At 61.2% G+C, this 56,669-nt stretch carries 52 protein-coding genes and 1 tRNA gene (2 of these 53 running past the window's edge); 23 read left to right on the top strand and 30 right to left on the bottom strand.

Features of this window, described 5'->3' with window-relative positions; translation table 11 throughout:
* Positions 1-307, top strand: partial view of a type II toxin-antitoxin system HicB family antitoxin gene (locus tag EXN22_RS25260; protein ID WP_130266579.1) — the 3' portion only. 98 nt of this gene lie to the left of the window's left edge; 307 of the gene's 405 nt are visible here — the last part of the coding sequence; its start codon lies beyond the left edge, outside the window; its stop codon occupies positions 305-307.
* Between the two features lie 138 nt (positions 308-445).
* On the opposite strand, the gene EXN22_RS25255 is transcribed toward EXN22_RS25260, so the two are convergent.
* From EXN22_RS25255 to rpsU, 5 genes are all read right to left on the bottom strand, one after another.
* Positions 446-522, bottom strand: a tRNA-Ile gene (locus EXN22_RS25255).
* Between the two features lie 13 nt (positions 523-535).
* On the bottom strand, positions 536-4,279 hold the full coding sequence (locus tag EXN22_RS25250; RefSeq protein WP_130266578.1) for an EAL domain-containing protein: 3,744 nt from the start codon (positions 4,277-4,279) through the stop codon (positions 536-538).
* Positions 4,280-4,406: 127 nt separating this feature from the next.
* Positions 4,407-6,254, bottom strand: a complete 1,848-nt coding sequence (gene rpoD / locus EXN22_RS25245; protein ID WP_130266577.1) for an RNA polymerase sigma factor RpoD — start codon at positions 6,252-6,254, stop codon at positions 4,407-4,409.
* Positions 6,255-6,321: 67 nt separating this feature from the next.
* Positions 6,322-8,292: a DNA primase gene (dnaG, locus tag EXN22_RS25240; protein ID WP_130266576.1), complete on the bottom strand. Its 1,971-nt coding sequence runs from the start codon at positions 8,290-8,292 to the stop codon at positions 6,322-6,324.
* A gap of 304 nt (positions 8,293-8,596) precedes the next feature.
* Positions 8,597-8,812 (bottom strand): 30S ribosomal protein S21, encoded by a 216-nt coding sequence (gene rpsU / locus EXN22_RS25235; RefSeq protein ID WP_002551877.1) that lies wholly within the window; start codon positions 8,810-8,812, stop codon positions 8,597-8,599.
* A gap of 201 nt (positions 8,813-9,013) precedes the next feature.
* Here rpsU and tsaD point away from each other — a divergent pair, with 201 nt between their 5' ends.
* Positions 9,014-10,039, top strand: coding sequence for a tRNA (adenosine(37)-N6)-threonylcarbamoyltransferase complex transferase subunit TsaD (gene tsaD, locus EXN22_RS25230; protein WP_130266575.1), 1,026 nt, complete (start codon positions 9,014-9,016; stop codon positions 10,037-10,039).
* A 26-nt stretch (positions 10,040-10,065) separates the two neighbouring features.
* Here the strand turns inward: tsaD and plsY are convergent, their stop codons facing one another.
* A complete protein-coding gene (gene plsY, locus EXN22_RS25225) occupies positions 10,066-10,635 on the bottom strand; it encodes a glycerol-3-phosphate 1-O-acyltransferase PlsY (protein WP_130266574.1) in 570 nt (189 codons plus the stop codon).
* Between the two features lie 74 nt (positions 10,636-10,709).
* On the opposite strand from plsY, the gene folB reads away from it, so the two are divergent.
* A complete protein-coding gene (folB, locus tag EXN22_RS25220; RefSeq protein ID WP_130266573.1) occupies positions 10,710-11,063 on the top strand; it encodes a dihydroneopterin aldolase in 354 nt (117 codons plus the stop codon).
* Complete coding sequence (gene folK, locus EXN22_RS25215; RefSeq protein ID WP_130266572.1) at positions 11,054-11,563, top strand: 2-amino-4-hydroxy-6-hydroxymethyldihydropteridine diphosphokinase; 510 nt, start codon at positions 11,054-11,056, stop codon at positions 11,561-11,563. The genes folB and folK overlap by 10 nt, the downstream gene beginning before the upstream one ends.
* Positions 11,564-11,611: 48 nt before the next feature.
* Here the strand turns inward: folK and EXN22_RS25210 are convergent, their stop codons facing one another.
* The 11 genes from EXN22_RS25210 to EXN22_RS25160 form a co-directional block, all read right to left on the bottom strand.
* Positions 11,612-12,841 (bottom strand): multifunctional CCA addition/repair protein, encoded by a 1,230-nt coding sequence (locus EXN22_RS25210; protein WP_130266571.1) that lies wholly within the window; start codon positions 12,839-12,841, stop codon positions 11,612-11,614.
* Positions 12,842-12,896: 55 nt separating this feature from the next.
* Positions 12,897-14,459, bottom strand: coding sequence for a SpoVR family protein (locus tag EXN22_RS25205; RefSeq protein ID WP_130266570.1), 1,563 nt, complete (start codon positions 14,457-14,459; stop codon positions 12,897-12,899).
* Positions 14,456-15,727 (bottom strand): YeaH/YhbH family protein, encoded by a 1,272-nt coding sequence (locus EXN22_RS25200; RefSeq protein ID WP_130266569.1) that lies wholly within the window; start codon positions 15,725-15,727, stop codon positions 14,456-14,458. Before EXN22_RS25200 ends, EXN22_RS25205 begins: the two co-directional genes overlap by 4 nt.
* Positions 15,728-15,861: 134 nt before the next feature.
* On the bottom strand, positions 15,862-17,784 hold the full coding sequence (locus EXN22_RS25195) for a PrkA family serine protein kinase (protein WP_130266568.1): 1,923 nt from the start codon (positions 17,782-17,784) through the stop codon (positions 15,862-15,864).
* Positions 17,785-18,065: 281 nt separating this feature from the next.
* Positions 18,066-18,395, bottom strand: a complete 330-nt coding sequence (gene glpE, locus EXN22_RS25190; protein WP_130266567.1) for a thiosulfate sulfurtransferase GlpE — start codon at positions 18,393-18,395, stop codon at positions 18,066-18,068.
* Positions 18,396-18,409: 14 nt separating this feature from the next.
* Positions 18,410-19,285, bottom strand: coding sequence for a symmetrical bis(5'-nucleosyl)-tetraphosphatase (locus EXN22_RS25185; RefSeq protein WP_130266566.1), 876 nt, complete (start codon positions 19,283-19,285; stop codon positions 18,410-18,412).
* Complete coding sequence (apaG, locus tag EXN22_RS25180; protein ID WP_130266565.1) at positions 19,285-19,665, bottom strand: Co2+/Mg2+ efflux protein ApaG; 381 nt, start codon at positions 19,663-19,665, stop codon at positions 19,285-19,287. Before apaG ends, EXN22_RS25185 begins: the two co-directional genes overlap by 1 nt.
* Positions 19,666-19,768: 103 nt before the next feature.
* Positions 19,769-20,575 carry a 16S rRNA (adenine(1518)-N(6)/adenine(1519)-N(6))-dimethyltransferase RsmA gene (gene rsmA, locus EXN22_RS25175; RefSeq protein WP_130266564.1) on the bottom strand — a complete coding sequence of 269 codons (807 nt, stop codon included), beginning with the start codon at positions 20,573-20,575 and terminating at the stop codon, positions 19,769-19,771.
* Positions 20,572-21,561 (bottom strand): 4-hydroxythreonine-4-phosphate dehydrogenase PdxA, encoded by a 990-nt coding sequence (pdxA, locus tag EXN22_RS25170; RefSeq protein ID WP_130266563.1) that lies wholly within the window; start codon positions 21,559-21,561, stop codon positions 20,572-20,574. The genes rsmA and pdxA overlap by 4 nt, the downstream gene beginning before the upstream one ends.
* Positions 21,558-22,877, bottom strand: a complete 1,320-nt coding sequence (locus EXN22_RS25165) for a peptidylprolyl isomerase (protein ID WP_130266562.1) — start codon at positions 22,875-22,877, stop codon at positions 21,558-21,560. The genes pdxA and EXN22_RS25165 overlap by 4 nt, the downstream gene beginning before the upstream one ends.
* On the bottom strand, positions 22,858-25,707 hold the full coding sequence (locus tag EXN22_RS25160; RefSeq protein ID WP_130266561.1) for an LPS-assembly protein LptD: 2,850 nt from the start codon (positions 25,705-25,707) through the stop codon (positions 22,858-22,860). The genes EXN22_RS25165 and EXN22_RS25160 overlap by 20 nt, the downstream gene beginning before the upstream one ends.
* Before the next feature lie 130 nt (positions 25,708-25,837).
* On the opposite strand from EXN22_RS25160, the gene EXN22_RS25155 reads away from it, so the two are divergent.
* From EXN22_RS25155 to EXN22_RS25145, 3 genes are read left to right on the top strand one after another with little or no spacing between them, the layout of a single operon-like run.
* Positions 25,838-26,863 (top strand): aminoglycoside phosphotransferase family protein, encoded by a 1,026-nt coding sequence (locus tag EXN22_RS25155; protein ID WP_130266560.1) that lies wholly within the window; start codon positions 25,838-25,840, stop codon positions 26,861-26,863.
* Complete coding sequence (gene murU / locus EXN22_RS25150; RefSeq protein ID WP_130266559.1) at positions 26,860-27,525, top strand: N-acetylmuramate alpha-1-phosphate uridylyltransferase MurU; 666 nt, start codon at positions 26,860-26,862, stop codon at positions 27,523-27,525. Before EXN22_RS25155 ends, murU begins: the two co-directional genes overlap by 4 nt.
* Before the next feature lies 1 nt (position 27,526).
* Positions 27,527-28,291, top strand: a complete 765-nt coding sequence (locus tag EXN22_RS25145) for a TerB family tellurite resistance protein (RefSeq protein ID WP_130266558.1) — start codon at positions 27,527-27,529, stop codon at positions 28,289-28,291.
* Here EXN22_RS25145 and EXN22_RS25140 read toward each other — a convergent pair.
* Complete coding sequence (locus EXN22_RS25140; protein WP_130266557.1) at positions 28,288-29,298, bottom strand: alpha/beta hydrolase family protein; 1,011 nt, start codon at positions 29,296-29,298, stop codon at positions 28,288-28,290. The genes EXN22_RS25145 and EXN22_RS25140 overlap by 4 nt on opposite strands.
* Before the next feature lie 94 nt (positions 29,299-29,392).
* Between EXN22_RS25140 and EXN22_RS25135 the strand changes: the two genes are divergently transcribed.
* The 9 genes from EXN22_RS25135 (at position 29,393) to trpE (ending at position 40,225) form a co-directional block, all read left to right on the top strand.
* The gene (locus EXN22_RS25135) at positions 29,393-31,783 is read left to right on the top strand and encodes a PAS domain-containing sensor histidine kinase (protein ID WP_130266556.1); all 2,391 of its coding nucleotides are present in this window, start codon (positions 29,393-29,395) and stop codon (positions 31,781-31,783) included.
* A gap of 9 nt (positions 31,784-31,792) precedes the next feature.
* Positions 31,793-32,422, top strand: a complete 630-nt coding sequence (locus EXN22_RS25130; protein ID WP_130266555.1) for a response regulator — start codon at positions 31,793-31,795, stop codon at positions 32,420-32,422.
* Positions 32,423-32,680: 258 nt separating this feature from the next.
* Positions 32,681-33,805 carry an ABC transporter ATP-binding protein gene (locus EXN22_RS25125; protein ID WP_130266554.1) on the top strand — a complete coding sequence of 375 codons (1,125 nt, stop codon included), beginning with the start codon at positions 32,681-32,683 and terminating at the stop codon, positions 33,803-33,805.
* Between the two features lie 40 nt (positions 33,806-33,845).
* Positions 33,846-34,880: an ABC transporter substrate-binding protein gene (locus tag EXN22_RS25120; protein ID WP_130266553.1), complete on the top strand. Its 1,035-nt coding sequence runs from the start codon at positions 33,846-33,848 to the stop codon at positions 34,878-34,880.
* Between the two features lie 64 nt (positions 34,881-34,944).
* The gene (locus EXN22_RS25115; RefSeq protein ID WP_130266552.1) at positions 34,945-36,192 is read left to right on the top strand and encodes an ABC transporter permease; all 1,248 of its coding nucleotides are present in this window, start codon (positions 34,945-34,947) and stop codon (positions 36,190-36,192) included.
* Positions 36,193-36,203: 11 nt separating this feature from the next.
* Positions 36,204-37,031 carry an ABC transporter permease gene (locus EXN22_RS25110; protein ID WP_130266551.1) on the top strand — a complete coding sequence of 276 codons (828 nt, stop codon included), beginning with the start codon at positions 36,204-36,206 and terminating at the stop codon, positions 37,029-37,031.
* Between the two features lie 153 nt (positions 37,032-37,184).
* Positions 37,185-37,859 carry a ribulose-phosphate 3-epimerase gene (gene rpe, locus EXN22_RS25105; protein WP_130266550.1) on the top strand — a complete coding sequence of 225 codons (675 nt, stop codon included), beginning with the start codon at positions 37,185-37,187 and terminating at the stop codon, positions 37,857-37,859.
* A complete protein-coding gene (locus EXN22_RS25100) occupies positions 37,856-38,674 on the top strand; it encodes a phosphoglycolate phosphatase (protein WP_130266549.1) in 819 nt (272 codons plus the stop codon). The genes rpe and EXN22_RS25100 overlap by 4 nt, the downstream gene beginning before the upstream one ends.
* 69 nt (positions 38,675-38,743) lie before the next feature.
* Positions 38,744-40,225, top strand: coding sequence for an anthranilate synthase component I (gene trpE, locus EXN22_RS25095; RefSeq protein ID WP_130266548.1), 1,482 nt, complete (start codon positions 38,744-38,746; stop codon positions 40,223-40,225).
* 44 nt (positions 40,226-40,269) lie between these two features.
* Here trpE and estP read toward each other — a convergent pair whose 3' ends face one another.
* Entirely contained in the window at positions 40,270-42,192 is a 1,923-nt protein-coding gene (gene estP, locus EXN22_RS25090; protein ID WP_130266547.1) for an esterase EstP, read from the bottom strand.
* A gap of 404 nt (positions 42,193-42,596) precedes the next feature.
* On the opposite strand from estP, the gene EXN22_RS25085 reads away from it, so the two are divergent.
* The 4 genes from EXN22_RS25085 to EXN22_RS25070 are packed head-to-tail and all read left to right on the top strand — an operon-like array spanning position 42,597 to position 45,840.
* The gene (locus tag EXN22_RS25085) at positions 42,597-43,190 is read left to right on the top strand and encodes an aminodeoxychorismate/anthranilate synthase component II (RefSeq protein ID WP_130266546.1); all 594 of its coding nucleotides are present in this window, start codon (positions 42,597-42,599) and stop codon (positions 43,188-43,190) included.
* Between the two features lie 9 nt (positions 43,191-43,199).
* Positions 43,200-44,249: an anthranilate phosphoribosyltransferase gene (gene trpD / locus EXN22_RS25080; RefSeq protein ID WP_130266545.1), complete on the top strand. Its 1,050-nt coding sequence runs from the start codon at positions 43,200-43,202 to the stop codon at positions 44,247-44,249.
* A complete protein-coding gene (trpC, locus tag EXN22_RS25075) occupies positions 44,246-45,082 on the top strand; it encodes an indole-3-glycerol phosphate synthase TrpC (RefSeq protein WP_130266544.1) in 837 nt (278 codons plus the stop codon). Before trpD ends, trpC begins: the two co-directional genes overlap by 4 nt.
* A 53-nt stretch (positions 45,083-45,135) precedes the next feature.
* On the top strand, positions 45,136-45,840 hold the full coding sequence (locus tag EXN22_RS25070) for a lipoate--protein ligase family protein (protein ID WP_130266543.1): 705 nt from the start codon (positions 45,136-45,138) through the stop codon (positions 45,838-45,840).
* Here EXN22_RS25070 and crp read toward each other — a convergent pair.
* The gene (gene crp, locus EXN22_RS25065) at positions 45,837-46,481 is read right to left on the bottom strand and encodes a cAMP-activated global transcriptional regulator CRP (protein ID WP_130266542.1); all 645 of its coding nucleotides are present in this window, start codon (positions 46,479-46,481) and stop codon (positions 45,837-45,839) included. The genes EXN22_RS25070 and crp overlap by 4 nt on opposite strands.
* Before the next feature lie 192 nt (positions 46,482-46,673).
* Here crp and EXN22_RS25060 point away from each other — a divergent pair, with 192 nt between their 5' ends.
* Positions 46,674-47,096: an OsmC family protein gene (locus EXN22_RS25060; RefSeq protein ID WP_130266541.1), complete on the top strand. Its 423-nt coding sequence runs from the start codon at positions 46,674-46,676 to the stop codon at positions 47,094-47,096.
* Positions 47,097-47,158: 62 nt separating this feature from the next.
* On the opposite strand, the gene EXN22_RS25055 is transcribed toward EXN22_RS25060, so the two are convergent.
* The 8 genes from EXN22_RS25055 to hemJ all read right to left on the bottom strand — a co-directional run bounded on the left by EXN22_RS25055 (position 47,159) and on the right by hemJ (position 52,479).
* Positions 47,159-47,545 carry a hypothetical protein gene (locus EXN22_RS25055; RefSeq protein WP_233281669.1) on the bottom strand — a complete coding sequence of 129 codons (387 nt, stop codon included), beginning with the start codon at positions 47,543-47,545 and terminating at the stop codon, positions 47,159-47,161.
* Between the two features lie 50 nt (positions 47,546-47,595).
* The gene (locus EXN22_RS25050) at positions 47,596-48,636 is read right to left on the bottom strand and encodes a DUF2157 domain-containing protein (RefSeq protein WP_130266539.1); all 1,041 of its coding nucleotides are present in this window, start codon (positions 48,634-48,636) and stop codon (positions 47,596-47,598) included.
* Positions 48,637-48,644: 8 nt separating this feature from the next.
* Positions 48,645-49,292, bottom strand: coding sequence for a 2-polyprenyl-3-methyl-6-methoxy-1,4-benzoquinone monooxygenase (gene coq7 / locus EXN22_RS25045; RefSeq protein ID WP_130266538.1), 648 nt, complete (start codon positions 49,290-49,292; stop codon positions 48,645-48,647).
* Between the two features lie 65 nt (positions 49,293-49,357).
* Complete coding sequence (locus tag EXN22_RS25040) at positions 49,358-49,696, bottom strand: histidine triad nucleotide-binding protein (RefSeq protein ID WP_045199336.1); 339 nt, start codon at positions 49,694-49,696, stop codon at positions 49,358-49,360.
* Positions 49,697-49,767: 71 nt separating this feature from the next.
* Positions 49,768-50,541 (bottom strand): SDR family NAD(P)-dependent oxidoreductase, encoded by a 774-nt coding sequence (locus EXN22_RS25035; RefSeq protein ID WP_130266537.1) that lies wholly within the window; start codon positions 50,539-50,541, stop codon positions 49,768-49,770.
* Positions 50,542-50,588: 47 nt separating this feature from the next.
* Positions 50,589-51,035 carry a DUF805 domain-containing protein gene (locus tag EXN22_RS25030; protein ID WP_130266536.1) on the bottom strand — a complete coding sequence of 149 codons (447 nt, stop codon included), beginning with the start codon at positions 51,033-51,035 and terminating at the stop codon, positions 50,589-50,591.
* Positions 51,036-51,066: 31 nt separating this feature from the next.
* Positions 51,067-52,020 (bottom strand): NAD(P)H-dependent flavin oxidoreductase, encoded by a 954-nt coding sequence (locus EXN22_RS25025; protein ID WP_130266535.1) that lies wholly within the window; start codon positions 52,018-52,020, stop codon positions 51,067-51,069.
* A gap of 33 nt (positions 52,021-52,053) precedes the next feature.
* Complete coding sequence (gene hemJ, locus EXN22_RS25020) at positions 52,054-52,479, bottom strand: protoporphyrinogen oxidase HemJ (RefSeq protein ID WP_130266534.1); 426 nt, start codon at positions 52,477-52,479, stop codon at positions 52,054-52,056.
* Positions 52,480-52,621: 142 nt separating this feature from the next.
* On the opposite strand from hemJ, the gene argC reads away from it, so the two are divergent.
* Positions 52,622-53,656 carry an N-acetyl-gamma-glutamyl-phosphate reductase gene (argC, locus tag EXN22_RS25015; protein WP_130266533.1) on the top strand — a complete coding sequence of 345 codons (1,035 nt, stop codon included), beginning with the start codon at positions 52,622-52,624 and terminating at the stop codon, positions 53,654-53,656.
* A 158-nt stretch (positions 53,657-53,814) separates the two neighbouring features.
* Positions 53,815-54,165 (top strand): iron-sulfur cluster insertion protein ErpA, encoded by a 351-nt coding sequence (gene erpA / locus EXN22_RS25010; protein ID WP_130266532.1) that lies wholly within the window; start codon positions 53,815-53,817, stop codon positions 54,163-54,165.
* A gap of 56 nt (positions 54,166-54,221) precedes the next feature.
* Here erpA and EXN22_RS25005 read toward each other — a convergent pair whose 3' ends face one another.
* Complete coding sequence (locus EXN22_RS25005) at positions 54,222-55,313, bottom strand: anhydro-N-acetylmuramic acid kinase (protein ID WP_130266531.1); 1,092 nt, start codon at positions 55,311-55,313, stop codon at positions 54,222-54,224.
* 3 nt (positions 55,314-55,316) lie between these two features.
* Positions 55,317-56,669 carry the 3' portion of a peptidoglycan DD-metalloendopeptidase family protein gene (locus tag EXN22_RS25000; protein WP_130266530.1) on the bottom strand. 60 nt of this gene lie beyond the right edge of the window, so only the last 1,353 of its 1,413 coding nucleotides appear in the window; the start codon falls outside the window, past its right edge; the stop codon is at positions 55,317-55,319.

The following is a 56,669-nucleotide window of genomic DNA, read 5'->3' as shown; positions in this document are numbered from 1 at the left end:
AGAAGCGCTGGACAATGTCCAGGAGGCTTTGGCCCTGCACTTCGAGTCACTGGTCGCCGACGAGGAGCCACTGCCTCAGGGCCAGGCTATTGATGTCCATATCGATAATCCCGACTATGCGGGCGGTGTGTGGGCAGTCGTTGATTTTGATGTGACGCCGTACTTGGGCAAGTCAGTGCGGTTCAATGCGTCTCTGCCGGAGTTCCTGCTGCAGCGCATCGATAGCTATGTAAAGAATCATCCCGAACAGAAAAGCCGATCGGGTTTTCTGGCATCAGCTGCGCTTCGAGTCTTACAGGAGGCGTGAGGAGGATGTGACGGAAAAAGCAGGGGCCTCTGAATCGCTGAGCGCCTGTGTGGACGCTTTGTGGACACTGGAGCGAAATGGTCAGCCTTTCAGCTTTCCCAAAAACGACAAAAGCCGCGCAGTGCGCGGCTTTGAAGGTGGTGGGCCCAGCAGGACTCGAACCTGCGACCAAGGGATTATGAGTCCCCTGCTCTAACCAACTGAGCTATAGGCCCCAGTGGACGCGGATTATAACGAGGGTTTCCAGGCTGTGCTATCCGAAAGATCTGAAAGTGCTATGCGAAGGAACGTCTCGGCAAATTCGCTGGCCGGCAGCGGCAGGCTGACGATGTAGCCCTGGATCTGCTCGCAGCCCTCCGCCGCGAGAAATCTCTGCTGGGCCTGGCTTTCGACGCCTTCGGCAATGATGGTCAGCTGCATGCTGCGCCCCAGGGCGATGATGGCGCGGGCGATGGCAGCGTCGTGAGGGTCATCGGGCAGGCCGCGGATGAACGACTGGTCGATCTTGAGGATGTCCAGCGGCAGGCGCTTGAGGTAGCTCAGTGAGGAATAGCCAGTGCCAAAGTCGTCGATCGCCAGTTGCACCCCCAGGTGCTTGAGTTGATGGAGGATGGCCAGGGCTTCTTCGGCCTGGCTCATGATGAAGTTCTCGGTGATCTCCAGTTGTAGGTCGCCAGCCTTGAGCTGGTGGGTTCTGAGCAGCTGTTCGATGCGTTTGACCAGGCTTGGCTGGCGCAGCTGGGCGCCGGCCAGGTTGACCGATAACGGGCCGAACGCCATGTAGTTGTGTTTCCAGTCCTGCATTTGCCGGCAGGCTTGTTCGAGCACCCAGTCGCCCAGTTGCAGGATCATGCCGTTCTCTTCGGCCAGCGGGATGAAGTGCTCCGGTGGCACGTCGCCAAAAGTCGGGTGGCTCCAGCGGATCAGCGCTTCGGCGCCTACCAGGCTCTGGGTCTTGAGGCTGAACTTGGGTTGGTAGCACAGGCTCAGCTCATTGCGCTCGATGGCCCGGCGCAGTTCGTGCTCCAGGGCGATGCGCTCGCTGGCCTGGGCGGTAAGGTCACGGGTGTAGGACTCGACCCGGTTACGCCCCTTGGCTTTGGAGCGGTACATGGCTGCATCGGCGTTGCGGATCAGTGAGGCGACGTCGGTGCCGTCCTGTGGGTAGAGGCTGGTGCCGATGCTGGCGCTGGTGAAGAACTCGTGCTCACCAGCCTGGAACGGTGCACCGAAGCAGGCCAGCAGCTTGTGCGCGATATGCTCGGCATCGCTGGGCTGGTGCAGGCCGGGCAGCAGGATGATGAACTCGTCGCCACCCAGGCGCGCCACGGTGTCGATGTCGCGCACCTGTTCCTTGAGGCGCTGGGCGATGCCCTTGAGCAGCAGGTCGCCGACCGGATGGCCGAGGCTGTCGTTGATGTGCTTGAAGCGATCAAGGTCGAGAAACAGCACCGCACCCTGGCGCTGTGACGCCTGGGCGCAATTGAGCGCAGCCTGCAGGCGACTTTCGAACAGCGTACGGTTGGGCAGGCCGGTGAGCGGGTCATGATGGGCCTGGTAGTCGAGCTTGGCCTGGGCATGCTTGAGGCTGGAAATGTCGGCGAACACCGCGACAAAGTGGGTAATGACCCGCTCTGTGTTGCGTACCGCGCTGATGGTGAGCCAGCAGGGGTAGATCTCGCCGTTCTTGCGGCGGTTGTGGATCTCGCCTTGCCAATGACCTTCAGCGGTCAGTTGGTGCCACATGGCCACGTAAAAGGCGCTGTCATGCTGACCAGACGCCAGCAGGCGCGGGGTCTGGCCCAGGGTTTCGAACTCGCTGTAGCCAGTGATTTCACTAAAGGCACGGTTGACCGCACTGATGCGTTGGTCGGTGTCGGTGATCAGCACGCCCTCGGCGGTGTTCTCGAACACTGTGGCAGCCAGTTGCAGCTTTTCTTGCATCAGATGGCGTTCGGTAATATCCCTGGCAATGGTCAGCATGCAGTCGACGCCAGCGATCGGCAGCGGCCTGGCAGACAGTTCGCACAAGCGGATCTGACCGTCACTGCGGCGGATATGGCAGCTGAAGTCACGTACGAAACCATCGCGCTGGAGCATCTCCAGCAGTCGGCGACGTTCGTTGAGGTCGACCCAGATACCCAGGTCCAGCGCGGTGTGGTCCAGTGACATGTGGGTGTCGAAACCGGTCAGGCGGCAGAAACCCTCGTTCACTTCGATCAGTAGCCCGTCACTCTGGCGCGACAGCAGCAGGCCATCGGGGGAGGCGTGGAAGGCTTTGGCAAACTTCTCTTCGGAGGTTTGCAACTGCTCCTGGGTCTCTTTGAGCTGGCTGATATCGCGTACTGCAACGACCAGTGCGGGGGTGCTGTCGAGCTGGAAGGTCTCGGCAGAGGTCAGGCCGGTGAACACCTGGCCATTGCTGCGCCGGAAGAGCATTTCCAGGTTGCGGATGCTGCCTGCCTGCAAACGCTTGAGCAGGTCGGGGCCTACGCCGTCGATCCCCCAGATATTAAGCTCGGTCGCGGTGCGGCCCAGCACTTGCGCCGGGCTCAGGCCGATCTGCTCTTCGAAGGCCTCGTTGACCTCCAGTAAGCAACCGTCGCTGAGGCGGGCAATGACCAGGATGTCCGGGCATTGCTGGAAAACCGAGGCGAACTTCTGTTCTGACAGACGCAGGGCTTCCTCGGCATTCTTGGTTTCGCTGATATCGATCATCAGCCCGCGCATCACCGGTTTGTGCCCGTGCTCGATCAGGCTGACGATGTCGCGTACCCAAAGGCTGCGACCATCGGCGCGAATCACCCGGTAGTCCAGGCTGTGGTCGCGCCCGGCGGCAGTCTCGCTATCGCAATAGGCCTGGGCCCAGAGTGCGTCGTCCGGGTGAATGATGCTGCGCCAGAAGCCTGGGCGCAGCCATTGGTTCAAGGGATACCCCAACAGGTCTTCGGCATGGGGCGAGACGTAGCTGTAGGTAAAATCGTTGGCGTCGGCTTCCCAGGCAATGGCTGAAAGGCTTTCGATCAGCCCACGGTAGTGATACTCGCTGCTGCGCAGTTCCTGTTCCAGGGCGATGCGCCGGGAAATTTCCGAACTCAGACGGCGATTGACACGGATCACTGCGGCCAGGATCGCCACCATCAACAGCAGGGCAGGCAGGCCGTAGATCAACAGGTCGTACCAGAGCGTGCGGTGATCGAGCACCTTGCCGACCCAGCGCTCCTGAATATTGCTGATTTCTTCTGGGGTCATGTCGGCCATGACCTTGTCGAGGATGCCAACCAGGATTTTCTGCGGGCGTGGCACAGCCATTGCCAGTTGATAGCGGTAGGGCGTTTCACCACTGACATACAGACCATCGAGCTTGAGCTGGCGCAGGCTCCAGATGCTCGAGGCCAGGTCGCCCACCACAGCGTCCACTTCATCGGTCGCCAGTGCCTGCAATGCCGAACTGACGTTGGGCAAGGCCACCAGGTTGAGGTCCGGGTGATGGGTGCGCAGCAGTTCATGGGGCGCGTAGTTTTCCACCACGGCGATTTTCAAACCGTACAGGTCCTTGATCGTGCGCGGTTGCGGGCCACCTTCATGGGCCAGGATAACGATCGGGAAATCCAGGTAGGGGCGGGTAAAGGCCAGGAAGCTCTGGCGCTCGGGGGTCGACATGATGCCGGGCAACAGGTCGAGCTTGTTCTGGTGTGCCTGTTCAAGGACGGCGGTCCAGCTGATCGGTTCGATCGGCTTGAACTGCACACCCAGGCGTTCCTGGATAAGGGCTATGTAGTCGGCGGCCAATCCCTGGTAGCGACCGTCCTGGTCCCGGTATTCAAATGGTGGCCAGGATGCATCGATGCCTAGACGCAACTGCGGATGCGCGCTGAGCCAGGCTTGTTCTTCGTCAGTCAGGGTCAGGGCGCCGGCCGTTGCACTCCAGACGAGCAGGAGAGCCAACAGAAGGGCCGGCATTCGGGGCATAACGGCCTCGTCACACAGGTGGAATGATTCGAGTGTAGACGGGCATTCAAGCGTCGGGGTAGTGGGCAAAGGCTTAAAAGCGCCGTTCGCCGGAAAGAAAAACCCCGGCCTGGGCCGGGGTTTGTCGTCACTCGTCGAGGAAGGAGCGCAGATGCTCGCTTCGCGTCGGATGGCGCAGCTTGCGCAGCGCCTTGGCTTCAATCTGACGGATCCGCTCACGGGTCACGTCGAACTGTTTGCCGACCTCTTCGAGGGTGTGATCGGTGTTCATATCGATACCGAAACGCATGCGCAGCACTTTGGCTTCGCGTGCGGTCAGACCGGAGAGCACGTCACGGGTCGCTTCCTTGAGGCTTTCGACCGTGGCCACATCGATTGGCGACTGCATGGTCGAGTCTTCGATGAAATCGCCCAGGTGCGAGTCTTCGTCGTCACCGATCGGGGTTTCCATGGAGATCGGCTCTTTGGCGATCTTCAATACCTTGCGGATCTTGTCCTCAGGCATTTCCATGCGCTCACCCAGCTCTTCCGGGGTCGGTTCGCGACCCATTTCCTGCAGCATCTGCCGGGAAATACGGTTGAGCTTGTTGATCGTCTCGATCATGTGCACCGGAATACGGATGGTGCGGGCCTGGTCGGCGATCGAACGGGTGATCGCCTGGCGAATCCACCAGGTGGCATAGGTCGAGAACTTGTAACCACGACGGTACTCGAACTTGTCCACCGCCTTCATCAAGCCGATGTTGCCTTCCTGGATCAGGTCGAGGAACTGCAGGCCGCGGTTGGTGTATTTCTTGGCGATCGAGATAACCAGACGCAGGTTGGCCTCGACCATTTCTTTCTTGGCACGACGAGCCTTGGCTTCACCGATCGACATGCGACGGTTGATGTCCTTGATCTCGGCGATGGTCAGGCCGGTTTCGCTTTCGAGGTCGATCAGCTTCTGCTGGCATGCCACGATAGCGTCGCTTTTCTCACCCAGGGCGGCAGCCCATTTGGTGCTGCGCTTGGCCAGGTCGCTGGCCCAGGTCTGGTCGATTTCGTTGCTCGGGAACAGGCGCAGGAAGTCGGCGCGCGGCATGCGGGCGTCACGGACGCACAGTTGCATGATGGCGCGTTCTTGCTGACGCAGGCGATCCAGGGCGCCACGAACGCGCTCAACCAGCGCTTCGAACTGCTTGGGTACCAGCTTGATCGGCATGAACAGCTCAGCCAGATCGAGCATCGCCTTGAGGCTGTCCTTGTGGCTGCGGCCGTTCTTTTTCAGAACCTTGAGGGTCGCGTTCAGTTGATCCTGAACGGCGCCGAAACGCTGACGAGCGACTTCAGGATCGGGACCGCTTTCGGTCTCTTCCTCTTCGTCGTCGCCTTCCTTCTCTTCCTCGTCGTCGTCAGCCTCAGCCTTGGCCGGTGCTTTCGGGTCGACGGGCGGCGGCACTTCGGCAGGCGGCGCAATGCCGTCGTCCGGGTCGATATAACCGCTGAGGACGTCGGACAGGCGGCCACCTTCGCTGGTGACGCGGTCGTATTCGGAGAGGATGTGCTCGACAGTACCCGGGAAGTGGGCGATAGCACCCATGACTTCACGAATACCTTCTTCGATCCGCTTGGCGATTTCGATCTCGCCTTCGCGGGTCAGAAGCTCGACGGTACCCATTTCACGCATGTACATGCGTACCGGGTCAGTCGTGCGACCAATATCGGTTTCCACAGCCGCCAACGCCGCGGCAGCTTCTTCAGCTGCGGCTTCGTCGGTGTCGGCTTCGGCCAACAAAAGGGCATCCGCATCCGGAGCACTCTCGAATACGTTGATCCCCATGTCGTTGATCATGCGGATGATGTCTTCCACCTGCTCCGGATCTGAAATATCCTCTGGCAGGTGGTCGTTGACCTCCGCGTAAGTCAGGTAGCCCTGCTCACGACCGCGGGTGATCAACTCTTTGATGCGAGACTGCTGTTGCGCTTTTCCGGACATAACACCCTATCCACTGAAGGTCTTGGCGGGCAAAAAACAAGCCGAGGATTATACCCGAGCTAGGACCTCACGCGCCAGTTGAGGTCGGGGTTTGTGCGGGAACATTACGGCTTAACAGGTCACGCAGCTGATTTTTTTCCTCTGCGCTCAAGTCACTTTGACGTGCTTTCCTGAGCAAATGTTCCAGGCTGCGCTCGCGTTGGCGAGCGGACAAGCTAGTTATGGTGTCGAAAAACTGCTGTTCAAGGTTATCGGCATCGATCAGCCATTCCTTTTCTGCCAATGCCCTGAGCAGGCGGCCCTGTTCGGTGCCATGCCAGCGGGCGATCAGCTGTAATGAGCGTAGCTCAGGATTTTTCTGCAACGCCTCGAGCAGGGCCACCAGCAGTTGCGCATAGACGTGTTCTTCGGCGGCCAGGTGGCTGGCGTCCTCGACCTTTTTCGCCAGTTGCGGGTGATGCAGCAGGGTGCGCAGGGCGCTCAAGGTCGGTGGCTCTACCGAAGCCGGCACCCGTGGCGGCGCATCCTGACGCTGGCCATTGCGCTCCCAGGGTTTACCCTTCTTGTCCCAGGGCTTGCCGTCCCATTTTTTCTTGCCGCCCTTGTTCGGTGCCCATTGTTGCTGCGGTGGTGTGTACTCGGGCTGGTGAAAATCGCCGTAATCCGGCGTGTAGTCGGGGATGGCGTCGTAATCGATACCAGGGTCGTAGCTGGGTGGCGCTTGGGTCGGCGCGCTGTGCGCGAGTTGTTCGACCTGCTGGTTGTCCAGCCCGGTGATTTCCTTGAGGCGATTGCGCATCAGTGCGCGCAGGTTGGCTCCGGGCACTTTTTCGATCAGCGGTGCGGCAAGGGTGGCCATATGCGCCTTGCCCTCAAGCGAGCGCGGGTCGGCTTCCTCGGTCAGTTGCTGGAAGAAGTAGTCGGCCAGCGGCTGCGCGTGCTGGTTGATGCGGGCGCGGAATGCGTCGGTGCCCTCGGCGCGTACCAGGGTGTCCGGGTCTTCGCCTTCGGGCAAAAACAGAAAGCGTGCCTTGCGCCCATCCTGCAGGCTTGAAAGCGTTGCCTCCAGGGCGCGCCAGGCAGCGTTGCGGCCGGCCTGGTCGCCGTCGAAGCAGAACAGCACGCTGGGCACAACGCGAAACAGGCGCTTGAGGTGTTCTTCGCTGGTCGCTGTGCCCAGGGTTGCCACCGCGTTGCGCAGGCCTTGCTGCGCGAGGGCGATGACGTCCATGTAGCCTTCGACCACGATGATTTCGTCGAGGTTGCGGTTGAACTTGCGCGCTTCGTACAGCCCGTACAGCTCCTGGCCCTTGTGGAACACCGGGGTTTCCGGGGAGTTCAGGTACTTGGGCTTGTCATCGCCCAGGACCCGGCCACCGAAGGCGATGACCCGGCCGCGACTGTCGCGGATCGGAAACATCACCCGGTCGCGGAAGCGATCGTAGCGCTTGCCGGACTCGGCGTTCTCGATCAGCAGTCCGGCGTCGATCATGGCCTTTTGCTGCAGGGTGTCGCTGCTCAGGTGCTTGAACAGGTTGTCCCAGCCAGGCGGGGCGAAACCCAGGCCGAAATCACGGGCAATCTCACCGGACAGGCCGCGGCCCTTGAGGTAGTCGACGGCCGATTTGCGTGTCGGGTGGCTGCGCAATGCCTGGCGATAGAACTCGGCGGCCGCTTCAAGCAGCGGGTACAGCGGCGAGTCGACGGGTTGTCGGGGTTTGTGGGCGCGGCCGCTTTCTTCGCGGGGCACCTCCATGCCGGCAGCCTTGGCCAGTTCCTCGACGGCCTGGGGAAAGTCCAGGTTGTCGTGGTCCATGATGAAGCCAAGGGCGTTGCCGCCAGCGCCACAGCCAAAGCAGTAGTAGAACTGCTTGTCGGGGCTGACGCTGAAAGACGGGGTTTTTTCCTTGTGGAACGGGCAGCAGGCGGTGTGGTTCTTGCCGGCTTTTTTCAGCTGCACGCGCGAACTCACCACATCGACGATGTCGGTACGGTTTAGCAGGTCGTCGATAAAACTCTGGGGAATCAGCCCGGCCATGGCATTCTCATCATCAGGCGATAAGCAAGTGTAATCGCTAATGCGGCGGGAACGGCTGCGCATTCGAGCGATGTCGAATGGCGTAACACAAAATTCGGAAAGACGTGCTCGTCTGCAGCCGGTGAAGGCTCGTCAGGAAGGACGTGCACAGCTGGCGTTGCGGCCAGTTCTGACGATTCAGGCAGGTTGCCCATGCTGCTAGGCAGCAGGACGCCTCGGGCCCGAAGGCCAAAGGTTCAAACAACGACTGCCGGCAGCCCGGCTTTAGGCCGGGCGAGGCAGAAGCTTGCGACGAACGTCTGTATTAGTACAGACGAACGGCGCGGCGCTGTTCGCGCTGAACTTTCTTGGCGTGACGTTTAACAGCGGCTGCTGCTTTGCGCTTACGCTCAGAAGTCGGCTTCTCGTAAAATTCGCGGCTACGAACTTCAGCCAGAACACCGGCTTTTTCGCAGGAGCGCTTGAAACGACGCAGAGCTACGTCGAAGGGTTCATTCTCTTTAACTTTGACGGCTGGCATCCAGAGCTACCTTCATTCATTACCGGGGTCAACGAACTCGTGGCAAAAATGTGCGCTGGAGAACGTCGGTTTTTAAGGGTTGCGGATGTTAACCCTTAGCTGACCGGAATGCAAAGCCTCTGATCGAAAACCGCTGGTCGGCGTCGGGAGTGGGGACTATCATGCGCGCCTTCGAATTCAGCCTCAACAAGGCACGGACCCATGCTAGTACTGGGATTGGAAACATCCTGCGACGAAACCGGCGTCGCATTATACGACAGCGAGCGCGGCCTTTTGGCCGATGCATTGTTCAGTCAGATCGACCTGCACCGCGTCTATGGTGGAGTGGTACCTGAGCTGGCCTCGCGAGATCATGTCAAGCGCATGCTGCCCTTGATCCGTCAGGTGCTGGCTGAAGCCGACTGCGTCGCCACCGAGATCGATGCCATCGCCTACACCGCAGGTCCCGGCCTGGTTGGCGCCTTGCTGGTGGGCGCTTCCTGCGCCCAGGCCCTGGCCTTTGCCTGGGGCATTCCGGCCCTTGGTGTGCATCACATGGAAGGTCACCTGCTGGCGCCGATGCTCGAAGAGCAGCCGCCGGAATTTCCGTTCGTCGCCTTGCTGGTGTCGGGTGGGCATACCCAACTGGTACGGGTCGATGGCATCGGCCAGTACGAACTGCTTGGCGAGAGCCTCGATGACGCTGCCGGCGAAGCGTTCGACAAGACCGCCAAGCTGATGGGGCTGCCCTACCCGGGAGGCCCGGAGATCGCCCGTCTGGCGACCCAGGGCGTGCCTGGGCGCTTCGTGTTCCCGCGACCGATGACCGACCGTCCGGGGCTGGATTTCAGTTTCAGCGGCTTGAAAACCTTCGCCCTCAACACCTGGCAGCAGTGCCAGAGTGCCGGAGACGACGGCGAGCAAACCCGTTGCGACGTGTCGCTGGCCTTCCAGCAGGCAGTGGTGGACACTTTGACCATCAAGTGCAAGCGCGCCCTCAAGCAGACCGGGCTCAAACGCCTGGTGATCGCGGGGGGCGTCAGCGCCAACAAGGCCTTGCGTGCCTCGCTGGAAGACATGCTGGCTGGCCTCAAAGGCAATGTGTATTACGCCCGGCCGCAATTTTGCACCGACAACGGCGCAATGATTGCCTACGCGGGATGCCAGCGTCTGGTTGCCGGCCAGCAGGAAAGCCTGGCGATCAGCGTGCAGGCGCGCTGGCCAATGGAGCAGCTGACGCCGCTGTGAGGTTGAGCGGCGCTCATGGGCAGGATTCAGAAATGCCGTTCGCGTCCGGCGAAAAGGTCGCGTAGATTGCCGCGGTGACGCCAGACGATGAGCACGGTCAGTACGCTGATCGGCAACAGTGCTTCGGGCTCGCGCCAGGCCAGCAGCGGCAGGGTCAGGGGCGTTGCGATCAGCGCCGCCAGCGAGCTGGTACGGGTCAGGTAGAAGGTCAGCAGCCAGGCACCGATGGCCAGCAGGGCGGCTGGCGGGTAAAGCCCCAGCAGCATACCGGCGGCGGTGGCGACACCCTTGCCGCCGCGAAAGCGGAAGTACACCGGGAACAGATGGCCAATCACTGCGCACAAGCCGATCCAGGCCTGTTGCTGCAGGTCGAGGCCAGCAAGATTGGCGATCAGCACGGGCAACAGGCCCTTGCACAGGTCGCCAAGCAGGGTCAGGACCGCCAGTTTGCGGCCGGCCAGGCGCAGCATGTTGGTTGCACCGGCATTGCCTGAACCGCTCATGCGCGGGTCAGGGCTGCCATTGAGGCGGCTGAGGACGATGGCAAAGGACAGAGAGCCGAGCAGGTAGGCGCACAGCGCCAGTAACCAAAACATGCTAACCATTCCGGGCGAGGACGCCCTGATTCTAACGGCGCAAGTCGCCCTTGTCGTGCTGTGGAGAGAAGTGCTTGGACAGAGTGTTCATCGAGGGGCTGGAAGTCGATACCGTGATCGGCGCCTATGACTGGGAGCGCGGAATTCGCCAGTGCCTGCGTCTGGACCTGAGTTTTGCCTGGGACAACCGTCCGGCAGCGGCCGGTGACGACCTGACCCTGGCCCTGGACTATGCCAGTGTTTCGGCGCGTATCCAGGCATTTGCCGAGCAATCCGAGTTCCAGTTGGTGGAAACCTTCGCCGAGCGGTTGGCGGCGGTGCTGATGAGTGAGTTCCAGATTCCCTGGTTGCGCCTGAAACTGACCAAGCCGGGTGCAGTGCCTGCTGCCAGTGGGGTGGGTGTGGAGATCGAGCGCGGATGTCTCTGAACAGGGTTTACCTTGGCCTTGGCAGCAATGTCGAGCGTGAGCGGCATTTGACGGCGGGGCTGGATGCGCTGGCTGTTTTTTTGCAGGACCTGCAGTGTTCGGCAGTATTCGAAAGCCAGGCAGTGGGAATCAAAAGCGGCCCGTTCTTCAATCTGGTGGTGACCGGGTTGACCGATATGCCGTTGATGGAACTGGACCGTCGGCTCAAGTTCATCGAGGCCGACAATGGCCGCTATGCACCAGAGCGCAAGGGCCTGCCACTGGATATCGATGTGCTGATGTACAACGATCTGCATGGCAGCTTTGACGGGCTGGTATTGCCACGGGCGGAGATTCTCAAGAACGCATTTGTGCTGTGGCCGCTGGCGTTGATTGCGCCGCAGCTGATGCACCCGGGTGCCGCTAAAACCATGGGCCAGTTGTGGGCCGAGGCGCAGATCGAGCAGGTGCTGGCGCCTGTGCCGTTCGAGTGGCGTGGGCGGCAGTTGACCGGTATCTAGTTTCAATCGCGGGGGCAAGTCGGATCGCCGCATCGCCCCGCGATGGCCTCAACGCCCCGCGCTGTCCTTGTAAGCCTTCAATGCCTTCAGCCGCTCGCCCTTGAGCGCCTCGCCCAGCGCCTGCCCGGTCAAGCCCCTCTGCACCAGAGGCTGGACTTGCACTGCCCGCGCCGCCGCCGCTGCGCCGCGCAGATACGCCGCCTGTGGATAATCACGCAGCTCTAGCCCTTTGCGGCCGCGGGCATCCATCTCGCAAGCAGCGATAAACTCCTCGAAACGCTGCGGCCGACGGTACACGTCGAAGCTTTGCAGCAGTTCGAGCAGTGTCGAGGCCCTCAGTTCCAGTGCCCGATGGCAGTGGGTGTGGTACTCGCCCACCAGCAGAGCCAGCTCCTGGCAGTCACGGGGCACCTTGAAGCGCTGGTTCACTGCCTTGATCAGCTTCAGCCCACGTTGCTCGTGAGCGATATGCCGTGGCCATTCCTCTTCAGGAGTCAGGCCTTTGCCCAGGTCATGCAGCAAGCACGCCCAGCGCACGCTCAGGGAGTGTTGGTGCAGGGCCGCTTGTTCGAGCACCGAGAGGGTGTGGATGCCGCTGTCGATTTCCGGGTGATGGGCTCGCGGCTGCGGTACGCCAAACAGCGCATCGAGCTCCGGCATCAACTGCTTGAGGGCATCGCAATCGCGCAAGACCTGGATGAAAACCTGTGGTTGATCTTCCATCAGGGCCCGGGCAATTTCTTTCCAGCTGCGCTCGGCGGTCAGGGCCTGCAGCTCGCCCGATTCGCTGAGTTGGTGCATCAGTTCGAGGGTTTCCGGGGCCACGCTAAAGCCCAGGCTGGCGTACCGTGCGGCAAAGCGGGCAACACGGAGTACACGCAGAGGATCTTCGGCGAACGCCGGGGATACATGACGCAAGATGCGGTCATGTAGGTCTCTCTGGCCGTTGTACGGATCGTAAACCTGCCCCTGTTCATCTTCAGCCAGGGCGTTTATGGTCAAGTCGCGGCGGATCAGGTCTTCTTCCAGGGTCACTTCTGGGCTGGCGTGAAACGTGAAGCCGCCATAGCCCCGTCCGCTTTTGCGCTCCGTACGTGCCAGAGCGTACTCCTCGCCACTTTGGGGGTGCAGGAATACCGGGAAATCCGCACCAACCGGTCGATAACCCTGGGCTTGCATTTGTTCGGCCGTGGCACCGACGACAACCCAGTCGATATCGCTGACCGGCCTGCCGAGCAGACGGTCGCGTACGGCGCCGCCGACTTTGTAGATCTGCATGTGAAACCTCCGTTGATGCCACAGGATAACCTGTCTGACAGCAACGGAGGGCGTGCTAGAGGTGCACTACAGCCAGATCGAGGCGGCCGTAGTCCGCTTCGCCATGCTCGCCTCTGGGCGGCACGTGGTGGATTTTCATCACCTGATCGCCCTGCAGGGTCTCCAGGTGAATATCGAAGCCCCACAGGCGATGCAGGTGCTTGAGGACCTCCTCGGTGGAGTCGCCCAGGGGTTTGCGGTCGTGTTGCTGGTGGCGCAGGGTCAGGGAGCGGTCGCCACGGCGGTCGATGCTCCAGATCTGCACGTTGGGTTCGCGATTGCCCAGGTTGTACTGGGCGGCCAGGGTTTCACGGATGATCCGGTAGCCACTTTCGTCGTGGATCGCCGGCACCAGCAGGTCTTCGCGCTGATCGTCATCGAGGATGCTGAACAGCTTGAGGTCGCGGATTACCGTGGGCGACAAGTATTGAAGAATGAAGCTTTCGTCCTTGAAGCTGCTCATGGCGAACTTGATGGTCGACAGCCAATCGCTGCCGGCGATTTCGGGGAACCAGCGGCGGTCTTCTTCGGTGGGGTGTTCGCACATGCGGCGAATGTCGCGGTACATGGCAAAGCCGAGGGCATACGGGTTGATGCCGCTGTAGTAGGGGCTGTCGAAACCGGGCTGGAACACCACACTGGTGTGCGACTGCAGGAACTCCATCATGAAGCCTTCGGTGACCAGGCCTTCGTCGTACAGGTCGTTCATCAAGGTGTAGTGCCAGAAGGTTGCCCAGCCTTCGTTCATGACCTGGGTCTGGCGTTGCGGGTAGAAGTACTGGGCGATCTTGCGCACGATGCGCACTATTTCGCGCTGCCAGGGTTCGAGCAATGGTGCGTGCTTTTCAATGAAGTAGAGGATGTTTTCCTGGGGTTCGGCCGGGAAGCGTGCGTTGTCGCGATCGCTGTTCTTGTCGGCCCCCTTGGGGATGGTGCGCCACAGGTCGTTGATCTGCTTTTGCAGGTGTTCTTCGCGCTCCTTCTGCCGGCGCCGCTCCTCTTCGGCGGAGATCGGGTAGGGCCGTTTGTAGCGGTCAACGCCGTAGTTCATCAGGGCGTGGCAGGAGTCGAGCAGGTCTTCCACGGCATCGATGCCATGGCGCTCCTCGCACTGAGTGATGTACTGCTTGGCGAACACCAGGTAGTCGATGATCGAACTGGCATCGGTCCAGGTGCGGAACAGGTAATTGCCCTTGAAGAAGCTGTTGTGCCCGTAGCAGGCATGGGCGACTACCAGCGCCTGCATGCAGATGGTGTTTTCTTCCATCAGGTAGGCAATGCAGGGGTCGGAGTTGATCACGATCTCATAGGCCAGGCCCATTTGGCCACGGCTATAGGACTTTTCAGTGCTGAGGAAGTGTTTGCCGTAGGACCAGTGGTGATAACCCAGGGGCATGCCGACCGATGCGTAGGCATCCATCATCTGCTCGGCGGTGATCACTTCGATCTGGTTGGGGTAGGTGTCCAGGGCATAGCGCTCGGCCAGGCGGCTGATTTCCCGGTCATAGGCCTGGATCAGTTCGAATGTCCATTCGGACCCGGTGGAGATGGGGTGGCGCTTCTGCTCTCTAGCGGTCATGTCACTAACCTGCGCTGGAAGAGTTCACGGAAGACCGGATAGATATCGCCGGCCGACACCAGCTGCTGCTGGGCGAACGTATCGGCAAAGGCTTCGCCGATACGTTCATACTCGTACCACAATGCCTGATGTTCGCGAGGGGTGATCTCGACGTAAGTGTAGTACTGGACGAACGGCATGATCTGATTGGTGAGGATTTCGCGGCAGATCGGCGAGTCATCGTTCCAGTTGTCACCGTCCGAGGCCTGGGCCGCATAGATGTTCCAATCATTGGCCGGGTAGCGTTCGGCCATGATTTCCTGCATCAGCTTCAGAGCGCTGGAGACGATGGTGCCGCCGGTTTCCCGGGAATAGAAAAACTCCTCTTCGTCCACCTCGCGGGCGCTGGTGTGATGGCGGATGAACACCACTTCGATCTTGTCGTAGTTCCGCTTGAGGAACAGGTACAGGAGGATGAAGAAGCGCTTGGCGATGTCTTTGGTGGCTTGGGTCATGGAGCCGGAAACGTCCATCAGGCAGAACATCACCGCCTTGGAACTGGGGTTGGGTTGCTTGACCAGCAGGTTGTACTTGAGGTCGAACGTATCGAGGAAGGGTACGCGATGGATGCGCGCACTCAATCGTTCGATTTCCCCTTCAATTTCCTGAATATCGCCGAAGTTATCTGGTTCTTCCCGCTTCAGTCGCGCCAGTTCTTCCTGGGCCACGCGCAATTTCGCCCTGCTGCTGCCGGACAGGGCGATGCGTCGGGCATGGGCTGAGCGCAGGGTGCGGATGATGTTGATGCGCGACGGATTGCCTTCGTTGCTGATGCCGGCGCGCACGGTCTTGAAGGTGTCGGTACCGGTCAGGTGACGCTTGACCAGGTTGGGCAGTTCGAGGTCTTCGAACATGAACTCGAGGAATTCTTCCTGGGTGATCTGGAAGACGAACTCATCCATGCCTTCGCCGGAATTGCCGGCTTTGCCGCGGCCGCCTCCGCCACCGCCGCCTTGTGGGCGGGCGATATGTTCGCCGGCGGTGAATTCCTTGTTGCCCGGGTGTACCACGGTCTGTTTGCCGCCGCGGCCATGGTGCAGCACCGGTTCGTCGATGTCGCGGCCGGGGATGCTGATCTGTTCGCCATGCTCCATGTCGGTGATGGAGCGGCGGCTCACGGCCTCCTCGACGGCTTTCTTGATGTGGTCACGGTAACGCCGCAAAAAGCGCTGGCGGTTGACCGTGCTCTTGTTCTTGCCGTTCAGGCGTCGGTCGATTACGTAGCTCATGGTCCCTCCGGTGACTGGATGCAGCTACAAGCCTCAAGCTGCAAGAAAGAGCAGCCACCGCCGCTGCAAGCTGGTACGCCGGCCTCAGGGGGCGGCGCTGGGCAGCTTGCAGCTCGCGGCTTGTCACTTGCCGCTTACTGCGATTTCCTGACCCGCAGGTACCATTCCGAGAGCAGCCGAACTTGCTTGTCCGTGTAGCCGCGTTCCACCATTCGGGTGACGAAGTCGTTGTGTTTCTGTTGATCCTCTTTGCTGGCCTTGGCGTTGAAGCTGATGACCGGCAGCAGGTCTTCGGTGTTGGAGAACATTTTCTTCTCGATCACCACCCGCAGTTTTTCATAGCTGAGCCAGGTCGGGTTCTTGCCGTTGTTGTTGGCCCGGGCGCGCAACACGAAGTTGACGATCTCGTTGCGGAAATCCTTCGGATTGCTGATGCCGGCCGGCTTCTCGATCTTCTCCAACTCTTCGTTGAGGGCGATGCGATTGAGGATCTCGCCGGTTTCCGGGTCGCGGTATTCCTGATCCTGGATCCAGAAGTCGGCGTACAGCACGTAGCGGTCGAAGATGTTCTGCCCGTATTCGCTGTAGGACTCCAGGTAAGCGGTCTGGATTTCCTTGCCGATGAACTCGATGTAGCGCGGTGCCAGGTACTCTTTCAGGAAGCGCAGATAGCGTTCGCGTACTTCGGCCGGGAACTGTTCCTGTTCGATCTGCTGTTCCAGTACGTAAAGCAGGTGCACCGGGTTGGCGGCGATTTCATGTGGATCGAAGTTGAATACCTTCGACAGAATCTTGAAAGCGAAACGGGTCGACAGGCCATTCATCCCTTCATCGACCCCAGCGGAGTCGCGGTACTCCTGGATCGACTTGGCTTTGGGATCGGTGTCCTTGAGGTTCTCCCCGTCATAGACACGCATTTTTGAGTAGATGTTCGAGTTTTCCGGCTCTTTCAAGCGCGACAGCACGGTGAACTGTGCCAGCATTTTCAAGGTGTCGGGTGCGCAGTGCGCCTTGGCCAGCGAACTGTTGAACAACAGTTTGTCGTAGATCTTGATCTCGTCACTGACCCGCAGGCAGTACGGTACTTTGACGATATAGATCCGGTCGATGAAGGCTTCGTTGTTCTTGTTGTTGCGGAAGGTGTGCCATTCCGATTCGTTGGAGTGGGCGAGCAGAATCCCGGAGTAGGGGATCGCACCGAGTCCTTCGGTACTGTTGTAGTTGCCTTCCTGCGTTGCTGTCAGCAACGGGTGCAGCACCTTGATCGGTGCCTTGAACATTTCGACGAATTCCATCAGGCCCTGGTTGGCCCGGCACAGTGCGCCCGAGTAGCTGTAGGCATCGGCGTCGTTCTGCGGGTATTCCTCGAGCTTGCGGATATCGACCTTGCCCACCAGGGCAGAAATATCCTGGTTGTTCTCATCACCCGGTTCGGTTTTGGCCACGGCGATCTGGTTGAGAATCGACGGGTAGAGTTTGACCACCTTGAACTGGCTGATGTCGCCACCGAACTCGGCAAGCCGTTTGGTCGCCCAAGGTGACATGATGGTGTTCAGGTAACGCCGTGGTATGCCGAAATCTTCTTCGAGAATGGCGCCATCTTCAGTGGCATTGAACAGCCCCAGCGGCGATTCGAATACGGGTGAATCCTTGATGGCGTAGAAGGGTACCTTCTCCATCAACTGCTTGAGTTTCTCAGCCAGGGAGGATTTACCGCCCCCGACCGGGCCAAGCAGGTAAAGGATCTGTTTCTTCTCTTCCAGGCCCTGGGCCGCATGGCGGAAGTAGGAAACGATCTGGTCAATGCATTCTTCCATGCCATGGAAGTCTTCAAAGGCTGGATAGCGGCGGATCACCTTGTTGGAGAAGATACGCGACAACCTGGAATTGTTCGAGGTGTCGACCAGCTCAGGCTCGCCGATAGCCATCAACAGGCGTTCGGCCGCCGAGGCATAAGCGCTGCGATCGCTTTTGCAGAGCTCAAGGTACTCTTGCAGCGAAAGTTCTTCCTGACGGGTGGACTCGAAACGTTGTTGGAAGTGGCTAAAGATACTCATGACGTCACCTCGCTCGATACGTGGAGCCGACGCCGGATCAGTCAGTTGATGCTGGCATGCAATCGGCACTGCCGACTGCTGTATACCCCCCAGAACACCTAGAACTCGCTACCGATGACCCGCACGCCGGTGTACCGGCTCTCCCCTTTTTGGATGGCCTGGGCTTAAGGATAGTTGGTAATCAGGGAGGTCAAGGGCGGTTGTACATGAAGTTCGCCGTGACCGTTCGTCTGGTCAGGCGCGAGCCCGCTCAGGACGCGGGCTGCGGGAGATGAAAAAAATTATTCGGCAGTGCCCTGGGCGGTTTCTGCAGGATACGTGTTGCGCCACAGTTCGAAGCCGCCGTCGAGGCTGTAGACGTCGGAAAAGCCCTGGCTGATCAGGTAGGCGGCAGCATTCTGGCTGGAATTGCCGTGATAGCAGACCACTACGGTGGGTGCATCGAGATCGGCAGCACGAATGAAGTCCGCTACCGAGTGGTTGTCCAGGTGCTTCGAGCCGGTGATATGACCGAGGGCAAAGGTTGGCTGGTCGCGAATATCGACCACGACCGCACCTTGCTCGCGCAGCGTTTGGGCCTGCTCGGGAGGGATGCGTTTGAATTCGCTCATAGGTACGGTTTCCTTCAGGACTGGTCGTTTATTCTAGCCGGTTGCGCTGGCGCAGGTTGCGTTCGCGGGCTGCCTTCGTCGGTGCATTCGCAGCGATGAAATGCGCCGGTATCGACGTTGTACAGGGTCATGGCGCCGCCCCACACGCAGCCGGTGTCCAGGGCAATGACTCCGGGCTCCTTGCAGCGGCCTTCAAGGGCTGCCCAGTGACCGAAGATGATCTTCACATGCCGTGAGCGGCGGCCTTTGTGTGCGAACCACGGCTTGTAGCCGGGGGGGGCGGTGTCGGCGCCTTCCTTGCCCTTGAGGTCGAGCTTGCCTTCGCTGGTGCAAAAGCGCATGCGGGTGAAGTAGTTGGTGATCACCCGCAGGCGGGTCACGCCGCTCAGGTCCTTGCTCCACTTGTTCGGCTCGTTGCCGTACATGCCGTCGAGGTAGGGCTTGAAGCGGTTGTCGTCGCGCAGCACTTCCTCGACTTCACCTGCCAACTCCAGGGCCTTGCCCAGGGTCCACTGCGGCGGGATGCCGGCATGCACCAGAACTACTCCGCGTTGTTCGTCATAATGCAACAGCTTTTGCCGGCGCAACCAGTCGAGCAAGTCGTCGGCATCCGGGGCATCAATAATCTCACGCAGGGTGTCACTTTTTTTCAGGCGTTCGATGTTGTGCCAGGCGGCGAGCAGATGTAGGTCATGGTTGCCCAGCACGCACACTAGCGATTCGCGGATCGAGTAGAGAAAGCGCAGGGTCTGCAGTGACTCAGGGCCGCGGTTGACCAGGTCTCCGACCAGCCACAAGCGATCGACTGCCGGGTTGAAGGCAACCCGCTCAAGCAGGCATTTGAGTGGCTGAAGGCAGCCTTGCAGGTCTCCGACTGCGTAAACCGCCATCAGTGCAGGGCTCCGGGGACGGCGAGGCGGAACGGCGCGATGACTGCGTCGAAGCGCTTACCGTCTTCGGCAAACATCTGATAGCTCCCCTGCATGGCGCCAACTTTGGTGCTGATCACCGCGCCACTGCTGTAGGTATGGCTTTGCCCGGGATCGATCAGCGGTTGCTGACCGATCACGCCGGCGCCCTTGACCTCTTCGACATGGCCATCACCGTTGGTGATCAGCCAGTGCCGTGACATCAGTTTGGCGGGCACAGAACCGTTGTTCTTCACCGTGATGGTATAGGCGAAGGCGAAACGATCGTTTTCGGGGTCGGATTGTTCTTTGAGATAGCGGGTCACGACGCTGACGTCGATCTGGTAGCGGGGATCAGACATGCAAGGGGCCTTGGCAACAGACGCGGATACGGCGATGGCGTCAGTCTAGGCTATCGGCGGGGTGGCAGGCCAGTCATGCGGGCATGACTGGCCTTGGGCAGGCTTACGCTGCGCCCTGTTGCTCGGCCAGCTTGTCGGCCAGGCGCACGAACGCGGCGAGGTCCAGTTGCTCCGGGCGCAGGCTGCCATCGACGCCGGCGGCTTCGATGGCTTCGCTGCTGAGCAGGGCCTTGAGGGTGTTGCGCAGGGTCTTGCGACGCTGGTTGAAGGCTTCGCGCACTATGCGTTCCAGCAGGCGATGGTCCTTGGCCGGGAACGGCAGGGTCTGGTGCGGGACCAGGCGTACGATTGCCGAGTCGACCTTGGGCGGCGGGTTGAATGCGCCTGGGCCAACGTTGAACAGGTGTTCCACCCGGCAATGGTACTGCACCATGATCGACAGACGGCCCCAGTCGCCACCACCCGGGCCTGCGGCCAGACGCTCGACCACTTCCTTCTGCAGCATGAAGTGCATGTCGCGGATCAGCTCGGCGTTGGCCAGCAGGTGGAAGATCAGCGGGGTGGAGATGTTGTACGGCAGGTTGCCGACCACGCGCAGGCTGTTGGGGGCTGCGCCGAGGGTGTTGAAGTCGAACTTCAGTGCATCGCCCTGATGCAGGCGGAAGTTGTCGCGGCCAGCGAACTGCTGATTGAGGATCGGTACCAGGTCCTTGTCCAGTTCGACCACGTCCAGTTGCGCACCGCTGGCCAGCAGGCCGGACGTCAGGGCGCCCTGGCCCGGGCCGATCTCCAGCATGCGCTCGCCGGCTTTGGCGTGGATCGAGCGCAGGATACGGTCGATGACCCCGGCGTCGTGCAGGAAGTTCTGGCCAAAGCGCTTGCGCGCCTTGTGTTGGTATTGCTCGGTCATTTTCGGGTCTCGGCCATCTGGTAGGCGGTTTCCAGGGCGACTTGCAGGCTGCCGGTGTCGATCTTGCCGCTGCCGGCCAGGTCCAGGGCGGTGCCATGGTCGACCGACGTACGGATGATCGGCAGGCCCAGGGTCACGTTGACCGCAGCGCCGAAACCTTTGTACTTGAGCACGGGCAGGCCCTGGTCGTGGTACATCGCCAGCACTGCATCGCAGTGCTCCAGATATTTGGGGGTAAACAGGGTGTCGGCGGGCAGCGGGCCACGAAGGTCCATGCCTTCGCGGCGCAGGCGCGCCAATGTCGGTTCGATGGTGTCTATTTCTTCAAAGCCCAGATGGCCACCTTCGCCGGCATGCGGGTTGAGGCCGCAGACCAGGATGCGCGGGTTGGCAATGCCGAACTTGTGTTGCAGGTCGCTATGCAGGATCCGTGTGACCCGTTCCAGGCGCTCGCTGGTGATGGCGTCGGCAACCTCGCGCAGGGGCAGGTGAGTGGTCACCAGGGCCACGCGCAGGCCGCGGGTCGCGAGCATCATCACCACTTGCTCGGTGCTGGTCAGGTCAGCGAGGAATTCGGTATGGCCAGAGAAGGCGATGCCGCTTTCGTTGATTACGCCCTTGTGCACTGGGGCGGTAATCATTCCGGCGAAGTGCCCGTCCAGGCAGCCTTGCCCTGCACGGGTCAGGGTGTGCAGCACGAATGCGGCGTTAGCCTTGTCCAGCTGGCCAGCGACTACCGGTTTCTGCAATGGCGTATCCCAGACGTACAAGCTACCTGCTGGCGCAGGCTGGTCGGGGAGTGCGTCGAGAGTTACCGGTAGCAGCGTGACTGCCACAGCCAGCTGCGTGGCCCGCTCGGCGAGCAGGTCACGGCTGGTAATGGCAATCAGGGGGTGCGGCTGGGCTTGCGCGGCGAGCAGCAGGCACAGGTCGGGACCTATGCCGGCTGGTTCGCCGGGTGTGAGGGCGAAGCGCTGAGGTTTCACTGCGCGGCCTGATCGACGCCAGGAAGCTTGATTTCGACATAGGCTTCGTCACGGATCTGACGCAACCAGGTCTGCAGTTCTTCGTCGTACTTGCGGTTACGCAGCACGTTCATCGCTTGTTGCTCGCGGGCTTGCTCGGTGCTGTCGGTGGCGCGGCGGCCCATTACTTCGAGGACGTGCCAGCCGTACTGAGTCTGGAACGGCTTGGTCACCACACCCTGTTGGGCGTTGGCCATCTGCTCGCGGAACTCGGGCACCAGGGCGCTCGGATCGACCCAGTTCAGGTCGCCGCCATTGAGGGCCGAACCCGGATCCTCGGAGAAGCTCTTCGCCAATTCGGCGAAGTCTTCGCCATTCTGGATGCGGTCGTAGAGCCGTTGTGCCAGCTCTTTGGTCGCCGCTTCGCTGCGGATTTCGCTTGGCTTGATCAGGATGTGGCGCACATGCACTTCGTCGCGCATCATCGCTTCGCTACCACCGCGCTTTTCCTGCATCTTGATGATGATGAAGCCGGTAGGAATACGCAGCGGCTGAGTAATCTCGCCGACGCTCAGGCTACTGAGCATCCTGGCGAAGTCAGGTGGCAACTGACCGGCTTTGCGCCAGCCCATTTCGCCGCCTTCCAGGGCATTTTCGCTGGCGGAGTTTTCGATTGCCATCCGAGCGAAGTCAGCGCCGCTCCTCAGTTTCGAGTACACCTCGCCGGCCTTGTTGGCCGCCGCCTGGATCTGCGCCGCGTTGGCGCTCTCCGGCGTCGGGATCAGGATATTGGCCAGTCGCCATTCTTCCGACAATTGCATCTGGCCCTGCTCCGAGGCAAGGAAGTTCTTCACTTCCTGCTCCGAGACCTGGATACGTTCAGCAACCCGGCGCTGACGCACGCGGCTGATGATCATCTCGCGACGCACCTGCTCGCGGGCATCGTCATACGACAGGCCGTCACGTGCCAGGGCCGCGCGGAACTGCTCCAGGCTCATGCCATTGCGCTGGGCAATGGTGCCGATGGCCTGGTTCAGCTCCTCGTCGGTGATGCGAATGCCTGAGCGGTCGCCGATCTGCAGTTGCAGGTTCTCGACGATCAGGCGCTCGAGCACCTGTTGCTCCAGCGCGCCGGCGGGCGGCGCGCCGCCGCCACGCTTGGCGATGGTCTGCTGGACCTCATGCACGCGGCTGTCCAGCTGGCTTTTCATCACCACGTCGTTATCGACGATGGCCACAACGCTGTCCAGGGGTTGCGGAGCGGCATGCGCCGCGCCGCTCAGCAATACTGCGCCCAGCAACAGCGGGCGCAGACAATCAGTAAGCTTGGTCTTCACGAGTACGATAACCTTGAATGCCTTGGTCGAGGAACGACTCGACCTTGTTGCCCACTACGCCGCCGAGGCCTTTCAGCACAATCTGCAGGAAGACGCCGTGGTCGCCTTTTTCGTTTTGCGGAACTGCCTGGTTGAAATCGTCGTAATCGATCCAGTAACGGTTGATCAGGCGCAGTTTCCAGCAGCAGTTGTCATACTCGAAACCGCCGAAGGCTTCCAGGGTACGGTTGCGGTTGTAGTCATGCTGCCAGCGCGCAATTGCCGTCCATTGAGGAACGATCGGCCACATGACCGAGAAGTCATGCTGCTGGATCTTGTAGTAGTCCTTGACGTAGTTCGGATCGCCTGGCGTTCCGTAGTCACCGCCACCTACCTGCCAGCGACCGGTGGTGCTGTTGTAGGTGACCATGTCATTACGGTAGCGGTAGCCGAGGTTGACCACTTTGTTGACATTGTCTTCAGGCTGGTAATGGAACATAGCGCTGCCCGAACGGGTGCTGCGGCTATCCGGATCCCAGTTGAAATCGGAGTTGAAGCGCCAGTCGCGGTTGAAGCGGTACTCGTACTCAAGCGCGTACGGAGATACGTCGGACTGAGCATCCTTGCGGTCTTCGAACGAGATACCCGGCAATTGAACCTTGCGGTCCTTGAAGTACAGTGCCTGGCCAACGCTGAGGCGTTGACGCTCAAAGCCGTTTTCTTCGATCCAGCGGTTAGTCACGCCCAGCGACAGCTTGTTCTCGTCGCCGATACGGTCAACCCCGGAGAACCGGTTGTCGCGAAACAGTGAAGAATAGCTGAACGTGTTTTCGCCGCTGTCGAAAATCGGGATGTCCTTCTGATCTTCATAAGGGACATACAGGTAGTACAGTCGCGGCTCCAGGGTCTGGCGATAGTTTTTGCCGAACCATTGCGTGTTACGGTCGAAGTAGAGGCCGCTGTCGACGCTGAAGATGGGGACGTTGCGAGTCTGGGTGCTGCTGAATTCACCCTGCAGGTCTCGTGTTGCCTGGCTTGCGTTTGCCAGATCGCTCTTGCCTTTACCATCGAGGTCAAGGTCGTAGTGAGTGGTCATGTACTTGATTGAAGGCGTCAAGTAGCCATAAGTCGCAGTGAGCGGCAGGCTGATCTTCGGTGCCGCATTCAGGCGGGTACCGTTGGCGCGGGCAAGGCCAAAAACGTTTTCGTCAAGTCGTCTGCCACCGATTACGCTACCAAATGCGTCAGTCACGACCCCAGCAGAGGTATCAGGATTGCCATCTTTGTCAAAAACCAGATCGTTTTTCAGATCTCGGTCAAATCGGACTGCTTCAGTTTCATAACTAAAGTCAAAGCCACCCGGATGATACGGCAGCATTCCGTTGAAGCTGATCTGCGGCAGCCTGTCGTAAGGGGTGATCTGGGAGATAGTCGCCAGCTCAAAGGCCTGCACATTCAAACGCGCGGTATAGCTGTCGCCACGCCAGGTCAATGCACCTTGCTGGTTGATGAAGTCCTTGCTTTCAACACCAATCTGATCCGACTCCAGGTCCTGGAAGTAGAACGGATCGCTGATGTCGGTGTAATCGACTTCGGTCATCAGGCGCTCATCAAGGCCACCCTTGTGTTGCCAGTTGATCATCCAGCGCTGGTCTTTGTAGTCCGTCTGCAGCTTGCGATCATCGTCCTTGTCATTCAGGTAAGCACCACCAAACTGCCCTTCGCTGGACTTGGTCAGGTAGCGGAACTCGCCTTCCATCAACATGCCGCGCTTGGCCATGTAGCGTGGGTACAAGGTGGCGTCGTAGTTCGGCGCCAGGTTGAAGTAGTACGGCGTGACCAGCATGAAGCCGGTATCACTGCTGGTGCTGAATGACGGCGGCAGGAAGCCGGACTGGCGACGGTCATCGATCGGGAAGTAGATATACGGTGTGTAGAACACCGGCACATCCTTGACCCGCAGGGTGACGTTGGTCGCGGTACCGAACCCGGTGGCCGGGTTCAGGGTAATGTTGTTGCCCTTGAGCTGCCAGGCGTTGCTGTTCGGCTCACAGGTGGTGTAGGTACCATCCTTGAGGCGAATGATGGCGTTCTCGGCACGCTTGGCATACAGGGCGCTGCCGCGGATGCGCGATTTGTGCATCACGTATTCGGCGTTGTCGACCTTGGCTTCACCAGTGTCGAGCTGGATGTCGGCGTGGTCGCCCACGACCAGCGAGCCGTTGTCGCGAATCTTCACGTTGCCGCTCAGTTCGCCACGGTTCTCGGCCTGGTACAGGTTGGCCTCGTCGGCTTCCACCTGCATGCTGCCCTGGCGCATGACTACGTCACCGGCGAGGGTGGCGATCTGCTGTTCCTGCTGGTAGCGCGAGACCTTGGCACCGATATAGGTCGGCGATTCGTCTTTGGGCGTGGTATCAGTCATGCCCGGACGGGTCGGCTCGATGTAGGCACCGGCGCAATATGGCCCGGTTTCAGCGAGCTGGGCCGGGGTGAGCTGATCACGTGGCACCCAGTCCAGGTGACTGGCATCGGGGCTGCGCGATTTCAACACGCGACCTTCGGCTTCGGTGACCAGCGCAGGACCTTGAGCCTGTTCCTGGGCGACCTCGGCGGAGCCGGCTGGCGTTTCGGCGGACGAACTGACGGCAGCACCGACGTGCACCGGGCGCGGCGGCAATGCGGCGGCAGGGGTTTTGGGCTTGCAGTCCCAGCCTCCGGCAGCAGACACTTGGCAGTCGAACTGCTCAGCGGCAACCACGTATGGGGTGGCCAGAGGTTGCATCGCCAGCAAACCGCCGGTGACCAGCAACGGGAATTTTTTACGAAACGCGGGGGATTTCAATGCCATCTTATTAGTCCGGGCTTCCTGCGTGCCATCTGCCCGCGTGTGGGGCCGCACGCCTCTCGATGGTCTGAAAAAGATGCTGGATAATAAAGCATGACCCGCTTGACGGCTAGGGCCGTCGGAGACCCTTGTAATGCCCGATCACGATGTACGCTTGCAACACCTGGAAGTCTGGCTCGCCGAGCAGCTGGCAAATCTGTTCAATGAGCAGAGCTGGGGCGCGGTTCCTGCGGGTAGCCTGACCGCTGCCAGCAGCGACGCGAGCTTTCGCCGCTACTTCCGCTGGCAGGCCGAAGGCCACAGCTTTATTGTCATGGATGCGCCACCGCCGCAGGAAAACTGCCGGCCGTTCGTGGACATCGCTCACCTGCTGGCCAGTGCAAAGGTCAATGTTCCGGTCATTCATGCCCAGGACCTTGAGCGCGGTTTCCTGCTGCTCAGTGACCTGGGCACCCAGACCTACCTCGATGTGATCAACGCAGACAATGCCGAAGCCCTGTTCAACGACGCCATCGACGCACTGCTGGCCTTCCAGCAGTTGCCAATGGACGCACCGTTGCCAAGCTACGACGTCGCGTTGCTGCGCCGTGAACTTGAGCTGTTTCCCGAATGGTACGTGGGCCGCGAACTGGGCCTGGGTTTTACCGACGCGCAACTGGCCGCCTGGCAGCGCATCAGCAGCCTGCTGATCGACAGCGCCCTGGCCCAGCCGAAAGTGTTGGTGCACCGCGACTATATGCCACGCAACCTGATGGACAGTGAACCGAACCCCGGCGTGTTGGATTTCCAGGATGCGGTATACGGGCCGGTCACCTATGACATCACCTGCCTGTTCAAGGATGCCTTCCTGAGCTGGCCGCAGGCACGAGTACAAGGCTGGCTTGAAGATTACTGGCAGCGCGCCCAGGCCAAGGGCATCCCGGTGCAGGTCGATTTCGAAAGTTTCCACCGCGCCAGCGATCTGATGGGCGTGCAGCGCCACCTCAAGGTTATCGGCATCTTCGCCCGCATCTGCCACCGTGATGGCAAGCCGCGCTACCTGGCCGACGTGCCGCGATTCTTTGCCTATATAGATGAAGTGATCAGCCGTCGTCCGGAGCTGGCCGAACTCGATGAGCTGATCGAGAGCCTGCAGGCCGCAGCCGGAGCGCGTCCATGAAAGCGATGATCCTCGCTGCAGGCAAAGGCGAGCGGATGCGCCCACTGACCCTGCACACCCCAAAACCGCTGGTGCCGGTCGCTGGCATGCCGCTCATCGAGTATCACCTGCGTGCGCTGGCGGCGGCCGGTTTCAAGGACGTAGTGATCAACCATGCCTGGCTGGGGCAGCAGATCGAAGATCATCTGGGCGATGGTTCACGCTGGGGCCTTAGCATCAGCTACTCGCCGGAAGGCGAGCCACTGGAGACCGGTGGGGGCATCTTCAAGGCTCTGCCATTGCTGGGCAATGAGCCTTTTTTGCTGGTCAACGGCGATATCTGGACCGAATACGACTTCGCTGGTCTGCCCGAGAGCATCAACGGGTTAGCCCATTTGGTGCTGGTAGATAACCCTGGCCATCATGACAAAGGCGATTTTACTCTGGAGCAAGGTCAGGTCAGTGATGGGACTGCCGATACCCTGACCTACAGCGGTATCGCTGTGCTGGCCCCGCAACTGTTCGCCGATTGCCAGGCCGAGGCGTTCAAGCTGGCGCCGTTGCTGCGTCAGGCGATGGCTGCCGGGCGGGTCAGTGGTGAGCATTATCGTGGGCACTGGGTGGATGTTGGCACTTTGGAGCGCCTGGCCGAAGTCGAGCAACTGCTCGCCGAGCACCGCTGACATGTTGTGGCCGAGCACAGTGATAGGTGCCGGGGCAGGCTTTGCCATCGCCAGTATTCCAGGGGCTTTGCTGGGGGCGTTGCTGGGTCAGGCGATGGATCGCCGTTTGCAGTTGCACAGTTGGGCGCATGTGCGTGAACGCCTGGGCGGGCGGCCGGTAATGCGCGACGACGAGGTGTTGTTTGTGCTGCTCGGGCGTCTGGCCAAGAGCGACGGGCGGGTGGGCGAAGGTCATATCCAGCAAGCGCGAGTGGAAATGCAACGTCTGGAAATGAGCGAACCGGCCAGGCGCCGGGCCATTGCCGCCTTCAATCGAGGCAAGCGCGGCAAGGAGCGCCTGGGTGCTCACCTGCGCCGCCTGAAGCAACAGCCCCACGCCGCCGAAGGCATGCTGCGTGCCTGTTGGCGCATGGTCTGGGCCGATGGCCAGGCCGGCCGACACGAACGTGAGTTATTGCTGACGTGGGGCCGGGCTCTGGGTTGGTCGTCGGCCAAGGTTCAGGCTCTGGCATTGGACTATGAACCGCAAAGGGCGGTTCTGGCCGATGGCACGCTGGGGTACCCACAGGCCTTGCGCATGCTCGGGGTAGATGCAGATACCGACGCCGGGCAGGTCAAGCAAGCCTATCGGCGGCTGCTCAGCCGCCACCATCCGGACAAGCTGGTGGGCAATGGCGCAAGCCCGGCGCAGGTTCGCGAGGCAACTGAACTTACCCGTGAGCTGCACCAGGCCTACGCCGTGATTCGCAAGCGTCGTGGCTTCTAGTCGAGCTGTTGCGGGCTGAGCCAGCCACGGATGCGGCGGAACAGTTGTTCTTGTTCCGCTGCGCTGTTGCCTGGCATGGCGGTCAGGCTGATCTGGCGGTAGTTGGCGTCCTTCAAACGCTTACTGGCCTGTAGGCGTTGCTCGGCCGCGCGTTTTGCCTGGGGCAGGGCCGCGTAGAAAAAGTCCGCGGTGGGCACTTTCAGGCTCGGCGCCAGGCTATCCAGGCCCTGTTCGGCGCGTTCCGGCGTTTGCGCTGAGACCATCACCAGCTTCTGCACCTGCACCTGCACCGGTTGCCGTTCGCTCAGGTAGCGGGCTGCCCAATAGGCGCCACTGCCGTTGCCGAGCAATACAATGCTGCGGGCATTGTGTTGTTGAGCATAGGCGACGGCGGCATCAAGGCGGGCGAAGATACGTTCGGCATCGGCCTTGTCATCTTCAACCGGGGCCTTGGCCTGTTCGCTACTTTCGCTTGTTTCGCTCTCGGCCGCTGTAGCCTGCTCGATACTGGTATTGGCATTGGCCGGGGTGTCCTTGACCGGAGCACTTTCGCCTTGTTCAGCTTTCTTGGCAGGTACCGGCGCAGCTTCAACACGTGCTTGTGGGCTGTCGCCGAGCAAGTCCGGCTGAGCCAGGCTCAGGCTGTGCCATCCTGCATCGGGAAACTTGTGCCTTAGTGGGCCGACGGTTTTCGGCCAATCGGCAGTCTCTCCCGCGCCGGCAAGAATGATCAGGGCGCCTTCAGGGTCGGGGGTGTTGGCCGGTTTCCACAGGGCCAGGAAACTGTCGCTGCCGGCTTGCAGGGTTTGCTGTTCGGCTTGAGGTACTTGGCGCTCAAGGGCCAGGGCATCTTCCTGGCTGCGTTCGGCCAATGGCTGACGCTCGACGGCGGCAGGTTTACTGTCCGCAGCAGGCTTTGGCGTTTCGTCAGCGGCCGCTTGTACGGTACAAGGTAGTATCAATGACAGGCATAACGCCGGCAGCGTCGTGCGATAAAGTGCGAACATGAATCGATCCAGGCCAGATTAATACCGGCAGCCTAATAGTATTTGCTCGGGACGGCCATGCTCGGTGGCCGTCCTACCCTTGATGAGAGTGCAGATGAAGCTTTTGCGCTGCCTGTTGCTTATCGGCTGTTTTTGCCCGCCCTTGATCGCTTGGGCGGCTTCCGCTGCCACGCCTGCGCAGGTTGTGCTGGAGCCGGCCCAGCAGCAGTGGCTTGAACAGCATCGCAGCTTGCGGGTCGGGCTGGTACTGCAGGCGCCCTTTGCCCAGTTCGATCGGCGCTTGCAACAGCTTTACGGGGTCAATGTCGAGTTGATGAACTGGCTAGGCCGTTCGTTGGGCCTGGACCTCACCTGGCGCAACTTTCCCGACCAGGCGGCCTTGGAGCATGCGCTACAGGCCGGTGAAATCGATCTCGCTCCAGGTCTGACCCAGACTCCCGCCGGTTTGCGCCTGTGGTTGTTCAGTGATCCGTACATGCGTGTGCCGCAACTGATCGTCGGGCAGCGTTCCGGCGCCGTGGCGGTGGACCTGGAAAAGCTGGCCAGCACTGACCGGGTGGCCGTACGCATGCCCAGCACCGTCGCCGACTATCTGCGAGCCACGTACACGAACCTCAACCTGCAAGGTGTGCCGCAGGAGCGTGAGGCCTTGCAGTTGGTGCTCAGTGAGCAAGCCAGGTTTGCCGTGGTGGATGAGGCGCAATTGAGCCGCCTGTCACGGGAAAGCGAGTTCAGCGAGCTGGTGGTTGTCGGGGATATCGGTTTGCCGCAGTTGCTCAGAGTCGGTTCGCGGCGTGACTGGCCGCAACTGGCCGCAGTACTTGAGCGGGGTTTGCAGGCGATTGCCGCCAAGGACCTTGAACAACTGCACCAGCGCTGGCTGGAGCCCAAGTACCCGCGACTGAGCGAGTCACCGGGCTTCTGGCAAAATCTTGGCCTGTTGCTGGCGGCGCTGCTGCTTGGTTGCGTGGCCATTGTCATCTGGCAGCGTCGACAATTGCATCAGCTCGAACACAACCTGTTGGCCACCCGCGATACCCTGGCCCAGCGCCAGGCCCGCGAAGAAGCGCTGCGCCTGAGCCAGTTTTCCATCGACCAGAGCACCGTGGGAATTCTCTGGGTCAATTGGGACAGCCATGTCCGCTATGCCAACCGCGCGGCCGAAAGCATGCTGGGCTATGCCAGCGGGGCGCTGATTGACCGGCCGCTGATCGACTTCGAGCCGAACCTGCACATGGACCGGTGGCTTGATCTGTGGAAGCGCGCCCGGGCCAGCGATGAGGCCCCCCAGCATTTTGAAACCCAATGCCTGCGTACCGATGGCAGCCTGTTGCCGGTGGATGTGTCGCTGAGTTTTCTGCGTTTTCGCGACGCCGAATACCTGGTGGTGTTTCTCACCGATGTTACCGAACGGCGGCGTGCGCTGGCAGCGCTGCGTGAGAGTGAGGCGCGGCTCAAGGGCATTGCCGGCAACGTACCGGGCCTGGTGTTTCGTCTTGAGCGCAACCCGGCGCAAGGCGAACTGGAATTCCCCTATATCAGTGAGGGCAGTGAAGCTCTGGTGGGTTACACGCCGGCTGCGTTGCAGCATCCGGACATGGGCCTGCGCAACCTGGTGCATCCGGATGACCGCGCTGATTACCACCGGGTTCAGGACCTGGCCCTGGCCACCGACAGCGACTGGTCCTGGCAAGGGCGCATCCTGACCCTCAAGGGCGAACAGCGCTGGGCCGATATCAAGGCCAGTACCCGTACCCTGGCAGATGGCCGAGTGGTCTGGGATGGAGTGGTCTGGGACATCAGCCAGAGCAAGCGCGTCGAACTGGAGCTGGCCCGCTCCCAGGAGCAACTGCGAGAACTGTCGGCGCACCTGGAAAGCGTTCGGGAGGAGGAAAAAGCCCGTATCGCCCGGGAAGTGCATGATGAACTGGGACAGATGCTGACGGTACTGAAGCTGGAAACATCGATGTGCGAGCTGGCCTACGCCGAACTGGACCCGGGCCTCAATGAGCGCCTGGGCAGCATGAAACGCCTGATCGCCCAGCTCTTTCAACTGGTGCGTGATGTGGCCACCGCCTTGCGCCCACCGATCCTCGATGCTGGTATCGCTTCGGCCATCGAGTGGCAAGCGCGGCGCTTTGAAGCACGCACACAGATACCTTGCCTGGTGCAGGTGCCGGAAAACCTGCCACCCTTGAGTGATGGCAAGGCCATCGGCCTGTTTCGCATCCTGCAGGAGGCGCTGACCAATGTCATGCGCCATGCCCAGGCGCATACTGTGCAAATCAACCTGAGCCTTGATGCCCAGGCTCTGCGCTTGACGGTGATCGACGACGGCGCCGGCTTTGTCCTGGAACAAAGCCGGCCAAGCTCATTCGGCCTGGTCGGCATGCGCGAGCGGGTGTTGATGCTGGGCGGCCGCATGACCTTGGAAAGCGAACCGGGCGAGGGCACCAGCCTGAGCGTGGCCATCCCCCTGGATTAGGAGCATTGCGTGATTCGAGTACTGGTTGCCGAAGACCACACCATTGTCCGCGAAGGCATCAAGCAGTTGATCGGCCTGGCCAAGGACATGCAGGTGGTGGGAGAGGCCGGCAACGGCGAACAATTGCTGGAAGCCCTGCGCCATACCGACTGCGAGGTCGTGCTGCTGGATATCTCCATGCCCGGGGTCAATGGTCTGGAGGCGATCCCGCGGATTCGTGCGCTGAACAATCCACCGGCGATCCTGGTGCTGTCGATGCATGACGAAGCGCAGATGGCGGCGCGGGCTCTGAAGGTCGGTGCTGCTGGTTATGCCACCAAAGACAGTGATCCCGCCCTGCTGCTGACCGCCATTCGGCGGGTGGCGGGCGGGGGGCGCTACATCGATCCGGACCTGGCTGACCGCATGGTCTTCGAGGTCGGCCTGACCGATGCCCGGCCCTTGCATTCGTTGCTGTCGGAGCGCGAGTTTTCGGTGTTCGAACGCCTGGCCCAGGGCGCTAACGTCAACGACATTGCCCAGCAACTGGCCCTGAGCAACAAGACCATCAGCACCCACAAAGCGCGGCTGATGCAGAAGCTCAATGTGAATTCGCTGGCGGAGTTGGTGAAGTACGCGATGGAGCACAAGCTGTTGTGAGTGTTCCAGATGCGACATTGCGCTGATCGCATCGCGGGGCAAGCCCGCTCCCACAACTCCCAATCCTGTGGGAGCGGGCTTGCCCCGCGATGACGTCTAACCTTCCAGGCACATATCCAAAAGCGCCATTCTTGTAGGGCAATCCCTACCCCAAGCCTTCCAACACGCTGATATCAATCTCTCTCCCCCCCCGATTTGCGCCGCCTTACGCCTTCACTAGGCTTGGATGCAGCAGTCATCCAACAAAAAGGTGCGGGTATGAGTGAGGTGAATTCGAGCGCTGCAACCGGCGAAGTGCTGGTCAGCTTCCGTGGTGTGCAGAAGAGCTACGACGGCGAATCGCTGATCGTCAAGGACCTCAACCTGGATATCCGCAAGGGTGAGTTCCTCACCTTGCTCGGCCCGTCCGGGTCCGGCAAGACCACCAGCCTGATGATGCTCGCCGGCTTTGAAACACCGACCGCCGGCGAAATCCAGCTGGCTGGACGTTCGATCAACAACGTGCCGCCGCACAAGCGCGACATCGGCATGGTATTCCAGAACTACGCGCTGTTCCCGCACATGACCGTGGCCGAGAACCTGGCCTTTCCCTTGAGTGTGCGCAACCTGAGCAAGACCGACATCAGCGAGCGGGTCAAGCGTGTGCTCAACATGGTCCAGCTCGACGCCTTCGCCCAGCGTTACCCCGGCCAGCTTTCCGGTGGCCAGCAGCAGCGGGTGGCGCTGGCTCGCGCGTTGGTGTTCGAGCCGCAACTGGTGTTGATGGACGAACCGCTGGGTGCCCTCGACAAGCAGCTGCGCGAACACATGCAGATGGAAATCAAGCACCTGCACCAGCGCTTGGGCGTCACCGTGGTGTACGTGACTCACGACCAGGGCGAAGCACTGACCATGTCCGACCGCGTGGCCGTGTTCCACCAGGGCGAGATCCAGCAGATCGCCGACCCGCGCACCCTTTATGAAGAGCCGAAGAACACCTTCGTGGCCAACTTCATCGGTGAAAACAACCGCATCAATGGCCGCTTGATCAGTCAGGACGGCGAACGTTGCCAGGTGCAACTGGCGCGTGGCGAGAAAGTCGAGGCCCTGGCAGTGAATGTCGGCCAGAGCGGCGATCCGGTGACCCTGTCGATCCGCCCCGAGCGCGTGCGCCTCAATGGCCACAGTGAAAGCTGCGTCAATCGCTTCTCTGGGCGGGTGGCCGAGTTCATTTACTTGGGCGACCACGTGCGGGTGCGCCTGGAAGTCTGCGGCAAGGCCGATTTCTTCGTGAAACAGCCGATTGCCGAACTCGACCCGGCCCTGGCTGTGGGCGACGTGGTACCGCTTGGCTGGCAGGTGGAGCACGCTCGCGCGCTCGACCCTCTGCTGGAAGCTCATTGAAGGTTTGCTTCACCAACCCTGTACTGTGGAGAGAATAATAATGCGCAAACACTTGAAGTTGACCGCCCTGACCCTGGGCCTTTTTGCCGCAACCCAGGCCATGGCAGCGGCCGACCTGACCGTGATTTCCTTCGGTGGCGCCAACAAGGCGGCCCAGGTCAAGGCGTTCTACGAGCCATGGGAAAAGGCGGGCAACGGCAAGATCGTCGCAGGCGAGTACAACGGTGAAATGGCCAAGGTCAAAGCCATGGTCGACACCAAGAGCGTGTCGTGGAACCTGGTGGAAGTCGAATCGCCGGAGCTGGCCCGTGGCTGCGACGAAGGCATGTTCGAAGAGCTTGACCCTGCACTGTTCGGTAACGAGTCCGACTACGTTCCCGGTGCTATCCAGCCTTGCGGTGTCGGCTTCTTCGTCTGGTCCACGGTCATGGCCTACAACGCCGACAAACTGAAAACTGCACCGACCAGTTGGGCGGATTTCTGGGACACCAAGCAGTTCCCAGGCAAGCGTGGTCTGCGCAAGGGCGCCAAGTACACCCTGGAATTCGCCCTGATGGCCGACGGCGTTGCGCCCAAGGACGTTTACAAAGTGCTTGGCACCAAGGAAGGCCAGGACCGCGCCTTCAAGAAACTCGACGAGCTCAAGCCGAGCATTCAGTGGTGGGAAGCCGGTGCGCAACCCCCGCAATACCTGGCCTCGGGTGATGTTGTCATGAGTTCGGCGTACAACGGCCGTATTGCCGCCGTGCAAAAAGAAAGCAACCTGAAAGTGGTGTGGAACGGCGGCATCTACGACTTCGACGCCTGGGCCATTCCTAAGGGCGCCAAGAACGTTGAGGACGCGAAGAAGTTCATCGCCTACTCGGTCAAGCCCGAGCAGCAGAAGATCTATTCCGAAAACATCGCCTACGGCCCGGCCAACTCCAACGCCGTTGCGCTGCTGTCTGACGAGATCAAGAAAGACATGCCGACGACCCCGGAGAACATCGCCAATCAGGTGCAGATCGACGTGGCGTTCTGGGCCGACAACAGCGAGCAGCTGGAACAACGCTTCAACGCCTGGGCTGCCAAGTAAGGGCTGCTGATGGGGCGTCGGCTTGCCGCCGACGCTCCTTGTTCTCAAGATTTCGGAGTTCGCTATGGCCATCGCAGTGCCCCTGAATGAAGGCGCCGGTTCCAACCTCAAGCAGCGCCTCAAGCGTGCCGAGCGGGTCAACCGCTGGAAGGCGCAAGCGCTGATCGCGCCGCTGGCGTTGTTCCTGCTGCTGGTGTTCCTCGTGCCAATTGCCGCACTGCTCTACAAGAGCGTGGGTAACCCGGAAGTGGTCGGCGGCTTGCCGCAGACGGTGACCGCCGTGGCCCAGTGGGATGGCAAGGGCCTGCCGGGGGAACCTGTGTACAAGGCGCTGAGCGAAGACCTCGCCCAGGCGCGCAAGAACCAGACCCTGGGCGATACCTCCAAGCGCCTGAACATGGAGCTGGCCGGCTATCGCAGCCTGCTGGCCAAGACCGCCCGGGCGCTGCCGTTCAAGACCGAGCCGGCTTCTTATAAAGAAGCCCTGCAGGAACTGGACGAGCGCTGGGGCGATCCGGCCTACTGGCAGGCGATCCGCCGTAACACCAGTAGTGTCACCCCGTTCTACCTGCTGGCGGCCCTGGACCATCGCATCGATGACCTCGGCGAGCTGGCCAAGGCCACCCCGGACCAGGCCATCTACCTGGACATCTTCACCCGCACTCTGTGGATGGGCTTCGTCATCACCGCCATCTGCCTGGTACTGGCCTATCCATTGGCCTACTTGCTGGCCAACCTGCCGACCCGGCAGAGCAACCTGCTGATGATTCTGGTGCTGCTACCGTTCTGGACTTCGATCCTGGTGCGGGTCGCGGCCTGGATCGTGCTGCTGCAATCGGGCGGGCTGATCAACAGCGCGCTGATGGCCATGGGCATTATCGACAAGCCGCTGGAGCTGGTGTTCAACCGAACCGGGGTGTACATCTCCATGGTGCACATTCTGCTGCCGTTCATGATCCTGCCGATCTACAGCGTGATGAAGGGCATCTCGCCCACCTATATGCGTGCGGCGATTTCCCTGGGCTGTCATCCGTTTGCCAGCTTCTGGCGGGTGTACTTCCCGCAAACCTACGCGGGCGTAGGCGCGGGCTGCCTGCTGGTGTTCATTCTTGCCATTGGCTACTACATCACCCCGGCGCTGCTCGGCAGCCCCAATGACCAGATGGTCAGCTACTTCGTGGCCTTCTACACCAACACCAGCATCAACTGGGGCATGGCAACCGCGCTGGGCGGCTTGCTGTTGCTGGCCACCGTGCTGCTTTACCTGATCTATAGCTGGCTGGTCGGCGCCAGCCGCCTGCGCCTGAGCTGAGGAGCGTTGTCATGCTGAGCCCCTACATGTCGCCCGTCGAGCGGGTCTGGTTCTACAGCTTGCGCATCCTTTGCGGGCTGATCCTGTTGTTCCTGGTGTTGCCGGTGCTGGTGATCATTCCGCTGTCGTTCAACTCCGGCAGCTTCCTGGTCTATCCGTTGCAGGGGTTTTCGCTGCAGTGGTACCAGGACTTCTTCGCCTCCGCCGAATGGATGCGGGCGCTTAAGAACAGCATCATCGTTGCCCCGGCTGCCACGGTGCTGGCCATGGTCTTCGGCACCCTGGCCTCGATCGGCCTGACCCGGGGTGATTTTCCGGGCAAGTCGCTGATCATGGCCCTGGTGATATCGCCCATGGTGGTACCGGTGGTGATCATCGGTGTGGCCAGCTACCTGTTCTTTGCGCCATTGGGGATGGGCAACAGCTTCATCTCGCTGATCCTGGTGCATGCGGTGCTGGGGGTACCGTTCGTCATCATCACCGTGTCGGCGACCTTGCAGGGGTTCAACCACAACCTGGTGCGCGCTGCTGCGAGTCTTGGTGCCTCGCCGCTGACGACCTTCCGTCGGGTGACCCTGCCGTTGATTGCGCCGGGGGTGATCTCCGGGGCGCTGTTTGCTTTTGCTACCTCGTTCGATGAGGTGGTGGTTACCCTGTTCCTCGCCGGCCCCGAGCAGGCGACCCTGCCACGGCAGATGTTCAGCGGTATCCGCGAGAACCTCAGCCCGACCATCGCAGCCGCGGCAACCTTGCTGATTGCGTTCTCGGTGGTGTTGTTGCTGACCCTGGAATGGCTGCGAGGGCGCAGCGAGAAGCTGCGCACCCAGCAGCCGGGTTGAAACCTCTATCGCGGGGCAAGCCCTCTCCCACAAGTTTGTAGGAGCGGGCTTGCCCCGCGATGAGCACCCGTCGACCGCCTTGATACCGGTCAGCCCCTGAGCGTTTGCCTGAGGTACAATGCGCGCCACTGTGATTCTGCCTTCAGGTGCGCCATGCAGCCCTACGCTATTGCCCCCTCGATTCTCTCTGCCGACTTCGCCCGCCTGGGCGAGGAAGTCGACAATGTCCTGGCCGCCGGTGCCGACATCGTTCACTTCGATGTGATGGACAACCACTACGTGCCCAACCTGACCATCGGCCCGATGGTCTGCACGGCCCTGCGCAAGTACGGCGTTACTGCACCGATCGACGTGCACCTGATGGTCAGCCCGGTCGACCGCATCATTGGCGATTTCATCGACGCGGGTGCCAGTTACATCACCTTCCATCCGGAAGCCACCCTGCACATCGATCGTTCGCTACAGTTGATTCGCGACGGTGGTTGCAAGGCCGGCCTGGTATTCAACCCGGCAACCCCGCTCGACACCCTCAAATACGTGATGGACAAGGTCGACATGATCCTGTTGATGAGCGTCAACCCAGGCTTCGGTGGCCAGAAGTTCATCCCCGGCACCCTCCACAAGCTGCGCGAAGCCCGTGCGCTGATCGATGCCAGCGGGCGTGACATCCGTCTGGAGATCGACGGCGGGGTGAACGTCAACAACATCCGTGAAATCGCGGCAGCAGGCGCCGACACCTTCGTCGCCGGCTCCGCGATCTTCAACACCCCGGACTACCGCGAGGTGATCGCCAAGATGCGCGCTGAACTGGCCCTGGCCCGCCCATGAGTGGCTTCGAGCAGCTGTTCCCCGACGCCCTGCCCAAACTGGTGATGTTTGATCTGGACGGTACCCTGATCGATTCGGTACCCGACCTGGCAGCGGCGGTGGATAACATGCTGCTCGCGATGGGCCGTCAGCCCGCTGGCCTTGAGGCGGTACGCCACTGGGTCGGCAATGGTGCGCCGGTGCTGGTGCGCCGCGCCCTGGCCGGCGGCATCGACCACCAGTCGGTGGATGACGTCGAAGCCGAACGAGGCCTGGAGCTGTTCATGCAGGCCTACGCCGACAGTCATGAGCTGACGGTGGTCTATCCGGGGGTGCGCGACACCCTCAAGTGGTTGCACAAACAGGGCGTGGAAATGGCCCTGATCACCAACAAGCCCGAGCGCTTCGTTGCGCCTTTGCTCGACCAGATGAAAATCGGTCGCTACTTCCGCTGGATCATCGGTGGCGACACCCTGCCGCAGAAAAAGCCCGACCCGGCTGCATTGCTGTTTGTCATGAAGATGGCCAGCGTCGCACCTGAACAGGCCCTGTTTGTCGGCGACTCGCGCAGCGATGTGCTCGCGGCCAAAGCTGCCGGGGTCAAGTGTGTCGGCTTGAGCTATGGCTACAACCATGGCCGGCCGATCAGTGAAGAAGCGCCGTGCCTGGTCATCGATGATCTGCGTGCGCTGTTGCCTGGTTGCTTAGATCCGGCCACTGGGATAACGTTGGCGGACGTTCCATCCTCCTCAGATCGAGATTCCATCGTGGCGGTTACCGGCAAACTCTGGATGAAAGTCATCAAGGCCCTGGCCCGCTGGCGTTGGCGCGCCTGACTGCCGTCTGCCGGCCTATGCCGGCCTGCTTGCCTGCCTGACCCATCTGCTGCTTGCCACGAGGCTATCATGACCCGCGAAGAATTCCTGCGCCTGGCCGCTGCCGGCTACAACCGCATCCCCCTGGCCTGCGAGACCCTGGCCGACTTCGACACTCCGCTGTCGATCTACCTGAAACTGGCTGACCAGCCCAACTCCTACCTGCTCGAATCGGTGCAGGGCGGTGAGAAGTGGGGGCGTTACTCGATCATCGGCCTGCCGTGCCGCACCGTGTTGCGTGTGCACGATCATCAGGTGCGGATCACCCACGACGGTGAACTGATCGAGCAGCATGAAGTGGAAGACCCGCTGGCGTTCGTCGAAGCCTTCAAGGAGCGCTACCAGGTGCCGACCATTGCTGGCCTGCCGCGCTTCAACGGTGGCCTGGTCGGATACTTCGGTTATGACTGCGTGCGTTATGTCGAGCGGCGCCTGGGCAAGTGCCCCAATCCCGATCCGCTGGGCGTGCCGGACATCCTGCTGATGGTGTCCGATGCCGTGGTGGTGTTCGATAACCTGGCGGGCAAGATGCATGCGATCGTGCTGGCCGATCCGGCGCAGGAGCACGCCTACGAAAACGGCCTGGCGCGCCTTGATAGCCTGCTTGAGCAGTTGCGCCAGCCCCTGGCTCCGCGTCGCGGCCTGGACCTGGGTGGGCCATTGCCGGCAGAGCCCGAATTCCGCTCAAGCTTTACCCAGAGCGACTACGAGCGGGCGGTCGATACCATCAAGGAGTACATCCTTGCTGGTGACTGCATGCAGGTGGTGCCGTCGCAACGCATGTCCATCGACTTCAAGGCGGCGCCGATCGACCTGTACCGGGCGCTGCGCTGCTTCAACCCGACGCCATACATGTACTTCTTCAACTTCGGCGACTTCCACGTCGTGGGCAGCTCGCCGGAAGTGCTGGTGCGGGTCGAGGACAACCTGGTCACCGTGCGCCCGATCGCCGGAACCCGGCCACGTGGTGCCAGCGAAGAGGCTGACCGCGCGCTGGAAGAAGACCTGCTGTCCGACGACAAGGAAATCGCCGAGCACCTGATGCTCATCGACCTGGGTCGCAACGACGCAGGGCGGGTCTCCGAGACCGGTTCGGTCAAAGTCACCGAGAAAATGGTGATCGAGCGTTACTCCAACGTCATGCACATCGTTTCCAACGTGACCGGTGAGCTGAAACAGGGTCTGAGCGCCATGGATGCCCTGCGCGCCATCCTGCCGGCCGGCACCTTGTCCGGCGCACCGAAAATCCGTGCGATGGAAATCATCGACGAGCTGGAGCCCGTCAAACGCGGCGTCTACGGCGGTGCGGTGGGGTACTTTGCCTGGAACGGCAACATGGACACCGCGATTGCCATCCGTACCGCGGTGATCAAGGACGGCGAGCTGCATGTGCAGGCCGGTGGCGGGATCGTTGCCGATTCGGTGCCTGCGCTTGAATGGGAAGAAACCATCAACAAGCGCCGGGCGATGTTCCGCGCAGTGGCGCTGGCCGAGCAGACGCCACGTAGCTAACCTGATCCACGGCGCCTGCTTGTGGCAGGCGCCGTTTTCCTTCTCTAGAACGCCAGGCTTAATGCCAGGTTGATTCCTTGCTGGGTCAACTCGTCACTTTTGCGCCAGTTGTAGCTGCCGCGCAGGGCCAGCCCCGGCACCAGGGTCTGGCTCAAGCCCAGAGTTGCCCGATTCAGATTGCTCTGCGGGGTGTAGCCGGTCAGAGTGAAGTCGTTGCCCGGCAGGCTGTTGAGATGGATGGTCAGGTCCTGGCGGTCGTCTTCGAACTCGTGTTCGTGCGCCACTTCGGCGAACAGCAAGGTGCTTGGCCCGGCCTGATATTTACCCTGCAAACCCAGGCCCAGGCGCCGCGATTCACGGTCCTGATCGTCGAAGCTCAAGGCTGTAGCGCGGCTGCCTTTCTCCGCATAGCCATCGACTTTCACCCGCGCATAGTCGGCGCTGACGAAAGGCGACAGGCTCCACTGGCTGTCGGGAGCCGCCAGGTCATAGCCCAGCCGCGCGGCAAAGGCCCACAGCTCGCCATCGGTATCACCTTTCTCGCTACGATCGTTCACGCCCAGGGCGAAGGTGCGCTTCAGATCGCTGTAGTCAAGATGCCCGCCGGTCAGGGCGGCATCAGCCCACCACTGGTTCTGCTGGAACTGGACGAAGGCGCTCGCCAGATAACTGTCGAGCTTGTAGTCGGAGTCCTGCTGGCCAGCTTCGAGCTTTTGCTGGTAAACGCCGGTAGCCACGCCAATGCGCCAGGCATCATCCAGGCGATAACTGCCGCCCAGGGTCAGGTTGTAGCCATGGCCATCGGCACTTGCGGAGCTGCGCTGGCTGTCGATATCCAGGTTTTGCCCACCGGCGGCAACGATGGCCTGCCATTGACCAACCGGCTGCCAGCTACCTTGCCACTGGTTGCGCAGCTCATCCTGATGCGCACGTAGGCTGGCGTGGGCCATTTCTGGTAACAGCGTCAGCTCCCAGGGCGCGGAGAGGATCGAGAAGGCGTAGTCGGCGATCAGCTCCTGCCCGGCAGTGGTGGGGTGGACCGAATCGTTGAACAGCAGCTTGCTTGGGTCGGGCGTGGCGCCGTTGATCCCGTAGGTTGCGTTCTGCACACAGCCATTGCCACTGAAGCAGGTGCCGACCAGGTTTTGACCTGTGGCCAGGCCGAACTGCGCCGGGGAGGCCAGGGCCTCCTGCAGTAGCAGCGGCACGTTGAGTGGAATGATTTGGGCATCAATCTGACTCAGTTGGCCAACCAGTTGCTGGTTGAAGATGCTGCTCAACTGCGAAGCCGGGCCCTGCATTGGCGTGCCGTTGATTGCCGGGGTCAGGCCCAGGTCAGGCAGCAGCCAGACCATGATGTACTGCGCGCCGCCCTGTTGCAGGGCCTGGGCGCTGGCGGCCAGGCGATTGGCGGCAGCGGCGGCGGTTGCCGGGCTGGTGATCTGGCCCTGGAGGAAATCGTTGCCGCCACCGGTCAGGTAGTAAAGCGCGTTGGGATCGGCGCGCAGCCCGCCGGCCAGATAGCCCGGGCGTTCACGCAGAACGGTGCCGGCTCCAGGATTACCCGGTGGAATGATCACATCGGAGGTGCCGGTGATCGAGTCGAGGATCTGATCGGTGCGGTAGCCGCCCACGGCCCAGTTGTTGCCGTCGGGGCGGCCGAGCGCGGCATTGACCGGGGATGTCGAAGCACCCAGGTCGGTTGGCGCGATGCCCAGCTGTGCGCCGAGCAGCATGGGCGACACCGCGCCAAAAGCCTCGCCGTTGCCATAAGTCGGCCCAACCCGATTGGTAAAGCGCTGGGTAGCGCCCGCTGGCCCGCCTGAGTCGGGGAACTGGCCGGCATCGGCTAGGCTGTCGCCAAAGACGATCAAGGTTGAGTACGGGGAGGGGGCTGCATAGGCGCTGGAACAGGCCAGGGCCAGGAGGGTGAATGCACAGGGCAACAGTGAACGCGCAGTCAACATCGCAAAGATCCTTTTTCGTTGTTGTTATTGGATGACGCCTTGCGACGTTAGCAAAACATTCGGCGTGTCTTCCATCGCTAAAGCGTTTCGCCATGCCTCAGTCATATTGCGTGGACCGCGCCGGTAGGCTACTGTGCGGGAACGTATGAACGAGACCTACCCCGTGTTGATCGTCAGCAAACTCTTGATGCGCGTTATCAAGGCCCACGCCCGTTGGCGTTGGCGCGCCTGACTTTATCTCTTGCCGGTTAGCCGGCCCTGTACCGCTTTGCCTTTCTGAACGCTTTACCTGCTGTAGCCGGCGCTTGCTGGTACACACCGGGATGCTCGCACCTGTTGCACAGTGCACAGGCACTTCGAAAGGCATGTATTCAAAGTCAGTAGATGCAAGAGGTTGAACCCAGATGTTACTGATGATCGACAACTATGACTCCTTCACCTACAACGTCGTGCAATACCTCGGCGAGTTGGGCGCAGAGGTCAAGGTCATTCGCAATGACGAACTGACTATCGCCCAGATCGAAGCCCTGAACCCCGAGCGCATTGTTGTTTCCCCGGGTCCCTGCACCCCGACCGAAGCCGGAGTGTCGCTTGCGGCCATCAAGCATTTCGCAGGCAAGCTGCCGATACTTGGCGTGTGCCTGGGCCACCAGTCCATCGGCCAGGCGTTTGGTGGTGATGTGGTGCGCGCCCGCCAGGTGATGCATGGCAAGACCAGCCCTGTGTACCACAAGGACCAGGGCGTGTTCGCCGGCCTCAACAACCCGCTGACGGTGACCCGCTATCACTCGCTGGTGGTCAAGCGCGAAACCTTGCCAGACTGCCTGGAGCTGACTGCCTGGACCGCCCTTGAAGACGACTCGGTGGACGAGATCATGGGCCTGCGCCACAAAGAGCTGAACATCGAAGGGGTGCAGTTCCACCCCGAGTCGATCCTCACCGAGCAGGGCCACGAGCTGTTCGCCAACTTCCTCAAGCAGACCGGCGGTCGCCGTTAAGGATCGAACATGGATATCAAGAACGCGCTGAGCCGCATCGTCGGTCACCTGGACCTGAGCACCGAAGAAATGCGCGATGTCATGCGCGAAATCATGACCGGCCAATGCAGCGAGGCGCAGATCGGCGCTTTCATGATGGGTATGCGCATGAAGAGCGAGAGCATCGATGAAATCGTCGGTGCGGTTTCCGTGATGCGCGAGCTGGCCGACAAGGTCGAACTCAACACTCTCGACCAGGTGGTCGATGTGGTTGGCACTGGCGGCGATGGCGCCAACATCTTCAACGTTTCCACCGCCTCGGCCTTTGTCGTTGCCGCCGCCGGCTGCACCGTGGCCAAGCACGGCAACCGTGCGGTCTCGGGCAAGAGCGGCAGTGCCGACCTGCTGGAAGCGGCCGGTATCTACCTGAACCTGACGCCGGTGCAGGTAGCGCGCTGCATCGACAGCGTCGGCATCGGCTTCATGTTTGCCCAGACCCACCACAAGGCAATGAAGTTCGCCGCCGGCCCGCGTCGTGACCTGGGGCTGCGCACCCTGTTCAACATGCTCGGCCCGCTTACGAATCCGGCCGGGGTCAAGCATCAGGTCGTCGGCGTGTTCACCCAGGCACTGTGCCGCCCGCTGGCTGAAGTGCTGCAGCGTCTGGGCAGCAAGCATGTACTGGTGGTGCATTCCAAGGACGGCCTGGACGAATTCAGCCTGGCCGCGCCGACCTTTGTTGCCGAACTCAAGAATGACCAGATCACTGAATACTGGGTCGAACCCGAAGACCTCGGCATGAAAAGCCAGAGTCTGCATGGCCTGGCCGTGGAAAGCCCGGCGAACTCGCTGGAGTTGATCCGCGATGCCCTGGGCCGGCGCAAGACCGAAAACGGCCAGAAGGCCGCGGAAATGATCGTGCTTAACGCCGGCGCTGCGCTGTACGCCGCCGACCACGCCATGAGCCTCAAGCAGGGCGTGGAGCTGGCGCATGATGCATTGCACACCGGCCTTGCCCGGGAAAAACTCGAAGAACTCGGTGCCTTTACCGCGGTGTTCAAGCAGGAGAATGAAGGATGAGTGTGCCGACGGTTCTGGAAAAAATCCTCGCCCGCAAGGTCGAGGAAGTGGCCGAGCGCCGTGCCCGGGTCAGCCTGGCGGAGCTTGAGCGTCTGGCGTCAGTCGCCGATGCCCCACGGGGTTTTGCCAATGCCTTGATCGAGCAGGCCAAGCGCAAGCAGCCAGCAGTGATTGCCGAGATCAAGAAGGCCTCGCCCAGCAAAGGCGTGATCCGCGAAAACTTTATTCCGGCCGACATCGCCGTCAGCTACGAGAAGGGCGGGGCGACCTGCCTGTCGGTGCTGACCGATGTCGACTATTTCCAGGGCGCTGATGCCTACCTGCAACAAGCGCGTGCCGCGTGCAAATTGCCGGTGATCCGCAAGGACTTCATGATCGATCCGTATCAGATCGTCGAGGCTCGGGCCCTTGGCGCTGACTGCGTTCTGTTGATTGTCGCGGCGCTGGATGATGTGAAAATGGCCGAGTTGGCTGCCACAGCAAAAAGCGTGGGTCTGGATGTGCTGGTCGAAGTGCATGACGGCGACGAGCTGGAGCGGGCACTCAAGACCCTCGATACACCACTGGTCGGGGTCAACAACCGTAACCTGCACAGCTTCGAAGTCAGCCTGGAAACCACTCTCGACCTGCTGCCGCGCATCCCCCGTGATCGCCTGGCTATCACCGAGAGCGGCATCCTCAACCGTGCCGATGTCGAGCTGATGGAGATCAACGAGGTCTATTCCTTCCTGGTCGGCGAAGCCTTCATGCGTGCCGAGCATCCGGGGCTGGAACTGCAACGTCTGTTTTTCCCGGAGCGCGCGGTGCAGAACCCGGTGCAAGGCCTGGACTGATTCAACTCTGAAGCCGGCAATGCCGGCTTTTTTGTACCTACAAGGTTAATGCGATGACTGATCAAGTGGTTGATGTCACTGTCGAGGCCGGGCTGCAGGCCGAGCAGGCGCTGCTGGCGGCGGTATGCAAAGGCGAAAAGGACTATGGCCTGATGTTTTGGCGTCCAACTGACCATGCCTTGGTCATGCCCCGGCGCATGAGCCGCCTGGACGGTTTCGAGGCCGCCTGCGCAGAGCTGGCAATCGCCGGCTGGCCGGTTTTGTTGCGCGAAACCGGTGGTGAGCCGGTGCCGCAGTCGTCTGCGGTGATCAACATTGCCCTGGTGTACGTCGCGCCGAAAAGCGAAGGCGACCACGGTCGCATTGAAAATGCCTACGAGCGCCTGTGCCTGCCGTTGTGTGAGGTGCTGCGCGAATGGGGCGGGCTGGCATCGGTGGGGGAAATCGAGGGGGCATTCTGTGATGGACGCTACAACGTCAACCTCAATGGCCGCAAACTGGTCGGCACTGCCCAGCGCTGGCGTCAGGGCCTGGGTGGTAAGCGTGCGGTGGTGCTGGTGCATGGCGCGCTGCTGCTGGATAACGAGCGCGAGTCGATGGTGGCCGCGGTCAACCGTTTCAATGAGTGTTGCGGCCTGGAGCAGCGTTGCCTGGCTGATAGCCACATCGCCTTGCACGAAGTGGTGCCCGATGCACCGCTGCTCGAACGCCTCGGCCAGGCCTACGCTGAGGTGATCAAGGGTATCGCCCGCGATTAACGGGTGCCGAAGACCACCATGGTCTTGCCCTTGACGTGCACCAGGCTGCGATCTTCAAGATCCTTGAGCACACGGCCGACCATTTCCCGCGAACAACCGACGATCCGGCCGATCTCCTGGCGAGTGATCTTGATCTGCATGCCGTCCGGGTGGGTCATGGCATCTGGCTGTTTGCACAACTCCAGCAAGCAGCGGGCGACCCTGCCGGTGACGTCGAAGAATGCCAGGTCACCGACCTTGCGTGTGGTATTGCGCAGGCGCTGGGCCATCTGACCGCCCAGGGCGTAGAGAATGTCCGGGTCGTGGCGGGCCAGTTCGCGGAATTTCTCGTAGCTGATCTCGGCGACCTCACATTCACTTTTGGCCCGGACCCAGGCACTGCGTTGCTGCTCCTGGCCTGCCGGTTCAAAAAGCCCCAGCTCCCCGAAAAAGTCGCCGCTGTTGAGGTAGGCGATGATCATTTCGTGACCATCGTCGTCTTCAATGAGGATGGTCACCGAACCCTTGATGATGAATGACAGGGTTTCGGCCTTGTCACCGGCGCAGATGATGTTGCTCTTGGCCGCATAGCGGCGGCGCTGGCAATGGACCAGCAATTTATCGATGTTCTTGATCTTGGCTGGAAGGGCTGATGCAACCATGGCTGGATCCCGGTCAGGAGGCGACGCTTGAATTACTTTTATAGGTTGTCTGGCGATATGCGCCAGTGATTTGGCGTCAGCTTATCAGACGCGCGTTCATCTATCGGCAGATTTACCCATGCGCTTGAGCTTTTCCCACGGGCCCGCAGGGTCTAAGCTGACAGCCTTTTTTCCAGCAAGGGAGTCCAGGTAATGAAGGCGCGTATCCAGTGGGCAGGTGAAGCCATGTTTCTGGGCGAATCGGGCAGCGGCCATGTGGTCGTGATGGATGGCCCGCCCGAGGCCGGAGGCCGCAACCTGGGTGTGCGGCCTATGGAGATGCTGCTGTTGGGCCTGGGCGGCTGCAGCAACTTCGATGTGGTCAGCATCCTGAAGAAATCCCGCCAGGCAGTAGAGAGTTGCGAAGCGTTCCTTGAAGCCGAGCGCGCCAGTGAAGACCCCAAGGTGTTCACCAAGATCCACCTGAAATTCGTGGTCAAGGGGCGGGGCCTGAAGGATGCCCAGGTCAAGCGTGCGGTCGAGCTGTCGGCAGAGAAGTACTGCTCGGCGTCGATCATGCTCGGCCGGGCTGGCGTCGAGATCAGCCACAGGTACGAGATCGTCGAACTCGGTTGAGGATAAGCCATCGCGGGGCAAGCCCGCTCCTACAGGTACAAGCAAGACCTGTGGGAGCAGGTCTAGCCCCGCGATCTGCCGCAAAGCGGCAGCCTTTCAAGTCCGATCAGCCAGACCAATCCTGGAACCAGCGCCAGCAACAACCAATGCAGGTTGAAGCCAAGCAATCCGAAGATTTCTGCTGTGCTCCAGGTATTGCCAAACGCCTGTGAAAACAGCAGGCACTGCAGCAAGGCAATCAGCGCGGCGAACAGCATGAAGACACTGCTGAGCACGCGCTGCCTGTGGATAAAACAGCCGACGAGCAAGAACAGCAGTTGCCCGGGTAGCGAGAACAGCAGCAGGTCGAATGCGCTGTTGCCATCAGGTTGGGATACATCTGGCAGCGTCAGGCGCAAGGCTTCCCCGCTCATGCCAGCGGTCATCAGGCACACGAACAGGTAAGCCACCAGTGCCAGTCCCAGGCTTTGTAGCAAGCGAATGCAAAACAGCCTTATCATCAGCGACGCAGCCCTGGCAGTAGAGTGAGTAAACCCTGCGGCAATTGTGCACGTAGCCGACTGCTCAGATGCTCGCGGTGTTTCTGGTACAGCAGGCCCAGGCCAATCACGCCCAGCCCGATCAGGGTCAGCACCACCGGGAACAGCAGCGATTGGGCAAACACCTCGTAAGACAGATACCCCAGGTACATCGCCACCCCCATGCCGCCAAAGACCATGAACAGCGGCCGACGCAGCAGCAGCGCAATACCCATCAGGCCCAGATTGATCAGGCCGTACAGGGCTTTGTCCCATTCGCTGTCGGTGTCCAGCAGCGGCAAGCCGAACCAGAATGCCAGCAAGCCGGCCAGGTAACCCCAGAACGCATAGTCCTGGCGGGTGCGACCATCGATCACCAGGAACACCAGCAGCGTCGCCAGGCCAAACCATAGTGACACCGTGCGCCGTTGGTACCAATCGAAGGCTTCGCCATGGAACCATTCGCTCAGGTCCATTGACATGAACCACAAGGCCACCGCAATTGGCATGACGATGAACGGGAAGGGGATCAGGCGCAGCATCAGCAAGCCGGCCAGCACCGTTGCCACTTCCATCAGTAGCCAGCCGCCCTGCACGTAGGTGTAGTAATCATGGTAATTGCCCTGGGCATCGTCCAGTGGCCAGAAACCGCTGATGCGTTCAACGGCGAACACCGCCAGCGGCACGATACTCACCGCCACTGTGGCAAGTACGCCTGCAGGAATGATCTGCCCGCGGCGTTGCATCCAAACGCCACCCAAGGTCAGCGCGCCGATGTACGCCAGCGCGACCGCCAGCAGGGCGCTGTCACCGATGCGCATCCAGGCCTCGCTGAGCAACCAGCCCATGGCAGCCATGATCAGCAGGGCGCCGAAGTAAAAGGCCACGTGGGCCAGCTGAAAACTGGCCTGGGTTTGCGGTTGGTGCTTGAGAAACTTAAGCAGGGCCTGATCCTGGCCCGGGTTCAGAACGCCGGCGCTGACTGCGCGGGCCAGATCCTTGGCGTCGAAGCGTTCTGTCATCGGCAGCCCTAGATACGATAAGTGCTTTTGGTCATGACCTTGGCCATCAGGCTCATGCCGAACTTGACCGGTGCCGGGAAGCGGAAGCCTCCAGCGTCCAGGGCCAACTCGGCATGCTGCTCTTCGTCGACGCGCATCTGCTCGAGAATCGCCCGGGATTTTTCATCCTCGGCCGGGATCTGCTCCAGGTGCTCGTCCAGGTGTTTGCACACCTGGTGCTCGGTGGCCGCAACGAAACCCAGGCTGACCTTGTCGCTGACCAGGCCGGCCAGGGCGCCAATGCCGAAGGACATGCCATAGAACAGTGGGTTGAGCACGCTGGGATGGCTGCCGAGCTGGCGAATACGCTGCTCGCACCATGCCAGGTGGTCGATTTCTTCCTCGGCGGCATGCTCCATGGCCTTGCGCACCTGAGGCAGCTTGGCGGTCAGGGCCTGGCCCTGGTACAGCGCCTGGGCACAGACTTCACCGGTGTGATTGATGCGCATGAGCCCGGCCACATGGCGGGTCTGGGTTTCGTCGAGGGTGACGTCCGGCTGGATGATCGCCGGCGACGGCCGGGAAGGTTGGCCGCTGAAGGGCAGCAAGGTGCGCATGGCTGTGTCGGCCTGCAGCAACAAGCGGTCAAGCGGGGAATAGTGACGTTCGGTAGCCATCGGGCACCTCCGCAAGAATGTGCCCGACAGTTTACCCCAATCGCGAGGTCCAGGCTTGCCCTGGATCAGCCTGGAGGCCAGTGCATCTGACGCTGGCCAAGCACGTGCATATGAATGTGATAGACAGTCTGCCCACCGAGCTCATTGCAGTTCATGACCACGCGAAAGCCATCTTCGCAGCCCAGCTCCTTGGCCAGCCGCTGAGCGGTGAACAGGATGTGTCCGGCCAGCCCTTTGTCTTCTTCGGTCAGGTCGTTGAGGGTGCGGATCGGCTTTTTCGGGATGACCAGAAAATGTACCGGTGCCTGTGGGGCGATATCGTGGAAGGCCAGAACCTGGTCGTCCTCGTAGATGATCTTGGCCGGGATTTCCCGGTTGATGATCTTGGTAAACAGAGTATCCACTACGGCTGCTCCATGAGGGTAATCGGACTCGAGTGTACGCAGGCCAGGCGTTTGCGCCCAGCCCTGCGCCACTAGCGTGGGCAATAGGCCTGGTTGATGGCGCCGGCCAGCTTGCGGGTGACCCAGCGCGACAACAGGCGCGGGCCGAACGCCAGCCAGCGGTTACGGCGCCCGGGAATGATCAGCGCGCGGTTCTTGTCCAGTGCGCGCACGGTGTACAGCGCTACTTCTTCCGGGCTCAGGCAGCGTTGGCCTTTTTCCAGGCGCGCGATGCGCCGCAACGGCGAGCGTACGGGGCCGGGGCAGAGCACCGAAACTTTGATGCCGGTACGTTTGAGTTCTTCGCGCAGGCCTTCGGAGAAGTGCAGCACATAAGCCTTGCTCGCCGCGTAGCTGCTCATCCATGGCCCGGGGGCGAAGGCGCAGAGGGAGGCGACGTTGAGGATCTGCCCACCACCCTGGACTGCCATGGCATTACCCAAGGCATGGCACAGGCGGGTCAGGGCGAGAATGTTCACCTCGATCAGGTCCTGCTCATCGCTCCACTCCTGGGCCAGAAAATGCCCATAGGAGCGAATACCGGCGCAATTGACCAGCAGGTCGATGTGCCGCTCGCTTTCCTCAAGTTCCAACAAGAAGCCCGACAGGCGCAACGGCTCGCCCAGGTCGCAGGCGCGAAACAGCACTTCTACGCCAAAACGCTGGGTCAACTCGATGGCGATGCTTTCCAGCGGGTCACGCTGGCGGGCCACCAGGATCAGATTGCGTCCCCGACGTGCCAACGCCTCGGCCAGTGCCAGGCCCAGGCCGCTGGAGGCACCGGTGATCATGGCGTAACGGGTCATGCAGTTCTCCAGTCGCAAAGATGGCCAAAGTGCCCAGTTTACAGGTACTAGCTCCAGCTATCGATCGTGGCGATGGCCACGACAGCGACAATCAGCACCAGCCACAGCGAGGCAAGAACGATCACTGGCTTGCTGTTGGGTGGTGGTGCCGGTCCGAAGCGGTTGTCGCCGCGATTGCCGGGCATCACCAGCAACAGCAAAAGCAGGACGTTGCCGACCCAGGGCAGTAATACCGCCCAGCAGAGCCAGCCGCTCCAGTTCAGGTCGTGCAGGCGTTTGACAAAGAAGATCATGCTCATGATCCGCGCAACGAGGGCGCCAACCAGGACCAGGACGGCGAAGTCGTCCCACACCCAGGCGGCCAGCAAGCCTACCAGCAGCACACCGGCGATCGATGCCACGAGCAGCGCCAGGCTCCAGGCCAGCAGGCGCACCCGGCCGATCCGGCCCTTTGGGCTCATTACCTGGTCTGCGAAGATCATTGTTTGGTTCATGCAGGCTTCCTTTGCCGTCTTGAATCGTGGATCAGCCTGATCGTGGGCCCAGGGTGGCCGCTTTGTCTTGCGCCTGGTGGTATTCGGTATCCAGACGAGCGATCAGTTGTTCCACCGAGCACAGTTGGTCGATGGCGCCGACACCTTGTCCGGCAGACCAGACGGTCTTCCAGGCTTTGGCCTCGTCGTGAATGGGTTTGAGCTTGGTTTCGGTGTGGTTGCGCAGGGCCGCCATGTCGAAACCGGCGTTTTCCAGGCTCTGGCGCATGAAGCTGGCAGGCACCCCGGAAACCGCAGCGGTGTGGATGATATCGGCTGCCTTGGCTTCAAGCATCATTTGTTTGTAGGGCCCTGGCGCGTGGCTTTCATGAGTGGCAATAAAACGAGTGCCCAAGTACGCAAGATCGGCGCCTAGCACCTGGGCGGCGAGGACTTCGTGGCCGTGGTTGATGCAACCCGCCAGCAGCAGGGTCTTGTCGAAGAACTGACGGATCTCGGCGACCAGTGCGAACGGACTCCAGGTCCCGGCATGGCCACCAGCACCGGCGGCCACGGCAATCAGACCATCGACGCCAGCTTCGGCGGCTTTCTCGGCATGCCGGCGGGTGGTCACATCATGGAACACCAGGCCACCGTAGCCATGCACGGCATCAACCAGCTCCTTCACTGCCCCGAGGCTGGTGATGACGATCGGCACTTTGTGCTCGACGCACAGTGCCAGGTCCGCCTGCAGGCGCGGATTGCTCTGGTGCACGATCAGGTTGACCGCGTAGGGCGCAGGGTTTTCGAGCGTTGCAAGACCTGCTTCGATTTCTTCGAGCCAGGCCTTGAACCCGGCGCTATCACGCTGGTTCAGCGCCGGGAAGCTGCCGACCACGCCATTGGCACAACAGGCCAGCACCAGTTGCGGGTTGGAAATCAGGAACATCGGCGCCGCTACGACCGGCAGGCGCAAGCGTTGTTGAAGCAGGGCAGGCAATGACATGACAGGTTTCCCGAGGCTGTATAAGGGCTTAGGTTAGAACGGTTTGACCACCACCAGAATTACCACCGCCAGCAAGACCAGCACCGGCACTTCGTTGAACCAGCGGTAGAACACGTGGCTACGGTTGTTTTCACCGCGGGCGAAGCGCTTGAGCTGTGCGCCGCACATATGGTGATAACCGATCAGCAACACCACCAGGGTGAGCTTGGCGTGCATCCAGCCCTGGCTCATGAATCCCGGGGTCAGGCTCAGCAGCCAGAGGCCGAAGACCAGGCTGGCGATCATCGCCGGCAGCATGATGCCGCGGTACAGCTTGCGTTCCATGAGCACGAAGCGTTCCTGGCTGATGCTGTCCTGGCTTTGCGCGTGGTAAACGAACAAGCGCGGCAAGTAGAACAGGCCGGCGAACCAGCAGACCACGCTGACGATATGCAGCGCTTTGATCCAGAGAAAAAGCATGGGGTAAAGTTCCTTCAGGGTTCACGGTGGTCAGATAGTAGAGGCTGGGGGCGTTGTGGGCCATCGCAACAGTTGTGGGCGTGTTTCAGCGCCCCTATTATCGTGGGCTTTCCTGTTGGTTCGTTGATAAGGGGCACGCGTTATGGTCAAGGTCGGTATCGTTGGCGGCACGGGTTACACCGGGGTCGAGTTGCTGCGTCTGTTGGCGCAGCATCCGCAGGCCGAGGTGGCGGTGATCACCTCGCGCTCCGAAGCTGGCTTGGCCGTTGCCGACATGTACCCGAACCTGCGTGGCCACTACGACGGCCTGGCTTTCAGCGTTCCGGACGTGAAGACCCTGGCGGCCTGCGACGTGGTGTTCTTCGCCACCCCGCACGGAGTCGCTCACGCCCTGGCAGGCGAGTTGCTGGCCGCCGGTACCAAGGTCATCGACCTGTCTGCCGACTTTCGTCTGCAGGATGCTGACGAGTGGGCCAAGTGGTATGGCCAGCCTCATGGCGCACCAGAGCTGCTCAAGGACGCGGTCTATGGCCTGCCAGAGGTCAATCGCGAGCAGATTCGCCAGGCACGCTTGATTGCCGTCCCCGGTTGCTACCCTACTGCCACCCAGTTGGGGTTCCTGCCGCTGCTCGAGGCCGGTATCGCCGATGCCTCGCGCCTGATCGCCGACTGCAAGTCCGGTGTCAGCGGCGCCGGTCGTGGGGCGGCGGTAGGCTCGCTGTTCTGTGAGGCGGGCGAGAGCATGAAGGCTTATGCGGTCAAGGGACACCGTCACCTGCCGGAAATTACCCAGGGCCTGCGTCGGGCTGCCGGAAGTGATGTCGGCCTGACTTTTGTACCGCACCTGACGCCAATGATTCGCGGTATCCATTCGACCCTGTACGCTACCGTCGCCGATACCTCAGTCGATCTGCAGGCACTGTTCGAAAAGCGCTACGCCAATGAACCGTTCGTCGATGTAATGCCAGCAGGTAGCCACCCGGAAACCCGTAGCGTGCGCGGCGCCAACGTCTGCCGGATTGCCGTACATCGTCCGCAAGGCGGCGACCTGGTGGTGGTGCTGTCGGTGATCGACAACCTGGTCAAGGGCGCGTCGGGGCAGGCGGTACAGAACCTCAACATCCTCTTTGGCCTGGACGAGCGCATGGGGCTTTCCCACGCTGGCCTGTTGCCTTAAACGGTAGGTTTCAAGCTGCATGTCAAAGGTGGAGGCGGTCCGCTTATAGCTTGCCGCCAACCCCTTGCAGCTTTTGTATTGTTGACCGCTTTTCTCGGAGAAGCGGATAATGCGCGTCATTACGCATTATGGCGGCATAGCGCCGGGAGATAGTCAGCATGAGCGTCGAATCCTTCACCCCTCTGGCCTTGCTGTTCACTGAGGGTGCAGCGCACAAGGTGAAGACCCTGGTCGATGAAGAGGGCAATGATCGCCTGAAGTTGCGAGTGTTCGTGACTGGTGGTGGTTGCTCGGGTTTTCAGTACGGTTTCACTTTCGATGAAGACGTGTCTGAAGACGACACCATCATCGAGCGCGAAGGCGTGGCCCTGGTGGTCGATCCGATGAGCTTCCAGTACCTGGCAGGAGCCGAGGTGGATTACCAGGAAGGCCTGGAAGGCTCGCGTTTCGTCATCAAGAACCCGAATGCCACCACAACGTGTGGTTGTGGCTCGTCGTTCTCGATCTGATCACAAGGCAGTACCGCAAACGCCGCGCCCATGCGCGGCGTTTTGCTGTATGCGGTTTATGCCGGGTAAATTGCGCCCAGTACCCGCAGGCCTCGGGCAGCGGTAACGCTGGGGCGATTGGCGGGGATGTGCTCCAGACAGCAGTGGGCCAGCCAGGCGAAGGCCATGGCCTCGACCCAATCCGGATCTACACCGCCAGCGGCAGTGCTGCTGACCCGGGCGTTGGGCAGCAAGCTGGCCAGGCGCTGCATCAGTACAGTGTTGCGCGCACCGCCACCGCAGACCAGCACTGCCTGGGTGTCATCCTGTGCCGCTTGCAACGAGCTGACGATACTGCGGGCGGTCAGTTCCAGCAAGGTGGCCTGGACGTCCTCATCCCGGTAGCTCGATTGCGCCGCCAGGTGCGACTGCAGCCAGGGCAGGTTGAACACTTCACGGCCGGTGCTTTTCGGCCCGAGGCCTGCGAAGAACGGATCACTTAGCAGCGAGGCGAGCAGGCAGGGGATCACCTGACCCTTGCCGGCCCAGGCGCCGTTGGCGTCATAGCTGTGTCCCAGTTTGTGCTCGATCCAGGCATCGAGCAGCACGTTACCTGGGCCGCAGTCGAAGCCACTGACCGGCTTGTCCTGCTCGATCAGGCTCAGGTTGCTGAAACCGCCGATGTTGAGCACCGCCAGGCGTTGGCCCTGTTGGGCGAACAGTGCTTCGTGAAAGGCCGGTACCAGTGGTGCACCCTGGCCGCCAGCGGCAACGTCGCGGCGACGAAAGTCGCTGATCACGCTGATGCCGGTGAGTTCAGCCAGCAACGCCGGGTTACCGATCTGTACGGTGAAGCCGCGTGCCGGTTCGTGGCGAATGGTCTGACCATGGCTGCCGATGGCGCGAATGGCGTCGGGCTGCAGGTGGTGGGCGGCCAGCAGGTGCTGGATGCCCTCGGCGGCGAGGCGCACCCACTGATTCTCCGCCAGGGCGGCGCGAGCAATCTCGTCAGGCCCGCTGGCGCACAGGCTCAGCAGGTCCTGGCGCAGGCTGGCGGGCATGGGAACGTAATGGGTGGCGAGCAGCTTTGGTTGCTGCGCCTGTTCGATCAAGGCGATGTCCAGGCCATCGAGGCTGGTCCCGGACATCACACCCAGATAGAGCGGCATTGCTTAGCGCTTGCTCGAGGCGAGCAGGGTGGCCTTTTCCTGGTCCATGCGGGCAACCAGCGGTTGGCTCTGCTGCAGGAAGCGCTGGCGTTCGGCCTTGGCGATCGGGTCTGCCATTGGTAGCTTCTGCCCCAGCGGGTCGACGTGCACGCCATTGACTTGGAACTCGTAGTGCAGGTGCGGTCCAGTGGACAGGCCGGTGGTGCCGATGTAGCCGATGATCTGCCCTTGCTTGACGCTGCCGCCGGTCTTCACGCCCTTGGCGAAGCCCTGCATGTGCCCGTAGAGGGTCTGGTAGCGGTTGCCGTGCTGGATGATCACGGTGTTGCCGTAACCTCCGCGACGCCCCGCCAGTAGTACCTTGCCGTCACCGGCTGCCTTGATCGGGGTGCCGCGCGGAGCCGCGTAATCGACACCTTTGTGTGCGCGGATCTTGTTCAGGATCGGGTGCTTGCGGCCTGCCGAGAAGCGTGAGCTGATACGGGCGAAATCAACCGGGGTACGGATGAATGCCTTGCGCATGCTGTTGCCGTCAGCCGTGTAGTAGTTGGTATTGCCCTGCTTGTTGGTGTAGCGCACGGCGGTAAAGGTCTTGCCGCGGTTGGTGAAGCGCGCGGACAGGATATTACCGGTGCCGACGACCTTGTCGTTCATGACCTTCTGTTCGTAGACCACGTCGAACTCGTCGCCCTGGCGGATATCCTGGGCGAAGTCGATGTCGTATCCGAAGATGCGCGCCATATCCATGGTCAGGTTGTGATTGAGCCCGGCACGTTGCGCCGAGGCCGACAGCGAGCTCTTGATCACACCGTGCACATAGGCTGTGCGCATCACAGGCTTGCTGACCTCACGGTTGAACGCGTAACCGTTTGCGCTCTTGGTCAGGCGAATGGTTTCCAAGTCACTGAGCTTGCTGTGCAGGCTAGCCAGTTGGCCGTCTTTATCCAGTTCGATCTGTAGCACCTGGCCATGCTTGAGCTGGCTGAATTGCTTGGCCTGCTTGTTGCTGGCCAGTACCTCGTGTACTGCATTGGCGGGCAAGCCGACCTTGGCGAACAGGGTCGAGAGGGTGTCGCCACGGCTCACGGTGACTTCGCGGTGGCTCGGGTCTTTGCTCGCCGGCGCGGATGGAGCGGGCTCAGCCTTGGCGGTTTGCTCGGTTTTGCTGGCGCTGTTGTCGATCTGCGCAAAGGGTGAGGGAGCAGCGTCGGTGTTCTGGGTAAGGGGGGCTTGCTGTTCCTGCTTGAGTTGCTCGGCTGGGCTTTCCAGCTCCAGGTTCAGGGTGGTTTTCTTGGCTTCGACCTCACTGGATGGGAACACCAGCAAGGCCAGGCTGAGTAAGGCGGCGATGCCGCT

The sequence above is a fragment of the Pseudomonas tructae genome (assembly GCF_004214895.1).
Taxonomy (GTDB): domain Bacteria; phylum Pseudomonadota; class Gammaproteobacteria; order Pseudomonadales; family Pseudomonadaceae; genus Aquipseudomonas; species Aquipseudomonas tructae.
Note: the sequence above shows the minus strand (reverse complement) of the source record. Positions and strands in the feature narration are given on the sequence as shown.

Coding starts and splice junctions, on each gene's coding strand:
- EXN22_RS25250 (WP_130266578.1), bottom strand. CDS start 4,279: ATGCCCCGAATGCCGGCCCTTCTGTTGGCTCTCCTGCTCGTCTGGAGT.
- rpoD (WP_130266577.1), bottom strand. CDS start 6,254: ATGTCCGGAAAAGCGCAACAGCAGTCTCGCATCAAAGAGTTGATCACC.
- dnaG (WP_130266576.1), bottom strand. CDS start 8,292: ATGGCCGGGCTGATTCCCCAGAGTTTTATCGACGACCTGCTAAACCGT.
- rpsU (WP_002551877.1), bottom strand. CDS start 8,812: ATGCCAGCCGTCAAAGTTAAAGAGAATGAACCCTTCGACGTAGCTCTG.
- tsaD (WP_130266575.1), top strand. CDS start 9,014: ATGCTAGTACTGGGATTGGAAACATCCTGCGACGAAACCGGCGTCGCA.
- plsY (WP_130266574.1), bottom strand. CDS start 10,635: ATGTTTTGGTTACTGGCGCTGTGCGCCTACCTGCTCGGCTCTCTGTCC.
- folK (WP_130266572.1), top strand. CDS start 11,054: ATGTCTCTGAACAGGGTTTACCTTGGCCTTGGCAGCAATGTCGAGCGT.
- EXN22_RS25210 (WP_130266571.1), bottom strand. CDS start 12,841: ATGCAGATCTACAAAGTCGGCGGCGCCGTACGCGACCGTCTGCTCGGC.
- EXN22_RS25205 (WP_130266570.1), bottom strand. CDS start 14,459: ATGACCGCTAGAGAGCAGAAGCGCCACCCCATCTCCACCGGGTCCGAA.
- EXN22_RS25200 (WP_130266569.1), bottom strand. CDS start 15,727: ATGAGCTACGTAATCGACCGACGCCTGAACGGCAAGAACAAGAGCACG.
- EXN22_RS25195 (WP_130266568.1), bottom strand. CDS start 17,784: ATGAGTATCTTTAGCCACTTCCAACAACGTTTCGAGTCCACCCGTCAG.
- glpE (WP_130266567.1), bottom strand. CDS start 18,395: ATGAGCGAATTCAAACGCATCCCTCCCGAGCAGGCCCAAACGCTGCGC.
- EXN22_RS25185 (WP_130266566.1), bottom strand. CDS start 19,285: ATGGCGGTTTACGCAGTCGGAGACCTGCAAGGCTGCCTTCAGCCACTC.
- apaG (WP_130266565.1), bottom strand. CDS start 19,665: ATGTCTGATCCCCGCTACCAGATCGACGTCAGCGTCGTGACCCGCTAT.
- rsmA (WP_130266564.1), bottom strand. CDS start 20,575: ATGACCGAGCAATACCAACACAAGGCGCGCAAGCGCTTTGGCCAGAAC.
- EXN22_RS25160 (WP_130266561.1), bottom strand. CDS start 25,707: ATGGCATTGAAATCCCCCGCGTTTCGTAAAAAATTCCCGTTGCTGGTC.
- EXN22_RS25155 (WP_130266560.1), top strand. CDS start 25,838: ATGCCCGATCACGATGTACGCTTGCAACACCTGGAAGTCTGGCTCGCC.
- murU (WP_130266559.1), top strand. CDS start 26,860: ATGAAAGCGATGATCCTCGCTGCAGGCAAAGGCGAGCGGATGCGCCCA.
- EXN22_RS25145 (WP_130266558.1), top strand. CDS start 27,527: ATGTTGTGGCCGAGCACAGTGATAGGTGCCGGGGCAGGCTTTGCCATC.
- EXN22_RS25140 (WP_130266557.1), bottom strand. CDS start 29,298: ATGTTCGCACTTTATCGCACGACGCTGCCGGCGTTATGCCTGTCATTG.
- EXN22_RS25135 (WP_130266556.1), top strand. CDS start 29,393: ATGAAGCTTTTGCGCTGCCTGTTGCTTATCGGCTGTTTTTGCCCGCCC.
- EXN22_RS25125 (WP_130266554.1), top strand. CDS start 32,681: ATGAGTGAGGTGAATTCGAGCGCTGCAACCGGCGAAGTGCTGGTCAGC.
- EXN22_RS25120 (WP_130266553.1), top strand. CDS start 33,846: ATGCGCAAACACTTGAAGTTGACCGCCCTGACCCTGGGCCTTTTTGCC.
- EXN22_RS25115 (WP_130266552.1), top strand. CDS start 34,945: ATGGCCATCGCAGTGCCCCTGAATGAAGGCGCCGGTTCCAACCTCAAG.
- EXN22_RS25110 (WP_130266551.1), top strand. CDS start 36,204: ATGCTGAGCCCCTACATGTCGCCCGTCGAGCGGGTCTGGTTCTACAGC.
- rpe (WP_130266550.1), top strand. CDS start 37,185: ATGCAGCCCTACGCTATTGCCCCCTCGATTCTCTCTGCCGACTTCGCC.
- EXN22_RS25100 (WP_130266549.1), top strand. CDS start 37,856: ATGAGTGGCTTCGAGCAGCTGTTCCCCGACGCCCTGCCCAAACTGGTG.
- trpE (WP_130266548.1), top strand. CDS start 38,744: ATGACCCGCGAAGAATTCCTGCGCCTGGCCGCTGCCGGCTACAACCGC.
- estP (WP_130266547.1), bottom strand. CDS start 42,192: ATGTTGACTGCGCGTTCACTGTTGCCCTGTGCATTCACCCTCCTGGCC.
- EXN22_RS25085 (WP_130266546.1), top strand. CDS start 42,597: ATGTTACTGATGATCGACAACTATGACTCCTTCACCTACAACGTCGTG.
- trpD (WP_130266545.1), top strand. CDS start 43,200: ATGGATATCAAGAACGCGCTGAGCCGCATCGTCGGTCACCTGGACCTG.
- trpC (WP_130266544.1), top strand. CDS start 44,246: ATGAGTGTGCCGACGGTTCTGGAAAAAATCCTCGCCCGCAAGGTCGAG.
- EXN22_RS25070 (WP_130266543.1), top strand. CDS start 45,136: ATGACTGATCAAGTGGTTGATGTCACTGTCGAGGCCGGGCTGCAGGCC.
- crp (WP_130266542.1), bottom strand. CDS start 46,481: ATGGTTGCATCAGCCCTTCCAGCCAAGATCAAGAACATCGATAAATTG.
- EXN22_RS25060 (WP_130266541.1), top strand. CDS start 46,674: ATGAAGGCGCGTATCCAGTGGGCAGGTGAAGCCATGTTTCTGGGCGAA.
- EXN22_RS25050 (WP_130266539.1), bottom strand. CDS start 48,636: ATGACAGAACGCTTCGACGCCAAGGATCTGGCCCGCGCAGTCAGCGCC.
- coq7 (WP_130266538.1), bottom strand. CDS start 49,292: ATGGCTACCGAACGTCACTATTCCCCGCTTGACCGCTTGTTGCTGCAG.
- EXN22_RS25035 (WP_130266537.1), bottom strand. CDS start 50,541: ATGACCCGTTACGCCATGATCACCGGTGCCTCCAGCGGCCTGGGCCTG.
- EXN22_RS25030 (WP_130266536.1), bottom strand. CDS start 51,035: ATGAACCAAACAATGATCTTCGCAGACCAGGTAATGAGCCCAAAGGGC.
- EXN22_RS25025 (WP_130266535.1), bottom strand. CDS start 52,020: ATGTCATTGCCTGCCCTGCTTCAACAACGCTTGCGCCTGCCGGTCGTA.
- hemJ (WP_130266534.1), bottom strand. CDS start 52,479: ATGCTTTTTCTCTGGATCAAAGCGCTGCATATCGTCAGCGTGGTCTGC.
- argC (WP_130266533.1), top strand. CDS start 52,622: ATGGTCAAGGTCGGTATCGTTGGCGGCACGGGTTACACCGGGGTCGAG.
- erpA (WP_130266532.1), top strand. CDS start 53,815: ATGAGCGTCGAATCCTTCACCCCTCTGGCCTTGCTGTTCACTGAGGGT.
- EXN22_RS25005 (WP_130266531.1), bottom strand. CDS start 55,313: ATGCCGCTCTATCTGGGTGTGATGTCCGGGACCAGCCTCGATGGCCTG.